This is a genomic window from Undibacterium umbellatum (assembly GCF_014284125.1).
Classification (GTDB): Bacteria; Pseudomonadota; Gammaproteobacteria; order Burkholderiales; family Burkholderiaceae_D; genus Undibacterium; species Undibacterium umbellatum.
The window spans coordinates 1-50,735 of record NZ_JACOFX010000025.1 but is presented as its reverse complement, the minus strand read 5'-3'; the positions used below and the strand labels follow the sequence as shown (position 1 = coordinate 50,735).

General features: G+C 46.7%; 43 protein-coding genes and 3 pseudogenes. 28 read left to right on the top strand and 18 right to left on the bottom strand.

Annotated elements, in window-relative coordinates:
- Nucleotides 1–407: 407 nt before the first annotated feature.
- Entirely contained in the window at nucleotides 408–1,712 is a 1,305-nt protein-coding gene (locus H8L47_RS26785; RefSeq protein ID WP_186956893.1) for a type II toxin-antitoxin system HipA family toxin, read from the top strand.
- On the top strand, nucleotides 1,705–2,001 hold the full coding sequence (locus H8L47_RS26780) for a helix-turn-helix transcriptional regulator (protein WP_186956892.1): 297 nt from the start codon (nucleotides 1,705–1,707) through the stop codon (nucleotides 1,999–2,001). The genes H8L47_RS26785 and H8L47_RS26780 overlap by 8 nt, the downstream gene beginning before the upstream one ends.
- Before the next feature lie 451 nt (nucleotides 2,002–2,452).
- Here H8L47_RS26780 and H8L47_RS26775 read toward each other — a convergent pair whose 3' ends face one another.
- From H8L47_RS26775 to nosZ, 7 genes are all read right to left on the bottom strand, one after another.
- A complete protein-coding gene (locus H8L47_RS26775) occupies nucleotides 2,453–3,076 on the bottom strand; it encodes a nitrous oxide reductase accessory protein NosL (protein WP_186956891.1) in 624 nt (207 codons plus the stop codon).
- A 3-nt stretch (nucleotides 3,077–3,079) separates the two neighbouring features.
- The gene (locus tag H8L47_RS26770) at nucleotides 3,080–3,613 is read right to left on the bottom strand and encodes a nitrous oxide reductase accessory protein NosL (RefSeq protein ID WP_186956890.1); all 534 of its coding nucleotides are present in this window, start codon (nucleotides 3,611–3,613) and stop codon (nucleotides 3,080–3,082) included.
- A complete protein-coding gene (locus H8L47_RS26765) occupies nucleotides 3,610–4,425 on the bottom strand; it encodes an ABC transporter permease (RefSeq protein ID WP_186956889.1) in 816 nt (271 codons plus the stop codon). Before H8L47_RS26765 ends, H8L47_RS26770 begins: the two co-directional genes overlap by 4 nt.
- A gap of 32 nt (nucleotides 4,426–4,457) precedes the next feature.
- Nucleotides 4,458–5,405, bottom strand: coding sequence for an ABC transporter ATP-binding protein (locus tag H8L47_RS26760; RefSeq protein ID WP_186956888.1), 948 nt, complete (start codon nucleotides 5,403–5,405; stop codon nucleotides 4,458–4,460).
- On the bottom strand, nucleotides 5,380–6,612 hold the full coding sequence (locus H8L47_RS26755; RefSeq protein WP_230413928.1) for a nitrous oxide reductase family maturation protein NosD: 1,233 nt from the start codon (nucleotides 6,610–6,612) through the stop codon (nucleotides 5,380–5,382). The genes H8L47_RS26760 and H8L47_RS26755 overlap by 26 nt, the downstream gene beginning before the upstream one ends.
- Nucleotides 6,613–6,647: 35 nt before the next feature.
- Nucleotides 6,648–9,290 carry a NosR/NirI family protein gene (locus H8L47_RS26750; RefSeq protein ID WP_186956886.1) on the bottom strand — a complete coding sequence of 881 codons (2,643 nt, stop codon included), beginning with the start codon at nucleotides 9,288–9,290 and terminating at the stop codon, nucleotides 6,648–6,650.
- 103 nt (nucleotides 9,291–9,393) lie between these two features.
- Nucleotides 9,394–11,313, bottom strand: a complete 1,920-nt coding sequence (gene nosZ / locus H8L47_RS26745; protein WP_186956885.1) for a TAT-dependent nitrous-oxide reductase — start codon at nucleotides 11,311–11,313, stop codon at nucleotides 9,394–9,396.
- 287 nt (nucleotides 11,314–11,600) lie between these two features.
- On the opposite strand from nosZ, the gene H8L47_RS26740 reads away from it, so the two are divergent.
- The 4 genes from H8L47_RS26740 to H8L47_RS26725 all read left to right on the top strand — a co-directional run bounded on the left by H8L47_RS26740 (nucleotide 11,601) and on the right by H8L47_RS26725 (nucleotide 16,096).
- Nucleotides 11,601–11,996: a c-type cytochrome gene (locus H8L47_RS26740; RefSeq protein ID WP_186956884.1), complete on the top strand. Its 396-nt coding sequence runs from the start codon at nucleotides 11,601–11,603 to the stop codon at nucleotides 11,994–11,996.
- Between the two features lie 148 nt (nucleotides 11,997–12,144).
- Nucleotides 12,145–13,176 (top strand): FAD:protein FMN transferase, encoded by a 1,032-nt coding sequence (locus H8L47_RS26735; RefSeq protein WP_186956883.1) that lies wholly within the window; start codon nucleotides 12,145–12,147, stop codon nucleotides 13,174–13,176.
- Between the two features lie 169 nt (nucleotides 13,177–13,345).
- A complete protein-coding gene (locus tag H8L47_RS26730) occupies nucleotides 13,346–14,614 on the top strand; it encodes a sensor domain-containing protein (protein ID WP_186956882.1) in 1,269 nt (422 codons plus the stop codon).
- 786 nt (nucleotides 14,615–15,400) lie between these two features.
- Entirely contained in the window at nucleotides 15,401–16,096 is a 696-nt protein-coding gene (locus tag H8L47_RS26725; RefSeq protein WP_186956881.1) for a hypothetical protein, read from the top strand.
- A gap of 135 nt (nucleotides 16,097–16,231) precedes the next feature.
- Here H8L47_RS26725 and H8L47_RS26720 read toward each other — a convergent pair.
- Nucleotides 16,232–16,570, bottom strand: a pseudogene (locus tag H8L47_RS26720) (helix-turn-helix domain-containing protein); the annotation flags it as partial.
- Between the two features lie 78 nt (nucleotides 16,571–16,648).
- Between H8L47_RS26720 and H8L47_RS26715 the strand changes: the two are divergent.
- Nucleotides 16,649–17,605 (top strand): HD-GYP domain-containing protein, encoded by a 957-nt coding sequence (locus H8L47_RS26715; RefSeq protein ID WP_222616700.1) that lies wholly within the window; start codon nucleotides 16,649–16,651, stop codon nucleotides 17,603–17,605.
- Nucleotides 17,605–18,135, top strand: coding sequence for a response regulator (locus tag H8L47_RS26710; RefSeq protein WP_186956879.1), 531 nt, complete (start codon nucleotides 17,605–17,607; stop codon nucleotides 18,133–18,135). Before H8L47_RS26715 ends, H8L47_RS26710 begins: the two co-directional genes overlap by 1 nt.
- A gap of 99 nt (nucleotides 18,136–18,234) precedes the next feature.
- Here the strand turns inward: H8L47_RS26710 and H8L47_RS26705 are convergent, their stop codons facing one another.
- A complete protein-coding gene (locus tag H8L47_RS26705) occupies nucleotides 18,235–19,389 on the bottom strand; it encodes a beta-ketoacyl synthase N-terminal-like domain-containing protein (RefSeq protein WP_186956878.1) in 1,155 nt (384 codons plus the stop codon).
- A gap of 351 nt (nucleotides 19,390–19,740) precedes the next feature.
- On the opposite strand from H8L47_RS26705, the gene H8L47_RS26700 reads away from it, so the two are divergent.
- The 14 genes and pseudogenes from H8L47_RS26700 to H8L47_RS26635 form a co-directional block, all read left to right on the top strand.
- Nucleotides 19,741–20,931, top strand: coding sequence for an HPP family protein (locus H8L47_RS26700; protein WP_222616699.1), 1,191 nt, complete (start codon nucleotides 19,741–19,743; stop codon nucleotides 20,929–20,931).
- Nucleotides 20,932–21,222: 291 nt separating this feature from the next.
- Complete coding sequence (ubiU, locus tag H8L47_RS26695) at nucleotides 21,223–22,227, top strand: ubiquinone anaerobic biosynthesis protein UbiU (RefSeq protein WP_186956876.1); 1,005 nt, start codon at nucleotides 21,223–21,225, stop codon at nucleotides 22,225–22,227.
- 186 nt (nucleotides 22,228–22,413) lie between these two features.
- Nucleotides 22,414–23,319: a ubiquinone anaerobic biosynthesis protein UbiV gene (gene ubiV / locus H8L47_RS26690; RefSeq protein ID WP_186956875.1), complete on the top strand. Its 906-nt coding sequence runs from the start codon at nucleotides 22,414–22,416 to the stop codon at nucleotides 23,317–23,319.
- Between the two features lie 12 nt (nucleotides 23,320–23,331).
- Nucleotides 23,332–23,787 (top strand): ubiquinone anaerobic biosynthesis accessory factor UbiT, encoded by a 456-nt coding sequence (ubiT, locus tag H8L47_RS26685; protein WP_186956896.1) that lies wholly within the window; start codon nucleotides 23,332–23,334, stop codon nucleotides 23,785–23,787.
- A 43-nt stretch (nucleotides 23,788–23,830) separates the two neighbouring features.
- The gene (locus H8L47_RS26680; protein ID WP_186956874.1) at nucleotides 23,831–24,223 is read left to right on the top strand and encodes a putative zinc-binding protein; all 393 of its coding nucleotides are present in this window, start codon (nucleotides 23,831–23,833) and stop codon (nucleotides 24,221–24,223) included.
- A gap of 381 nt (nucleotides 24,224–24,604) precedes the next feature.
- On the top strand, nucleotides 24,605–28,390 hold the full coding sequence (locus H8L47_RS26675) for a nitrate reductase subunit alpha (protein WP_186956873.1): 3,786 nt from the start codon (nucleotides 24,605–24,607) through the stop codon (nucleotides 28,388–28,390).
- Nucleotides 28,387–29,940 (top strand): nitrate reductase subunit beta, encoded by a 1,554-nt coding sequence (gene narH, locus H8L47_RS26670; protein ID WP_186956872.1) that lies wholly within the window; start codon nucleotides 28,387–28,389, stop codon nucleotides 29,938–29,940. The genes H8L47_RS26675 and narH overlap by 4 nt, the downstream gene beginning before the upstream one ends.
- An 81-nt stretch (nucleotides 29,941–30,021) precedes the next feature.
- Nucleotides 30,022–30,708, top strand: coding sequence for a nitrate reductase molybdenum cofactor assembly chaperone (gene narJ / locus H8L47_RS26665; protein WP_186956871.1), 687 nt, complete (start codon nucleotides 30,022–30,024; stop codon nucleotides 30,706–30,708).
- A gap of 18 nt (nucleotides 30,709–30,726) precedes the next feature.
- Nucleotides 30,727–31,410 carry a respiratory nitrate reductase subunit gamma gene (narI, locus tag H8L47_RS26660; RefSeq protein WP_186956870.1) on the top strand — a complete coding sequence of 228 codons (684 nt, stop codon included), beginning with the start codon at nucleotides 30,727–30,729 and terminating at the stop codon, nucleotides 31,408–31,410.
- 124 nt (nucleotides 31,411–31,534) lie between these two features.
- On the top strand, nucleotides 31,535–32,236 hold the full coding sequence (locus H8L47_RS26655; protein ID WP_329605499.1) for a peptidylprolyl isomerase: 702 nt from the start codon (nucleotides 31,535–31,537) through the stop codon (nucleotides 32,234–32,236).
- Nucleotides 32,237–32,249: 13 nt separating this feature from the next.
- Nucleotides 32,250–32,741 (top strand): hemerythrin domain-containing protein, encoded by a 492-nt coding sequence (locus H8L47_RS26650; RefSeq protein ID WP_212682649.1) that lies wholly within the window; start codon nucleotides 32,250–32,252, stop codon nucleotides 32,739–32,741.
- Between the two features lie 15 nt (nucleotides 32,742–32,756).
- Complete coding sequence (locus H8L47_RS26645; protein WP_186956868.1) at nucleotides 32,757–34,058, top strand: hypothetical protein; 1,302 nt, start codon at nucleotides 32,757–32,759, stop codon at nucleotides 34,056–34,058.
- Between the two features lie 102 nt (nucleotides 34,059–34,160).
- Nucleotides 34,161–35,177: a GTP 3',8-cyclase MoaA gene (moaA, locus tag H8L47_RS26640; RefSeq protein ID WP_186956867.1), complete on the top strand. Its 1,017-nt coding sequence runs from the start codon at nucleotides 34,161–34,163 to the stop codon at nucleotides 35,175–35,177.
- A gap of 377 nt (nucleotides 35,178–35,554) precedes the next feature.
- A pseudogene (locus tag H8L47_RS26635) lies at nucleotides 35,555–35,890 on the top strand (response regulator); the annotation flags it as partial.
- Nucleotides 35,891–36,025: 135 nt separating this feature from the next.
- Here the strand turns inward: H8L47_RS26635 and H8L47_RS26630 are convergent.
- Complete coding sequence (locus tag H8L47_RS26630) at nucleotides 36,026–37,000, bottom strand: IS5 family transposase (RefSeq protein WP_186956866.1); 975 nt, start codon at nucleotides 36,998–37,000, stop codon at nucleotides 36,026–36,028.
- A gap of 72 nt (nucleotides 37,001–37,072) precedes the next feature.
- Between H8L47_RS26630 and H8L47_RS26625 the strand changes: the two are divergent.
- The 3 genes and pseudogenes from H8L47_RS26625 to H8L47_RS26615 all read left to right on the top strand — a co-directional run.
- Nucleotides 37,073–37,387: pseudogene (locus H8L47_RS26625) on the top strand (LuxR C-terminal-related transcriptional regulator); the annotation flags it as partial.
- Nucleotides 37,388–37,679: 292 nt separating this feature from the next.
- On the top strand, nucleotides 37,680–38,396 hold the full coding sequence (locus H8L47_RS26620) for a Crp/Fnr family transcriptional regulator (protein ID WP_186956865.1): 717 nt from the start codon (nucleotides 37,680–37,682) through the stop codon (nucleotides 38,394–38,396).
- A 362-nt stretch (nucleotides 38,397–38,758) separates the two neighbouring features.
- Nucleotides 38,759–39,097: a cupin domain-containing protein gene (locus H8L47_RS26615; protein ID WP_186956864.1), complete on the top strand. Its 339-nt coding sequence runs from the start codon at nucleotides 38,759–38,761 to the stop codon at nucleotides 39,095–39,097.
- Nucleotides 39,098–39,123: 26 nt separating this feature from the next.
- On the opposite strand, the gene H8L47_RS26610 is transcribed toward H8L47_RS26615, so the two are convergent.
- The 3 genes from H8L47_RS26610 to H8L47_RS26600 form a co-directional block, all read right to left on the bottom strand.
- Nucleotides 39,124–39,684: a hypothetical protein gene (locus H8L47_RS26610; protein ID WP_186956863.1), complete on the bottom strand. Its 561-nt coding sequence runs from the start codon at nucleotides 39,682–39,684 to the stop codon at nucleotides 39,124–39,126.
- A gap of 57 nt (nucleotides 39,685–39,741) precedes the next feature.
- Nucleotides 39,742–40,005 carry a DUF2249 domain-containing protein gene (locus tag H8L47_RS26605; protein ID WP_186956862.1) on the bottom strand — a complete coding sequence of 88 codons (264 nt, stop codon included), beginning with the start codon at nucleotides 40,003–40,005 and terminating at the stop codon, nucleotides 39,742–39,744.
- Between the two features lie 153 nt (nucleotides 40,006–40,158).
- Nucleotides 40,159–42,438, bottom strand: a complete 2,280-nt coding sequence (locus H8L47_RS26600; RefSeq protein WP_186956861.1) for a nitric-oxide reductase large subunit — start codon at nucleotides 42,436–42,438, stop codon at nucleotides 40,159–40,161.
- Nucleotides 42,439–42,650: 212 nt separating this feature from the next.
- On the opposite strand from H8L47_RS26600, the gene H8L47_RS26595 reads away from it, so the two are divergent.
- Both H8L47_RS26595 and hemN read left to right on the top strand, forming a co-directional pair.
- Nucleotides 42,651–43,121, top strand: a complete 471-nt coding sequence (locus tag H8L47_RS26595) for an RrF2 family transcriptional regulator (RefSeq protein ID WP_186956860.1) — start codon at nucleotides 42,651–42,653, stop codon at nucleotides 43,119–43,121.
- Nucleotides 43,122–43,324: 203 nt separating this feature from the next.
- A complete protein-coding gene (gene hemN, locus H8L47_RS26590) occupies nucleotides 43,325–44,716 on the top strand; it encodes an oxygen-independent coproporphyrinogen III oxidase (protein ID WP_186956859.1) in 1,392 nt (463 codons plus the stop codon).
- Between the two features lie 100 nt (nucleotides 44,717–44,816).
- Here hemN and H8L47_RS26585 read toward each other — a convergent pair whose 3' ends face one another.
- Nucleotides 44,817–46,022 (bottom strand): NnrS family protein, encoded by a 1,206-nt coding sequence (locus tag H8L47_RS26585; protein WP_230413927.1) that lies wholly within the window; start codon nucleotides 46,020–46,022, stop codon nucleotides 44,817–44,819.
- A gap of 117 nt (nucleotides 46,023–46,139) precedes the next feature.
- Here H8L47_RS26585 and H8L47_RS26580 point away from each other — a divergent pair, with 117 nt between their 5' ends.
- A complete protein-coding gene (locus H8L47_RS26580) occupies nucleotides 46,140–46,436 on the top strand; it encodes a heavy-metal-associated domain-containing protein (protein WP_186956857.1) in 297 nt (98 codons plus the stop codon).
- A 343-nt stretch (nucleotides 46,437–46,779) separates the two neighbouring features.
- Here H8L47_RS26580 and H8L47_RS26575 read toward each other — a convergent pair whose 3' ends face one another.
- The 4 genes from H8L47_RS26575 to H8L47_RS26560 all read right to left on the bottom strand — a co-directional run bounded on the left by H8L47_RS26575 (nucleotide 46,780) and on the right by H8L47_RS26560 (nucleotide 50,400).
- Nucleotides 46,780–47,193: a bacteriohemerythrin gene (locus H8L47_RS26575; protein ID WP_186956856.1), complete on the bottom strand. Its 414-nt coding sequence runs from the start codon at nucleotides 47,191–47,193 to the stop codon at nucleotides 46,780–46,782.
- Nucleotides 47,194–47,448: 255 nt separating this feature from the next.
- Nucleotides 47,449–48,168: an anaerobic ribonucleoside-triphosphate reductase activating protein gene (locus H8L47_RS26570; RefSeq protein ID WP_186956855.1), complete on the bottom strand. Its 720-nt coding sequence runs from the start codon at nucleotides 48,166–48,168 to the stop codon at nucleotides 47,449–47,451.
- A 1-nt stretch (nucleotide 48,169) separates the two neighbouring features.
- Complete coding sequence (gene nrdD, locus H8L47_RS30130; protein ID WP_186956854.1) at nucleotides 48,170–48,367, bottom strand: anaerobic ribonucleoside-triphosphate reductase; 198 nt, start codon at nucleotides 48,365–48,367, stop codon at nucleotides 48,170–48,172.
- Nucleotides 48,368–48,384: 17 nt separating this feature from the next.
- Nucleotides 48,385–50,400, bottom strand: a complete 2,016-nt coding sequence (locus tag H8L47_RS26560) for a ribonucleoside triphosphate reductase (RefSeq protein ID WP_186956853.1) — start codon at nucleotides 50,398–50,400, stop codon at nucleotides 48,385–48,387.
- Between the last annotated feature and the right edge of the window lie 335 nt (nucleotides 50,401–50,735).

The window sequence follows — 50,735 nt, the reverse complement described above, 5'->3', positions numbered from 1 at the left end:
AACCTCTTAAAAGGCGCTACAATCAACGATCTGATGGTCGGGGGATAGAATATGTCGGTCGACCGTTAAAAAACGGCTGATTTACCATTTCTGTGGAACTTTAGCTCCGTTTGTTTAAACGCACCCTATATACAGTAAGCCTTTCAAGAGAAAATGGCGTTAGCAAATATTCGATCATTATTAGCGCGATATTCGAGCATGGACAACAGTGCTAAGTTCTCGCTGTTATACATACGACAAGACCCCAATATGTCTTATCGCAACAGGCTATTTAAAAGCCTCACTTTTAAACAATAATTCAATAATCATTTTTCCATAAATACCCATTATAATTACCAAAATATCGCACTAGATTTAGTTTAAATTACCGTTATAATGGATAAATTAAATTCTATTTTGGTTTGTCTATGGAAAAGCTCACGATCGAGATTTGGGTAGGTAATCAATGGCATGAATGCTGCGTTATTGAAATTGATAATGCCTATCAAGGTGGTTTCAGTTCGTCGACGCTCAGTTACGATACGGACTTTGTATTTGATGGCCAAAACTCACCGGTATCCCTTCGATTTCCAGTCAATTTGAATGAAGTCAAGTTAGCACATTGGCCTTCATTTCTATTTGATCTTATTCCGCAAGGTAAAGGTCGTCATTACCTACTTGGCGAGCTCAAATTAGCCGATGGACCTGCCGCAGATTGGCCTCTTATTTGTGCTGGCGCATTTAACCCTATCGGAAGATTAAGAGTGAAAGAAGCGCTTGCTTTCTATAAAAAGCATTCTAATAAGAGCAATGCTGTAACACCACTGAACGGATTTAACATGCAAGATATCCTAGAAAGAAAGGATGATTTTATCGAGCATCTTTACATTCATGGGATGCTGTCTGCAGGCACGTCTGGTGTCCAGGGTGTCGCGCCAAAATTTATGCTGACATTGGGAAAAGATAATTTATGGTACGCCGATGGTGCTATTGAAGACGACTATACCCAAAAGCACTACCTCATAAAATTACCGAGGGGGCGAGATTCAAGCGACATCAAGATTCTACGTAACGAAGCAGCATTTATTCGTACAGCAAATGCGCTTGGGCTTTTTGTCGAGGAAATACCCCAGCTCCATGAGGACATGCTGTTTATTCCACGATTTGATCGAAAAGTAACGCAATCTGGTGTGGAGAGATTACATCAAGAAAGTGCAGCTTCCTTAGTTGGTCAGATTGGTTTTGACCAACGCCCATCACAGAATGAATTGTTAGCTGCATTACGACTCTATGTCACCGATAAGACCGCAACAACAATAGAATTTATCAAGCGAGATATACTCAATCTCGCGATGGGCAACACCGATAATCATGCCAGAAATACAGCCGTACAAATAGTGGACGGCGTAATTCAACTCTCTCCCTTATTTGATTTTGCACCGATGAATTTGGACAAAGAAGGTATTGCACGGGCATTGCGATGGAAAAACAAAGACAAAAATAATGTTGAACTTAATAATTGGGTCGATGTACTTGCCTCATTAGATTTAGAGAAGCATGAACTTGCAGTGATTACTGATGCCTTGTATTTATTTGGACAATCGATAGAAGGTCTACCTGACATCATGGCTCAGCAAGGGGTCGATAGCGATATTATTGAAAACCGCTATTATGCAATTCAGACACAGATTAAACAGTTGCGGGAGCTGAAAGTAGGAGGTAGCTATGGATAAGCGACGTAATCCACTCCCCAAAGAAGTGGCACGTGAGCAGCGTAAACAATTCTATGAGGATCTTACTTCTGGAAAATTGACGCTTCAGGAGTCCATTAAAAAAATGCGTGCTATCTCCGGACTCACGCAACCAGAGTTTGCCAAACATCGCGGAGTTAACGTAAAACTGATCAGAGCTTTAGAGGCAGGTACGGCAAATCCCACGATTAAATCTCTGAATCAAATTGCCGACATTTTCGGATTAGAAGTGACTTTGCGTGAAAAAGTATCGACTAATGACAGTCACTAGTGTCAAACAGCGTGTAATATTTTCCAGTAATCAGCGCGGATATTTATCATGCACATTTCTTTATAGGCTTCACCAGTAACGTTCTGAAGCGATTTTCCAGTGTGCTGAAACTAACAAAAACTGGAAAAATAACAGCGCTGTTTAACAGGCGGGCATTCTATCCTGAATAACCGACTGCAATTCGAGAGGCGATATGCTGGAATGGTTGATAAAGCGCTGGAGACGTGCGTCGCGGCTATAAGTAGTCGCGGTTTAAGTGCTGGGGAGGGGCGAGAGATCGACCTGTCAGAACGCGCTACAATCAACGATTTGACGGTCGGGGTATAGAATATGTCAACGGACTTCAAAAAACGGCTGATTTATCATTTCTGTGGAACTTTAGCTCCGTTTGTTTAGACGCACCCCAAGCTGCGCTGATATTTAAGTTCGGTCATGGTTCGGCTTTAGAAAGTTACTTTGTCTGATGCAAATGCTGACGTGAGCGATGAAGAGTTTGTAGTGACTGAGCTCTGATTTGATCGGCTTTTATTACTGTGCCGCCGCGTTTTTTAGCAAAATCCTGTGCGTCTTCGATACGAGAAAATGCGGGGAAGTTGCCAGCGCGCATGGGTCCCATTACCTCCGATCCGGCCACAAAAAAAGCCTCACTGGTTTTAATCCATTGGCCTTGTGATGTGTCTGTGACGTAACTGATAGCGATCTCACTGGCATCGCGGCCGCGGCTATATTTTGACGGGTCTAGCAGATAGATAAATAAAGTTAATGGCGAATCAAAGAAATGGGTATCGCCATTCTTGAAGATCACTTGCGCGGCCCATTCGCTGGTGCGCGCTGGATACATACCACATACCGGGCAACGCGCATCGTTGGGTACCTTACGTGGTGCGAGTAGGCTGATACCCCAATTGGGATCAAACGGCGTTGCGGGAGCCACAATGCAGATGTCGCCGCTCGTGATGGTTTGAACGTCCGTTACGGTAGCTTGCCATGGAACAAACTTGGTCAGCGTCAGCGCGATCAACAAGGTGCCAGTTATCCCAGCGACTAGTTTAGCTGAAGGGATGTGTATCAACATCGCCTACATCCGCGTATCGTGTAAGGCACCACCACTTAAATCCACCATATCAGGCTTGATCTCGACATAGCGCAGGAATTTTCCTCCCCATTGTCCTATAAATTTTTTTGCATCTGCCTCTTGCGCAAAACTAGCAATAGTCGGGCCCATAGAACCATGTCGCTTACTGCCCAAAACATAGAATCCCTCTTTTGCAGGTATCCAGTTGCCACGCGGTTGATCCCAATCCGCTTTGCCCATGTCTTGTACATATGCGGCGCTAACTGCCTTGACCTGTTCAGGTGACAATAAGGTGTGAAACATTTCTACCGTATCGCAAAAAAATGTGGGCGACTCTTTGCCCTCATAAAAAATTTGTGCTTTTGGGCCTGGGTAGTCGGCCAGTAACATGCCGTCGAGATCGCAGGTGGTGTGTGGATCAATTTCTACCGGGGTGATGGATTTGCTGGTAGTTGATTGACCGCAAGCCATCAAGGTACTTCCAGCGACGGCCGTGATGAGCGTATTGATGATAAATTTTCGACGACTAATGATCATGAGTTAAATCTCCAACGTGCCAACGCCAGCGGCACAACGATCCAGGCAAACATAACGGAACCCATAAGCCAGGGTTTGGCGAGGGCAGCGGGAACGATGCTCGAAAGCCCATAAAGGGTGCGCACATCGTCCATAGAAAAGACATTCAGAATACGAAATACATCGGTCGGATTGAGTAACAGTAAGTAGGCAAAAATATCGCCACCGTAGCTGCCGCCAGTGCCGACCAGAGCACCAAGTAACAACAGATCAAAGACCAAGACGAAGAAGAACCATAACGCGATGGCTAGGCCTGAAGCGCGGGTTCGTTCACGAGCAATGACCGACATGAAGATCGCTAAGCTGAGAAAGGCCAGGCCGAGCAGTACGGAGCTGATGATGAAGCCGAGGTAATGAAATAATCCGGCCCATTTAAATTGTTGGTATAGCAGTGCTGCCACCAGTGAAAATCCTGCGACGGTGGATAGTGTTAAAGCGCCAGCGAGACCTAAATATTTACCGAGTAAAAATTCAGTACGGGTAATCGGAAAAGACAATAACAAATCCAGCGAACCGCGTTCACGTTCGCCGACAATCGCATCGAAGCCGAGCAGTAGGGCAATTAAGGGAATCAAATAAATCACTAGACTGACCAAACTTGTGATGGTCAGCTCGATAGATTTAAGACCGATCTGGCCTTGTTGCGCACCGCCGAGATAGGTGATCACTAAAGAGAATACGGTGAACACCAGCGCCACAGCCAGTACCCAACGATTGCGAATTCGGTCGCGAAATTCTTTCGCTGCCAGGGTAAAAATTTGATTTATTTCCATAATGTTTTCTTTATTCTGACTTAGTCCGAAAATTAATTCGAAAATCCAAAAAAGACATCTTCCAGCGACGGCTCTTGTATGCTCAGATCGATCAACTTGCTCCCTAGATGGCTAACCGCGGCCAGTACTTCCATCTTGCTGTTACGCGGGCAACGTACTACGAGACTGTTGCCGCTTATTGTGCAGGTCACATCTGGCAGGTGACTCAACGCATCTTGTGCCAGTGGCACATCGTTTGGCGCCAGACACAGTGTGACGAGGAGTGGCATGTGCATTTGCTCGCGCAATTGAGTCACACTACCTAAGGCCTGTATTTTTCCCGCTGACATGATCGCGAGACGATCAACCCGCTCTTGCAACTCCGCCAGAATGTGCGAGGTAATAATGACAGTAACGCCGGTATCGCGTAGATCATGTAGCGTGATGTAAAAGTCTCGTATCGCCTGAGGATCAAGGCCATTGGTCGGTTCGTCGAGAAATAGCACGCGCGGCTTGCCGAGCAAGGCTTGTGCAAATCCCAGACGCTGGCGCATTCCCTTGGAATATTCGCGCAAGGGGCGATTGAGTGCATGAGCCAAGCCAACTTGTTCTAACATAGGCGCACATTGTTCTATCGGTGCACCTTTGAGTTTGGCAAAGAATTTTAAAGTTTCGATGCCGCTGAGATTGTCATATAGCACCACATTTTCCGGGAGATAACCGAGCTGACGACGGGTATGACGAAAATCGCTACCTGTCACCGCTGTGCCATTAATTAAAATCTCGCCAGCGCTCGGTTCCGTCAGACCCAGCATCATTTTGAACAAGGTACTTTTACCAGCACCGTTGTGACCGATGAGGCCGAAAATCTCGCCATGTTTTACCGTCAAATCAACGCCATCAACCGCGTGTAAGGCGCCATAATGTTTGCTGACACCACGTACTTCGATGGCACTGTCTTCAGCGTGAGACCTGTTATTGGCCGGGATAGTGCTTGCCATGCCATTGCCTCCATTGCTTATTGGTTGGTTGCATACGCGGCTTGGGATCGACCACGCTCGGTACACGTAACACGGGAAATTGTTGTGATACCAGACGCAATGCTTGCACTGCGGGGCTGGCGAGTAATAATTGAGTGCTGGGGTAGCGCCAATTTAAGCGGTCAACCATATCATTGGCCTCGTAAGAAACATCACCAATACCGTCAGCATTTCTATCCCAACCTAAATAGTTGCTCCAGTGATTACCACTTTGCACGCCCCATTTTTCGTCTTTGGCGCCAACGTATCGAACTTGCTCACGATTACCAATGAAATCATTACCTTCGACTTGATTGCGGGTAGAACCTGCTGATAAATGTACACCGACGCGATTATCTACCACCAGATTATTTTTAATGCTGACGTACTCGACATCGTAAATAAACAAGCCTCGGTTATTGCCAGCAATGACGTTGTTTTCGACTAAGGAATCCTGCATGGTACGCAACATGATGCCGTGATCAGAGTTCCCCCAAGTACGGTTATTGCGTACCACTTGGTCACGTACTTCCATCAATGCCAGACCACCCCGATTGAAGTAACTATCGTTGTCTTCCCATAAGTTGTAATAAGAATTCATGTAGTGACTGCCGTAACGGCTGTGATGCAATTTGTTGCCGCGAAAAATGGCATGATGTGACACATCGACATACAGAGCATCGCGTACAAAACTGATGTTGTTGCCGATGATGCGTGCACCTTTGGTGTTGTAAAGTTGTACGCCATTTCCACGTTGAGAGGAATTGTATTCGCGCTTGCCTGTGATTAAATTGTTTTCTATTAACACATCGTTGGATTTTTCTATCCACAGACCAAATAAGTTGTAGGTGATGTCGCAGTTTTTAACGATGGTACGGTGCGCGCCTGGAAAAATATAGATACCTGCATTTTGATCTTTCAGACTGTCCCCAGAGTCACGTACTATTAATCCTTCAATAACCACGTCGGGTGAGATGATACGGATAGTATCGCCACGATTTTCGCCGCTAATCGTGGGACGATTGATTCCTCTTAAGGTCAGTTTTTTATCGATTAAAAAATTACCTTGATACCGGCCACGTGTGATTTCTATCGTGTCACCAGCTTGCGCTTTCGCAATCGCCTGTTGTAGTGACTCACCTGGTTTTACCAGGATGATCGCTGCGTCGCCAAAGGCGGGAACAGCCATCATGCATGCTAGTAGTAATCCCTTTATCGCTGTCATCATACGATTAATAAGCCCAGCGTTTTTAGTGATAAAAATAATGCGGCACCAATGAGTAAATTCTTGAAACTCACATAACTGATCATATCCATCACACTGGCATAGCGATAATTATCCCGCCACCATGGACCGTCTTTGACATAGCGTTTTCCTGACAGACGTATCAATACTTCATACACGCTCCAGCCGAACCACCAGGCGATAATCGCGGCGGATGAGAGCTGCCCAATCGCCGTTAATATCCAAGCCAGGCTAGCGGCAATCGCCAGCGCGACGCCAGCGATTTGCAAGCCGCGTTGCGATGACCAGGATTTCGCACTCCAAGGCCATATATGATCGACAATCTCTAAGATTATCCAGTGCAATCCAGTGGCGTTCGTCTTATACGCAGGCTTCACGGGATCAGTTGGCATGCGCGGATCGAGGCCAGCTTTGATCGCCTCGGATGCCGGAGTTGCCGGTATCGGATAAATGGGGATGAAGTAGCCATCTTTGCCGATGCCTTTGATCTCCAAACCTTCTCGGTCGCGTCGTTTGCGTTCTTTAGATAGCGGCGGGCAGCCTTTGACGTCGGTGTATAGCACCATACAGTCTAAGCAGTGCAAACATTCACGGTGATCAATTCGTCCTGCTTTATCAATCGCCAGCGAGCCGCAACCGACTGCGCATGCCTTACAGCTATTGCAGTCTTGTTTGCGCTTCAGACCAAACCAGCGGAAAGTGCTAGGCATAGCTAAGGCGGCTCCCAGAGGACAAATGTATTTGCAATAAGGCCGTTCGATGAATAATGAGATGCCGAGTATGAGTGCGACAAATAATCCATAAGGCCAAGCACGATTTGTGATGCCTACTAAAAAAGTTGTTTTGAATGGTTCGACCTCGGCTAGTTTTTCCGCTAGACCCATGGAGAACATCGACACCGCTAGTAGTCCAAAAAAGATCGCATACTTAAGCCACTTCAGTTTGTCATGTACGGCTTGTGGCAAATGAGTTTGAAAACGTTTAAGTCCAATTTTTTCGCCGATCTTGTAGATCGCTTCCGACATCGATCCAAATGGGCACATCCAGCCGCAGAACAAGCCGCGTCCGAATAAGAACACCGTGATAATGATGAAAATCCAAAAGACAAAAATAAACGGGTCAGTTAAAAACAGTGACCAAGTCCATTGAAATAATAGCGAGTGAAACCAGGTCAGTACTTGCGTAATCGAAGGTTGTGCCATCACACCAAAACCCACAAAAGTGATACTCAAGATCCAAGCGCTGTATTTGAAAATATTCACCGGCCATTTGTTTTTGTGAGTCGACATGCGTGTCAGTTTTTCTCGATAAGCATAGGCGATGGTGACGACGATCAATAAGAGACAAAACAAGCCTATTTCTATAGCACGTGATTTCCAGATGCGAACATAGGGTGCCGCTGCTTCTTCGACCACTGGTCTACCGCCCTGTAATAGCTCGTCAGCTAACCAATATTTAGCATCAAAACTGGCGAAACTCCGTGTGCCCGTGGCACGGTCAACCCGATTGCCAAGGAAGGATAATTTCCATGGGTAGGCAGTTGAAAATGCTTTGGAGCGAATGATGAATATCGCAGACTCATTGTAAGTTGGTGCGCCATCGGCGACGATGCCATAGAGATTGAGATAATCGAGATCGCGGAAGGTATAGGAGTCAGCATCTTGTTTGACCTGTATTCGGTCGTACATGCCACCACGCACAAATCCTGAGCCTTTGAAGGATTCTATGCCATCGGTGCGGATGATGAACAGTGCGTGCTCGTCGGGCTTTAGCTGAGAACGTAAATTATTGAAACTGTTTTCCCCCAACAGGCTGATGCCAACATCTGGGTGATTCAGATCACCAAACCAAAGTTCAATAAAAGGTACGTCATTTTTTTCTAAACCCACTTGTTCTGGTTTAACTAGCAGGCGTTGTACACTACCTTGCTTGACTAACTCAGTCCATGTTAGACGGCGGCCATTAAGTACATATTTTGCAGGTTCACGTACCGTCGGTGCGACGATACCAGTCTGTCTGGCGATCGCCATGCCGGAGGCCATCATGACTTGGTTCTGCACGATGACGGTGACGGTCGCACCAGAGATGGCGTCCACACCCAGTACACCTTCGTCCGGACGAGATTGACCCACTTCAATTTTATCGGTGACAGATTTGCCAAGATATTGTTTATTGAAATTAAGCAGAGCTGATTCGGGGATGCCCAACAAAAGAATCGGTTCAGAGTGTTTGAGCACTTTGATGCCAACGAAGCGGCCTTTGAGATCCATGCCCATCAGTGTCACGACAGGTTTGCCAGAATAGGCTGGGGTGTCGGTAATGTCGGTTGAGAGCATGACATAACCAAGCAAGGTCTTTTTGCCAGCGATGGGGTCGCCATAGGCTTCTACGTAAGGCGGCTGTCCCATGCGTTCTGAAAAGCTTTTCGCGCTAGGGAAGACATCGGTGCAAGCAACTAATGCACACATGTTTTTGGCTGTTTTGAGTTCTGCTGGCAAAGCCGCTTCATACGCGCTCGATCGCGCATTCGCCGGATTAATGATGCCGCTTAGTAGTAACAGAAAAAATGCGACCAGGTAGAAATCTACACTGGTCGCCAAGTTTTTACGCATTAAAGACATTTTTATTCCTACTTATTACTACTTGGCGAGACATTTAAAAATGCCTCACTGGGATGGTGGCGCCCAGAAAAATCCAGACGCCACCGGAGCTGCAACTACCGGGTTAGGCTTCCACGATCATGCGAGTGCGCATTTCCAAATGCAAGGCGTGGCAGAAATGTGTGCAATAACACCAGTACACGCCTGGATTGCCAGCGATGAACGTGACAGAGGCAGTTTCTTGTGGATTGACAATGAAATTGACGTTGTGGTTGGGAATAGCGAAACCGTGTGTCAAATCTTCGATTTTGTCTAAATTGGTCAAAATCAAAGTGACTTCATCACCTTTCTTAACGGTGAATTCACGTAGGCTAAATGCGGGCGCCTGTGATGTCATTTTGACGGTCACTTTTTTGCCGTTACGCACTACGCCAGATTCTTTTGGATCCTTAATTGCATTTGGGAAGTCGTTCAAATCATAGACTTGCTTTGGACGAACCAAGTCACGTTTGAAGATGATGAAATCATGCGGCTCGCCCCGTACTGGGTGATCTGCCATCAAAACCATTTTCTCGCCAGAGATATCGATCATTTGCTCATTTTCTGGATGCAAAGGACCCACTGGCAAGAAGCGATCTTTGGAGAATTTACAACCAACCGCAAGGTATTTACCGTCAGCCGCCTTGGTTTCGGATTGCGATGCATTCAAGTGACCTGGTTGATACTGCACATCGAGGCGATCCACAACATATTTTGCAGTCTTGTCGCCAGCGTGGAACTTGATCGCTGCTTCGACATTCCACTTCACCACTTGGCTGTCTAGGAACAAAGTTGTGAACGCATTACCGCGACCATCAAAGGCTGTGTGTAAAGGACCTAGACCGAGTTCAACTTCCGCCACAATTGCGGCATCCAATTTTTCCAATTTGCCGTCAAACCAGTCCAACACTTTGGATAGATCGATGACAGTTCCAGTAGGGGAAAGTTTGCCCGCACAAATGAAATATTTTCCATCGGGACTAGCGTTAACACCATGCGGATTTTTTGGCACAGATACGTAAGCGGTGAGGGCGGTTTTTGGATCTTTGTTGGCTTCGTGCGTGCCATCCACTACGGGTACCTTGGAGTCGCCAATGGTTTTGAATTTCCCTGCTTTGACCGCTGCTTCAATACGTGCCACGTTATAGAACAGACAGGCGTCACGTTCGGACGACATCATGTCTTCATAGTGCGCGCCCATTTCCGTGTTGTACTGATTAGTCGCCGCTAATTTACCGTCATACGACGTGGCGACCAGATCGCAGTTGCCATCGATCAGCACTTGCCAACGCACTTCCATTGTTTCTGCATCAACGCAGCTAAACATAGAGCGATATTTGCTACTGTCTGTACTGCCCGCATTTGGCAAAGGAGTCGCAAATTCACCGCCGCAGAAGACGCGCGTTGTGTAGTTAATTTTTTCGTCAACCGGATCACGTTTGTCTGGGAAAATACCATGGAAGCCCTGAACATTCGGCAACTGTGTGATCTTGTCGCACACGAAGTAGTCAAGACGAACGCGTGCAATACGGCTGTTGATTTTGTCATTGATCCAAGCGTAACGTCCATCATAGTTACCGTCTTTGTAGGACGCGTGTGTATGGTGCGTATCTGCTACGGTGTACTTTAGGCTACCGTCAGCTTTAGTACCCATGATCTTTTTGGATTCGTTGGTGACGCCCCAACCAACCAATGCATCCGGTACGAAGCAAGGAATGCGATGAATCTCACGTCCAGAAGGAAGTCCCAAGACACGCATGTCGCCAGTATGGCCACCACTCCACAGACCGTAGTAGGTATCCAGTTCACCAGGTTTTAAATGTGATGCATTACTACTTGCATGACTGCCACCAGCTGATGCGGAAGCAGAGGGGATCGTACCAGCTGTACCAGGTTTTTCGTTACATGCGACCAATGTTCCTATGCTTGCGATCGCGGCGGTATTGAGAAATCTACGGCGACCTAAAGCAGGTGCTTCGGTTTCTTTGATTTTGTCTTGACTCATGATGTGATCCTTATTGGCTGGTCTTTTCGGAGTTTAGAATTCAGAATTGGCTGGCCGTGGCTAATAGAAACTAATTGTGACAGCGGTTTCTATGATGCAAGATTTTCTAGAAAAACAAATTGATATGCATCAAGAAAGCGTGCCGAGGCGATTGATTGTAACGCATGTTTGCTTTAGCGCAAACCATGATGGGCGAGGCGCTTTTTATCGTGTATTATTGCATATAATCATGCCCATGCATGTCGCTTACCACTCGCCTTTTGTACTTTACTCATTCAAGGAAAAACATGAAATCATCTACTCAATTATTGAGTGCATTCACTCTGGCAAGTTTGGCTTTTCTCAGCGCCTGTAATAAAAAAGAAGCAGAAGCGCCAGTCGCTTCCGCTAGTGCTCCATTGGTTGCCGCAGCCCCCGTTGCTGCAGAAAATGTGATTGGTAAAACGACTTATGGAAAAACCTGCTCAATGTGCCATGCTGCCAATGTGGCTGGTGCGCCAAAGCCAGGCGATAAGGCAGACTGGGCTCCACGAATTGCTCAGGGAATGGATGTCTTATATAAGCATGCGTTAGAAGGATTTACCGGTGCTAAAGGGCAGATGCCTGCGCGCGGAGGCGCGGCAAATTTGAGTGATGATGATGTGAGAGCAACGGTCGACTATATGGTTGCTCAGTCTCGCTGATATCTGTTGAATTAGACGACATAATTTTGGATTTATGCATGTTGTGTGTGGTGGAAATTCGCTATGCACATAGCGCTTGAGCCAGTACACATAACTGAAATAGTTTTGTGAGAAGTTCGTCCTCTCTTTGTGAAGAAGATTTCAATTCATGGCTACTTTATCTGCCAAACTAGCATCTCCTAAGCGCCGTCAACTGGCGATCGGTCTTCCTCTGTTTGCTTGTGGTTTATTGATCGCTCCGGTGCAGGCTAAATCCGATATACATCAATCTTCCAAAATTCTGATGGGCACACGCCTTGATCTGACTTTGCAAGGTGCCGATGCAAATACCATGAATGCAGCAGCCAGTGCAGCTTTTAGTGAAATGGCGCGGCTCGCTGACATGATGAGTCGCTATCGGAGTGGTAGTGAGCTTAATGCGATTAACTTAGCTGCTGGTTTGCAGCCGGTTCAAGTTTCAGCCGAACTATTTGACGTGCTTGAGATGGCGCAGCGTGTCACAAAGGGCAGTAATGGTGCCTTTGATGCTACGGTTGGTACGCTACGTGATTGGAATTTTGATGCATCGTCTCCCTCGATTCCCACAGCTCAACAAATCGCAGAGCAATTACCTTTAGTTGGTGCCAACGGGCTTATTCTTAATGTCCGTCGGCGAACCGCTTTTTTAAATAAGCGCGGTATGCGACTTGATCTGGGTGGGATTGCGAAATTGCCGATTATGCAGGCGGGGATGCGCCAGCTTCTTGCACATGGCGTGGTTAATGTCATGATTAATGGCGGTGGTGATGTGCTGGTTAGTGGTCAACTGAACGGACGTGATTGGCGCATCGGTTTGCGCGATCCACGTCAACCTGATCGCTTGCTTGGTGTGGTGGCGTTGAATAAGGGCTTTGTTGCCTCGTCAGGTGATTACGAACGGTTCATCATGCATCAAGGTAAGCGCTTGCATCACATACTCGATCCTAAGACTGGTTATCCAACCCAAGGTCTGCGTGGTGTGACGCTGATTAGCGATAAGCTTGATCGCTTAAATGGCCTCGGTGCAGCGCTGATGGTCTCCGGCGCAGAAGCTGGTCGCACTAGGCTTAAGCATATGTTGGATGTCGATGCCTTGCTCGTTGACGCCAATAATCAATTATGGACATCCGCTGGAATGAGCAAACGTTGGGTACGTGGCTAAGCTGTATAGCCAGCTTCGGATGTATACACCCACATGCAATGACTAATAATTTCAATGGCGGGTGATGTTTTGGTTTTAATAAGCTCTTACGTTGTCATATTGCCTATGAACTTAACTTGATATTACCCTGTGAGTTCTTGAAGGCTTTTTTCTAATAGAATTGACTTTTATGAATTCAGAGTTCGATGCGTTTGCCATCTTGGACATGTTGCCCGTTGGCGTTGTGGTGCATGCCCCTGACACCCGAGTATTGCATGCCAACAAAAAGGCACTGGCGGTGTTGCGACTCACCGCGGAACAGGTCTTGGGCAAAGAGGCCATAGACTTTCAGTGGCAACTGATCGATACCTACCGCCAGCCCCTAGCGCTGGAGCAGTTTCCGGTCAATCGAGTGTTGGCTACTGGCGAGCCGATAGAAGAACTACTCATGGGCGTGAGCGACAGCAGCAGCGCCGAAGTTACTTGGCTTACAGTGAATGCTCTGGCTGAAAAAGATGTACAGGGTATGATCGAGCGGGTTGTTGTAACCTTTTCCCAGAATACCTACGAGCGGGCCGACATTCCGTTTAAAGAAATTGTTGACTCTGCCCAAGACGTTATCCTTATCACCGAGGCGTATCCGCTCGAAGAGCCCGGGCCACGAATTATTTACGCTAACCGCGCATTTACCCACCTGACCGGCTACGAGGCGCAAGAAGTGATCGGTAAGTCTCCGCGCATTTTGCAATGTCCCGATGTGGATCCAGCGGTGCGCGCGCGTATTTCGAGTGGACTCGAGTCGGGTCAGCCGGTTCGGGAAATCATCTATAACTATTCCAAGTCAGGCAAGGGATATTGGCTCGATATGCACATCGTTCCACTGAAAAACAACCATGGCGAGGTGGCCTATTTCGCGGCCATTGAGCGCGACGTGACAGAGCAGAAAAACCTAGAATACGAATTACGCCACCATGCTTTTCACGACGCGCTGACCCGCCTGCCCAACAGGCGGTTGTTGCTTGACCGTTTGAAGCATTCACTGCTGATGGCCAAGCGCAGTGTAAGCCACATCGCTGTGTTGTTTATTGACCTGAATAAATTCAAGCAACTCAATGACACCCATGGTCACGACGCTGGCGACCTGTTGTTAGTCGAAGTTGCTCGTCGACTCTGCGGCACAGTGCGTGAGTGTGATGTAGTGGCCCGGTTGGGGGGCGACGAATTTGTGGTTTTGCTAGACGGGCTGGGGACCGATCCTGTACAAGCACAGGTGAATGCACAGACCGTGGTAGCCAAACTTCAGGCCGCGCTGGAAGAACCTTACTTATTGGGGGACATCACCCACCATGGTTCGGCAAGTATTGGCATGACGCTGATTAAGGGTGGCGGTGACCATGACCCAGACCGCGTCTTGAAAGACGCTGACGCGGCCATGTACACCGTCAAGAAAAACCGTTGATAGGCGGGCGCGCATCCAAAATTTCACCATTCATTTTTGTATGCGCATCAACACTACCGAACTATTCAAATTACTTGAGATAGTATTGAATAAAGGCTTTGTTGCCTCGTCAGTTGACTGCGAACGGTTCATCATATATCAAGGTAAGCGCTAGCATCATATCTCGATCTCAAGAGTGGTTATCCAACACAAGGTCTGCGTGTTGTGACGCTGATTAGCGATAAGCTTGGTCGCTTAAATTGCCTCGGTGTAGCACTGATGGTCTCTGGCGCAGAAGCTGGTCGCACTAGGCTTAAGCATATGTTGGATGTCGATGCGCTGATCGTTGACGCCAATAATCAACTATGGACATCCGCTGGGTACGTGGCTAAGCTGTGTAGCCTGTTTTGGATATCGATTCTAGATTGAGATGGCAATTTTAGTTTTAGTCAACTTGAAACAGTGCTCCTTTGGGCGTAAATGACCTCCGGCGCAAATTCAGCTTGCGGAATAGAGTCTAAGTCAAAGTGGGTACCAAGGTCGGTGCAAAAAAAGTGTTAATGCAACTCAAATAACATCGCCTGATAATCGTCTTGTTCAATCTTCCTTCTCAGATTTGCAATCCAAAATCTTTTTGATATCGTGCATTCTGGAGTCTCGAATTTGTATCCCCAGAAAATAAACTTTAATCAATTACAATTGTTACTAAACCGCAAAACTAGGGCGATAAGGTGGCAATAAACTGCTAATATTAAGTAAGAACAAATTACTTTTCGATTCACAGGTAAGGTATCTTGGAGCTGAAAAATGACGATTACAGATACCCTAGAAAAGAAATTTGTCATTAAAGATCAGTTACTGGCTGGGCTGATCGTTGTGATACTCGGGGTGTTGATCATATCACTCCAAAGTGTGTCAGGTTATTCGGAACATGCCTTGCCTGTGCCTAATTTGTTCATGGGTTTTGTGACGGGCTTGATACTTTGTTTTGGATCCCGCTATGTCGTTGGTGTGATTGTCGGCAGTAGCGTCGTGATCGGGGTAACGAGTTTCGTTCTGCCTTTTACGTCGTCATTAATTTTTCTATCAGGCACTTTTGCGCCAGTGATCGTGCTTTATGTGCTTCGCGAACGTCTGGTACGATTTGCGACTATTTCTAGTGTTTTCGAACTGATTCGCTCTACAGGGTTTATTTTTATACCCATGAGTTTGCTTACCGCTTTGCTCTTTCTGCTCATTTCTGTTTTTGGCAATAACAGTTCTTCGCAAACTCTTAATCAATTTCTTGCAAATTGGTTTAGCCAATTAAATGGCTGTATTCTCATTATCCCTTTCATTATGGAGTGGCGCTCTGCGCAGGCGCAACTGCTTAAGTCGCGCAATCTGGCGATCACTCTTGGGCTCAGTTTCGTCGTTTTGCTATTAGGTCAAATTGTCTTCTTTGAGTGGTTTTCTGCTGTCATTGTCAGACCCTATTGGCTCATTTATGTCGGAGTCTGTTAGTTTGCGCTGGATTCTGACCCGGCGTTTGCATCAAATTCTGACCCACTCGTTTTAAGTTTTTTTAAGGGTTAGGTTGAGGCTAGTTTGGTCTTTTTTTCCTTTACGTGTTCGTTTGCTAGCTGAATTGACCCTGTCAGTTTGATCCACCTTCCACTTCCTGGCGAAGGCTGCCACCCGGTCATACGACCCTTCAAATCCCAGTTCTTTCAGATCGAGATGAAGTTGTTTTAAGCTTCGTCGCTGCTTACGATTTTTACCCGCTTCGGTTTTAAGCCAGCTTGAAAGCTGTAATGCATATTTATCGATGGCGCTTGTTGTTTGTCGATCCGCATAGGCTGGCTCTGTAACTTCAGAGCGCAGATAGCGCCGGACAGTGTTGCGAGAGATGCCCAGTCGTCTGGCGATCTCCCGTAATGGAATCTGGTCACGAATGTGCCAGCGTCGAATAATACCTAGTAATGCCACGTCAATCACTCCTGCTCCCTACTCATCAAGATAAGTAGGATTGTGTGCTAAACGTGGGTCAATTTTAGATGCAATTTATCCAGCAAAGTGGGTCAATTTTCAGTGCAAATCAACAGAAAGGAATTGGAGCTTGAGAAGAAGCGATTAGAAGCATTGACGTTTCGTCAAAACGAGGAACTGAAGGAACTTAACGCCACTCTTGAACAAAAAATTCTTGAGCGAACTAAAGAACTCCGAAATGCTCATGATCTCTTGTTAGGTGCAAATGAAAAACTAAAAAATAGTTTTTTAACTTCAATCAAAGTATTTTCAAATGTCATTGAAATGCGTGGTGGGAAATTAGCAGGGCATTCGCGCCAAGTGGCGGATCTTGCTAGAAAAATTGCACAAAAATTAGAACTTGGCGCTGGTTCAATACAAGATATTTTTGTCGCCGCATTATTAGCAGACATCGGTAAGATGGGTTTTTCAGATGAACTTATCAATACCCCATTAAGTCAATTAACCTCCGATCAATTGGGATTGTTTTATAAGCATGCGGTTCGTGCCGAGCAGCTTTTATTACCACTAGATGATTTGCACGATGCAGCAAAAATAATACGCTCGCAGCACGAACGTTTTGATGGAAAAGGATTCCCCGATGGATTGGTTGGAGAACAAATACCCTTAGGTGCCAGAATACTGGCGATCGCAAAAGACTACCATCAATTACAGATTGGTACGCTAACTCCGAAGCGCTTGTTCCCAGATGATGCCAAGGCGCTCGTTATAAAGGGTGCAGGGAGTCGATATGATAGTCGGGTGATTGACGGGTTCAGAAGAGTCTTCAATGACAAGGGCGTTGACATAGAGATACAGATAGTCAAAGTTAGAAATTTGTTGCCCGGCATGGTAATAGCTACAGATTTGGTTTCACAAGAAGGAATGTTGCTGTTGCCAGCAAACCATGTTTTGGAGCAAGCAACAATTGAAAAGTTAAGATTGTACGATGTTACGCGAGGCGGGGTATTAACCGCACACATTCATACCAAAAGGAAAGCATAATGCGCAGAATACTTCTTCTCGATGACGAAAAAAACGTGCTCGCCGCACTAACACGAAGCCTTAAGCAACTGTTTGCGAGTAGTGAATTGGTTATTGAGAGTTTTTCCGATGCAAAACCTGCTATCGAGCGAATTGCAATGCTTGATTTTGATTTTGTCGTATCGGATTATCATATGCCGGGAATGAACGGCATTGACTTTTTACGTATTGTTAAGGAACTTCGTCCAGACACCATCCGGCTAATGCTTAGTGCTTCTGCTGATTTTAGAACGGTAATGGAAGCAGTCAACGAAGCCGAAGTTTTTCGCTATATTCCAAAGCCTTGGATCGCGGAAGAGTTAAAAGAAATTATCGAAGTCGCGACCCATCACCGAACACAAATAATCGAAGATAAACGTTTGGCCGAACAACGCAGAGAACAGTTAAATCCTGTCAGTCCAGAGGAAAGAGAAATACGTCTATTAGAAGACATTGAGCCTGGTATCACCAAGGTTAACTGGGAGCCAGATGGTTCAATAAAAATCGACTAATATCTAGGAAATTATGCTAAGTAGTTACCTTGACCAAATTGTAGAAACGCGGTGGCTTTTGAAATTAGCTAACTTAATTGTCGTAGCACTTCTAACTAACTAGCGCGATAGCAAAATACTGACCGCATTCCCGCCAAAACCAACCGCATTCACGAGAATTTTTCTAATGTGCTTTCGAGGAGTTGTGGCTGGAATATATGGCACAGGTATAAAATGTTGATGCTGTAGCATGAGTACTGCCATCTGCAAACTTAGTATGCCTGAGGCACCAAGGGTATGCCCAATTTTCCACTTATTTGTCGTACACAATGGCATATCATGTGGAAAAACCTGTTGAATCGCCTGCCACTCGTAGAGATCGCCTTTAATTGTTCCTGGTGCATGCATCACGATGACATCGATCTCGCTAGGATCGGTATCTTTGATGGCCATTCGCATTGACTTCTGAAAGCAAATTGCGGCCTCAGACATGCCAGTGCTGGTGAACGCATCATCCGTTGCGTAGCCGACTTCATCAATGTACGCTATCGCAATCGCTTCTGGGTTAATGTCTAAGCAGGCGACGCCCGCAGCTTCACCTAATACCATGCTGTTATACGTTTTTGTCAGATCCAAGGCGCGGCAGGGGTATTCTGCATCGTCCTTCGCATAAATCTTCAAAGCTTGCATCTGATGCAAAGTAAACGACGTGAGTGCAGCTTCGCTACCGCCCGCAAGAAATCGGGTCTCCATACCAGAACGCAGCCACGCGACCGCATTCAAGATGGCATGCAGAGAAGTGGAGCATGTGACCGATAACGAAGTGCTAGGACCAGTTGCTTTGAGGTCTCTTGCAACTGAGCTTGCCAGATTGCCTAGCGTGGTCGTTGGTGAGGTATGAGGAGAAACAGTCCCACCGTCTAAAAATGTCCTGTGATATGTCTCCAATTGTTGTGTCGCTCCTCTTGATGAGCCGAGAAAAACGCCGAATTGGCGATCATTTTCCCACTTCGCTTGCTCTATTGCCTGACGTGCGACCCACATGGCATTGATAACACTAGCATCAAGATGTTGGTACTGTGTATTTTCTGTACGAATCGATTGTAGTTGCGTTTGTAAATCATCAGGAATACTAGCCACGAATTGTGTTTCACCGTTGATTAACTTCTTTTGAATATGTGTTTGTGAATTTTGATAATGACGCCAAATTTCCTCTGGATTTGATCCAAGTGCAGAAATGGTATTGAGTGCGGTGATGGCAATTCTTGATTTCATATATAAGTTTGGGAAAGATAAAAGCAAATGCAATCAAGTCGCTCATTGCACAAACTTGAATGTAAAAAAAACGAACTCTAGTGGCTTGCACGTATGACTGCAAGATATGAGAGGCAAAAGCTTTACTCTCATCAAGAAAGCTTGTCATAAGAACGGAGAGAGAATGATTTACTAGCCGTTGCGATCCCAATTGCGATCGCCACGCGAGCATAAAAAAACGAAATAAGACTTATTCGACGTTTGATTTTATTGATCTAAGGCAAGGAAGCGACTTGGAGATAAGGCGAAACCAGTGGAATATTAAGTTTCTTTCCAGTTGACGTACTGATGCCAAAATCTTGTGATTCTCTAGTGAATAAAAGCTTCTATCTCTCTGATGTTAAAGCAACATTTGGACGATTCTTGCCCCTAGCAAACAAGCTGGGATACAAGGATCGTTTTCTCATTGCAGCAGGTGCTTTGTCGAGCTTGTTATTCGCGAGTGTATCGAGCTTTCTCATTTGGGGCAGTTATGGATCGATTCCTCTATTGGTAGCGCCAATGGGAGCCACTTCTATACTAATATTTGCTCTACCATCTAGCCCTCTAGCGCAACCATGGTCGGTATGCTTTGGCAATTTTATATCCGCAAGTATCGGTGTTGGGTGTGCGACCTTGCTCGGTCATCATCCGTTTGTCGCTTCGCTGGCTGTTGGGCTTTCGATCTTGGTAATGTTTGCTACTAGTAGCCTACATCCACCAGGCGGAGCGGTTTCACTTTTGGCAGTGCTTGGTGGGACACAAATAGAGCACCTTGAATGGTATTTTGTGTTGGGAGTCGTTGTGCTGCAGTCGACATGTTTGGTCATCATTGCGGCAGGATTTCACCATTTGCGAAAGGTGAATTACCCGCAATCTGCAAGGTTAAGCGAGAATTTGCATCGAACAGGCGATCCGCAAATAAGCGCTAGGCTAGGTGTTACCAGTGCTGATCTCGATGTTATCTTGGCTAAGCACGGAAAACTACTCGATATTAGTCGAACTGATTTACAAACATTGATTACGAATACCGAGATACAAGTGCATCGCCGGAGACACGGAGTGATTCGGTGTAGTCAAATCATGTCACGCTATGTCGTCACAGTTAAATTTGAAACGAGGCTCGAAGAGTGTTGGCAATTATTACGAACCCATAAAGTCAAAACACTGCCTGTCATTGACGATCAAAGAAAGGTGATTGGAACAATAAGCCTTATTGATTTCTTAAAAAATGCGGGTCTTGATGTTTACCATGATTTTGATCTGCGTTTGCGGCAACTGCTGGAGAATGCGCATCGTTTGACTGGTAGTAGATATGAAGTTGCAGGTCATATCATGAATACTTCAGTCGAGACTAAAGTAGACGATTCCGATATCCTTGAACTGGTGGCGCTTTTTACCGATCTTGGTCTGCATTCTGTTCCGATTTTGAATTCGAGTGGCGAGTTGCAAGGTGTGATTACACAAACGGATTTGATCGCCACTTTGTATCGTATGCAGATTGATAAGCCGCTCGATACTTAGATCATTGTCTATGATTGTGATGGTTTTCAATGCTTGGTGTTGACGATATTCAGATCGGTGAGAGTAATGAATTTCATCTAGGTAGTCGTTGACGACACACTTGTGGTTAGCTAAGTTTGATGTTCAAGATTTTGAACTATGTTTTTGCGGCATTACTAGAAATCTCAAAACATAACTTCATCGTGCATGAAGTAAGCTGCAACTGGCAATCTTTGTTACTGTTTGGTGCATCCATGATTTCATTGACCTAAGACAAAGACAGGCTTACAGCATATCGCTACCATCTTGCGCATGAAAACAATCGATCTCGTAGCGCCTGCAGGCAGCTTAGTTGCACTCAAAGCAGCCATCGACAAAGGCGCTGATGCCGTTTATCTAGGCTTACGCAATGCCACCAATGCACGTAATTTTGGTGGTCTCAATTTTACCGATGCCGACATTCGACTTGGCGTGGAATATGCCCACCACCGCGGCAAACAAGTACTGTTCGCGATCAATACTTACCCGCAAGCGCAAATGGCGCACGAATGGCGCGCTGCCATCGATACCGCGGTACTGCTAGGTGCTGACGCGATCATTTTGGCGGATCCTGGTTTAATGGCTTACGCACGTCATCGTTATCCTGAAGTGCGTTTGCATTTGTCTGTGCAAAGTTCATCCACCACGGTTGATGCAATCGAATTGATGCGCGAACAATTTGGCATACGTCGCGCTGTTTTGCCACGCGTATTAACACTGACTGAAATTGAAAAAATCATTCGCCAGACCGAGGTTGAAATTGAAGTGTTTGGCTTCGGTAGCTTATGTGTGATGGCCGAAGGACGTTGCTTGTTATCGAGTTATGTCACGGGTGATTCACCGAATAATAGAGGCGTATGCTCGCCTGGTCATGCTGTTAGCTGGGAAGAAAAAGACAAGGTCTTATCCGCGCGTTTAAGCGGCACCTTAATCGACCGCTATGCACCGAATGAAGCGGCTGGTTATCCGACGCTGTGCAAAGGTCGTTTTGAAGTCGAAGGGCAAGTCGATTACGCCTTAGAAGAACCGACCAGTTTGAATGCCATCGGCTTGCTGCCGCAGTTACTCAAAATGGGCGTGAAAGCGATCAAGATTGAAGGTCGTCAACGTAGTCCAAATTATGTGTCACAAGTGGTTGGGACTTTGCGCGCAGCGCTGGATTCAGCTGAACGTGATCCTGAGCGATATACAGCGAGGCCGGATTGGAATGCGACCTTGGCGAAACATGCTGAGGGAGCGCAGGTGACGCAAGGAGCATTCGAACGTCCCTGGAAATGAGCGTAGTTTGCAAATTCAATCACAGGGCGGATTACGGCGTTGACTATGCTCGCAATACTGACGCATCGCAGTGCTTGGCGCCTAGCCCTGTATCCATAGAGTCGAATTCCTGAGCACGATTATGGCGTATTGGATTCACTAGTCGTCGTTCTACCGTTTGTTTGAAAATATAAACTTAAAGACCTTATGAAACTATCCCTCGCACCACTGTCTTATTACTGGTCTAAAGAAGCCACGATGCAGTTTTATGTAGAGGCGATGAACTGGCCTGTGGATATTATTTATCTGGGCGAAGTTGTTTGTTCGCGTCGGCATGTGATGCGTTTGCCGGATTGGATTGGTTTGGCGAAAGCTTGTCGCGATGCGGGTAAACAAGTGGTGCTTTCAAGCTTAACTTTGATTGATAACGAAGCTGATCGACGAGCCATGCATAAATTGATTGATGCGGCGGTCGCGGAAGATTTTCTAATCGAAGCGAATGATTTTAGCGCCGTACGTGCAATGCAAGGACGGCCTTTTGTCGCGGGACCACATTTAAATGTATATCACACTGGCACCTTGAATTGGTTGCGTGAATTGGGCGCGATGCGCTTTACCCCGCCAATAGAATTAGGTGGTGCGGATTTGGCGGTATTGCAGACGCAACGGCCAGTTGGTTTAGAAACAGAAGTGCAAGTATGGGGACGCATGGCGCTCGCCTTTTCTTCTCGCTGCTTCACTGCCCGCCATCATCGCCTGCGCAAAGACAATTGCGAGTTTCGCTGTGAACATTATCCCGATGGACTGGCATTACAAACCCGCGAGCACAGCGATTTTCTGACCATTAACGGCATACAAACCCAAAGCGCGAATTGCTTGGATTTGAGTGCGCAAATTCCTGCCCTCAAAAACTTGCAAGTCGATATCTTGCGTCTGCAAGTGCAGTCCAACCATATGGAAAAAATCGTCCACGCCTTTGATACCGCACGCCGCCGCGAACAAGCAGCGGTGATTGAACCTGCATTTTTGCCGCCGCAATCAGAGCGCTGCAATGGCTATTGGAACGGTAGTTCAGGCATGCAATGGCAAACGATTCCAATTCATGCAAACTAAATTTATTCTATGATGAACCTCACTGATTTTCGTTTTCCCCGTGTCTTTGGCCAGATCGGCCGACACTTGCCTTCACCTGTTGCCAGCGCACCTTTAATGTTGATGTTGTCGCTGGCGCGACAACGCAGCTGGCTCATCGCACCAGAAAATTTATACGACAAAACATTTCAAATCTACGTCGAAGATCTCGGCCTATGCCTTTGCTTTCGTTGTGATCATGGTCGTTTTAAAGCCATCCAACATCAAACCACCGACGTCAGTCTGAGCGCCTGTGCGATGGATTTTTTGAGACTGGCAACTGCCTTGGAAGACGCCGACACTTTATTCTTTCGCCGTCGCTTAAAAATCGAAGGCGATACAGAGCTAGGCATTGCGGTGAAATATTGGATCGATGCGAGTGAGCGTCCAGCTTGGTTGAATCTGCTCGCAGAAAAACTGAATTCGGGTTTGAATACGGGATCAGTATAGTCGTTTGCAGCTTTGTATAGCATTTGTTTGTGAGGATCATCATATGTTAGAACAACTACCACTGGTATATTCATGCTCAGGATGCTCCAGTGTCGCCCAACTGGCTAACGACTGTGCATTGGAATTGGATAGAACCGGGCGTGCGCAAATGTCTTGTATTAGCGGGGTGGGCGGTGGTGTGCCATCGTTGCAAAAACTTGCGCAATCTGGTCGCCCCATTTTAGCTTTAGATGGCTGCGCACTAGCTTGCGTGAAAGCTTGCCTAGCGCAGGCTGGGATAACGGCCACGGTACATTTGATTTTAAATCAAGAGGGTGCACGTAAACGTTTTCATGTTGATGCACAACCGGAGGAACGAGCGCTCATAGCACAAGTGGTCAATGAGGGGCTGCTTGAAGTGTATCGTTTGAGTGAAGTAGAAAATGAACAAATTTGATCACGTGAATGGCCTGCATAGAGGGAGGGGGTAGGGCTTCATTGCTTGCGCTTCCAATTCTATTTTTTTTTGCGATTAAATAGTGATTTTTGTTAACTGGAGGCTCATGAAAGTGAGCCTTTTTTATTATCGATGCGGGAATGAAGAACTCAACATCTTGTCGATATTTCTTCACCTATTTTCTACAAGCTTGAGTCTAGTCAATCTTCAAACGCTCGAGAAAATCGACCTAGTTCCAAAGAACTATCTCAGTCTAGTGCCAACGCCTGCTCTTAGGCACCGCTCCGAAGAATGGGCGTAATACATATAAATATCTAAAATTTGATCATGTCAAAGTGGCGTGAATATCAGGTTCACCGCTCGCATATAAAGGAGTTTGAGATGAGTCATTTTCTGGATAGATTGAAGTTCATGTCTAAGGTGAAGTCCACCTATTCTGATGGGCATGGTGCGGTGGTGGATGAGGATAGACAGTGGGAGAATGCGTATCGCAGCCGCTGGCAGCATGACAAGATCGTGCGTTCTACCCATGGTGTGAACTGTACCGGTTCTTGTTCTTGGAAGGTGTATGTCAAGAATGGTTTGATTACCTGGGAAACTCAGCAAACTGATTATCCACGTACCCGTCCTGATTTGCCGAATCATGAGCCGCGTGGTTGTCCGCGTGGTGCTTCGTATAGCTGGTATGTGTACTCTGCGCAGCGCGTCAAATATCCTATGATACGTGGTCGCTTGATGGAAATGTGGCAAGAGGCACGTAAGACTATGGGGCCGATCCAAGCATGGGAAGCCATTAGTCAAAATCCAGAAAAAGCGACACGTTATAAATCTGTGCGTGGTTTGGGTGGTTTTGTGCGTGCTGATTGGGATACGGCGCAAGAAATCATTGCTGCATCGAACGCCTTTACTATCAAGAAATTTGGTCCTGACCGCGTGGTCGGTTTTTCGCCGATTCCAGCGATGTCGATGGTGTCCTACGCGGCAGGTTCGCGTTACCTGTCATTGATTGGTGGCGTACCACTTTCTTTCTACGATTGGTATTGTGATTTGCCGCCGTCTAGCCCGCAGGTCTGGGGTGAACAAACTGACGTACCTGAATCAGCGGACTGGTATAACTCTACCTATTTAATGGTCTGGGGTTCTAACGTGCCGCAAACACGGACACCAGATGCCCATTTTTACACGGAAGTGCGTTACAAGGGAACCAAAACGGTGGCTGTCTCTAGCGATTTCGGCGAGATGGTCAAATTTGGTGACATCTGGATGGCACCTAAGCAGGGTACAGATGCCGCACTCGCGATGGCGATGGGTCACGTGATCCTGAAGGAATTTCATCTTGGGAATAAATCAGCTTATTTCCGTAGCTATGTTAAGCAATATACCGATATGCCAATGTTAGTGCGCTTGGTTGAGCGTAATGGTTGTTATGTGCCGGATCAAATGCTGCGCGCGTCACAGATGCCAGGCGGCTTGGATGAAGCGAATAATGGCGATTGGAAGACGTTGGCGATCGATGAGACAACAGGCAATATCGTCTCACCCAATGGCTCTATCGGCTATCGCTGGGGTGAAGGCAAGTTTGATGACGGTGCGAAAGTTGGTCGTTGGAATCTGGAAGCCAAAGATGGCGGTTCCGGTCGCGAAATTGACCCGCAATTAAGCTTGATCGGCAAACACGATGAGATCGTCAGCGTCGGCTTTAGCTACTTTGGTGGTGCTGATGCCAATGATATGTTGCAGCGTAATTTGCCTGCAAAACGTGTCACGCTGGCTGACGGTAGCGTCGCCTTAGTCGCCACGGTCTACGACTTGTCAATGGCGAACTACGGCGTTGATCAAGGCTTAGGTGGCGCCGTTGCTACGTCCTATGATGATGACGTGCCATACACACCAGCATGGCAAGAGAAGCATACGACGGTCAAACGTGATCTGGTGATCCAAGTGGCGCGTGAGTTCGCACAGAATGCGCATGACACCGAAGGTAAGAGTATGGTGATCGTTGGCGCAGCCTTGAATCACTGGTACCACAACGATATGATTTATCGCGGCATTATCAATATGTTGATGATGTGCGGTTGCGTTGGTAAATCTGGCGGTGGTTGGGCGCATTACGTTGGTCAAGAAAAACTCCGTCCACAATTTGGCTGGGCACCATTGGCATTTGCTAGTGATTGGGTACGTCCTGCACGCCAAATGAACGGTACCAGTTTCTTCTATGCTCACACTAGCCAATGGCGTCATGAGAAGTTGGCGATGGATGAAATCCTGGCGCCGACCGCAGATAAGTCCAAAATCAGCCACATGAGCATGATCGATATGAACGCCAAGTCTGAGCGTCTGGGGTGGTTGCCATCAGCACCGCAGCTGGAGACTAATCCTCTGGATATTTGCGATGCGGCGGCGAAAGCCGGTGTCGAACCTGTTGAGTATCTGACCAAAGGTCTCAAGGCAGGTACGTTGAACATGAGTTGCGATGATCCCGATAATCCAAAAAATTTCCCGCGTAATATGTTTGTGTGGCGTTCGAATATCTTAGGTAGTTCAGGCAAAGGTCACGAGTACTTCTTGAAGTACTTATTGGGTACACAAAATGCCTTGTTTGATGATCCTTATGATGCGGTCAAACCATCAGAAGTGAAGTTCCGTCCGGTGGCAGCTGAAGGCAAACTCGATTTGCTGGTGGTATTAGATTTCCGTATGAGCACGACTTGCCTGTACGGCGATATTGTTCTGCCGACCGCGACTTGGTACGAGAAAGATGATTTGAATACCTCCGACATGCATCCTTTCATTCACCCATTGAGTGAAGCGGTGCAGCCATTGTGGGAGAGTAAAACTGACTGGGAAATCTACAAAGGTATCGCTAAGAAATTTACTGAAATCGGTGGTGAGTATCTGGGCACACGCAAAGACATCGTCTTACAACCATTGATGCACGATACGCCGGGCGAACTAGGTCAAGCATTTGAGCCTAAAGATTGGAAAAAAGGCGAATGCGATTTGATCCCTGGTAAGACAGCGCCAAATATGATCGTGGTGGAACGTAATTACAAAGACATCTTCAAGAAGTTCACTTCGATCGGACCTTTGCTCGACAAATTGGGCAACGGTGGTAAAGGAATTAACTGGAATACCGAGCACGAAGTCAAGGAAATTGGTGGCATCACCAAGTTAGTAACGGAAGAGGGTGTCAGCAAAGGACGCCCACGTCTGGAAAGCGCGATTGATGGCTGTGAGATGATATTGACGTTTGCACCTGAAACCAATGGTCATGTGTCGGTCAAAGCGTGGGAAGCGTTAGGTAAAATCACGGGTCGCGATCACACACACCTAGCTGTCGGTCGTGAGCATGACAAGATCCGTTTCCGTGATGTGCAGGCACAACCGCGTAAGATTATTTCTGCACCAACCTGGTCTGGTTTGGAATCGGAAGAAGTCAGCTACAACGCCGGTTATACCAACGTGCATGAATATATTCCTTGGCGCACATTGACCGGTCGCCAGCAGTTTTACCAAGATCACCGCTGGATGCTTGATTTTGGCGAAGGTTTGTGTGTGTACAAGCCAGCGATTGATACCAAGACCGTCGCGCCGATGTTGAACAAATCACCTAACGGTGAAAAAGAGATCGTGTTGAACTGGATCACGCCGCATCAAAAGTGGGGTATTCATTCCACTTACTCTGATAACTTGCGTATGTTGACCTTGTCACGCGGTGGCCCTCACGTTTGGGTCTCTGAGATCGAAGCCAAAGAAGCAGGATTAGTCGATAACGATTGGGTAGAAGTGTTTAATAGTAACGGTACTTTGACAGCGCGGGTCGTAGTCAGTCAGCGCGTACCAAAAGGCATGTGTTTGATGTATCACGCTCAAGAAAAAATTGTGAATACACCAGGTGCAGAACTCTCCGGTATGCGCGGTGGTATCCATAACTCTGTGACCCGTGCGGTGTTGAAGCCGACCCACATGATTGGTGGCTACGCCCAGCTATCTTATGGCTTTAATTACTATGGAACGGTTGGTAGTAACCGAGATGAATTTGTGGTGTTGCGTAAGATGAGGAAGGTAGATTGGTTAGAAGGAAAATTGGACGAAGCTGCGCACGATAAAAAATACGCGACTAAAGCTGCAAATCAACTTGCGAACGAAAAAGGAGCAGCGTCATGAAAATTCGCGCACAAGTAGGCATGGTGTTGAACCTGGACAAATGTATCGGTTGCCACACCTGTTCCGTGACCTGTAAAAACGTCTGGACCAGTCGCGATGGCGTTGAGTATGCCTGGTTCAATAATGTCGAAACTAAGCCTGGTATTGGTTATCCGAAAGAATGGGAAAATCAGGCCAAGTGGAAGGGTGGCTGGAATCGCAATGAAGCAGGTAAATTAGAGCCAAAACAAGGCGGCAAATTGCGCATCTTGGCGAATATTTTTGCCAATCCGAATTTGCCATCGATCGACGATTACTATGAGCCATTCACCTTTGACTATGAGCGCTTGCAAAACGCGCCCTTGTCACAGACGCCACCGACGGCTCGTCCTATCTCTGTCATCACTGGCAAGAAGATGGACAAGATCGTTTGGGGTCCGAACTGGGAAGATGACTTAGGTGGTGAATTTAGTTCACGTAGTCGTGATGCTTTGTTCGAAGGCGTACAAAAAGAAATGTACAGCACCTTCGAATCAACCTTCATGATGTACTTGCCACGTCTGTGCGAACACTGCTTGAATCCGGCATGCGTAGCATCATGCCCATCCGGCTCGATCTACAAACGCGAAGATGACGGTATTGTCTTGGTCGATCAAGATAAGTGCCGCGGTTGGCGTATGTGTATCTCTGGTTGCCCTTACAAAAAGATTTATTACAACTGGAGTTCAGGTAAGGCCGAAAAATGCACCTTCTGCTATCCACGTATCGAAGCTGGCCAGCCAACTGTCTGTTCAGAAACCTGCGTCGGTCGTATCCGTTACCTCGGCGTGCTGTTATATGACGCAGACAAAATCGAAGCAGCGGCATCGACACCGAATGAACAAGATCTGTATCAAGCGCAGTTAGATTGCTTCTTAGATCCGCACGATCCAGCAGTGATTGCTGAAGCGCGTAAGCATGGTATTCCAGAGAGTTGGATCGAGTCTGCACAAAAATCGCCAGTGTACAAAATGGCGATGGAATGGAAGATTGCTTTCCCATTGCACCCAGAATACCGCACGCTGCCTATGGTTTGGTATGTACCACCTCTGTCACCAATTCAAAAGGCGGCAGAAGCGGGCCACATGGGCATGAACGGCATTATTCCTGATGTGAAGTCTTTGCGGATTCCTGTGCGTTACTTAGCGAATCTTTTGACTGCTGGTAAAGAAGAGCCGGTCTTGAAAGCCTTAGAGCGTATGTTAGCGATGCGTGCTTACAAACGTTCTGAAGTGGTGCATGGCGAGCTCGATCACGAAGTGTTGAAACAAGTGGATTTGACGGCTGCGCAAGTCGAAGACATGTATCAAACCATGGCGATTGCCAATTACGAAGATCGTTTCGTGATTCCTTCTTCGCACAAAGAGATGGTGGAAGACAGTTTCAACGAAAAAGGTAGTTGCGGATTTACGTTTGGTAATGGTTGCTCGGGTGGTACTTCTGATGGTGCGCTGTTTGGCAAGAAGCCGCAGGGTAGTGTGATTTTTGTGGATATGCCGAAGTCGCGGAAAAAGTTGTCGACGACGGAATAGCGCCCTTCTCCCGCAAGCGGGAGAGGGAATGTTCAAGCATTAAACGACGCCACAAGCGACACAAAAAATAAAGGAAATCGTATGCAAATTTATCGCATTTTATCCGCACTACTGAGTTACCCGCAGCCCGATTTGATCGCTGCGTTACCAGAGATTCGTACTGAGTTGTCTGCCGATCCCGAAGTTTTAGAAGCAGTGCAGCCATTGCTCAACTACTTGCAAGAAAACAGTTTGATCAGCGTGCAAGAAAACTATGTGGGTACCTTTGATCGTACGCCATCAGTTGCCTTGCATTTGTTTGAACACATCCATGGTGAAAGCCGTGATCGTGGTCAGGCGATGGTGGATTTGATTTCGGAATATCGCCGTTATGGTTTCGAGCCAGAAGCTAGCGAATTGCCTGATTATGTGCCGCTGTTCTTAGAATTTTTGAGTTTAGTCGATGCAGAAACTGCCGAGAAATTACTCGGTGAAGCCATCCACGTATTAGCGGCGATTGGCATCCGCTTGCAACGTAAAGACAGTCCGTATGCAAATGCGTTTTTATTGTTGACTTCATTTACCGATGTGGTACCGCAAGAACAAGGCGAGCCACCTGTGCGCGATATGGACGATGCGATGGAAACCTTTGGTCCGGGTGCGGATGGCGTTGAACCATTGTTGAAACCGGGCTTGTCGTGTTCATCAAGCGGGGCATCTGGTGGCGCACAGACGCTTAATTTTTATCCACGCCAACCCAATGCTGCAAATCAAGCAGCTGCAAATTAAACCTTTTGGGAGCCAGTGATGGACTACTTACATCAATTTTTATACGGGATTTATCCCTACATCGCTTTAGCGATTTTCTTGTTCGGTAGCTTGGCCCGTTTTGAGCGCGAACAATACACGTGGAAGAGTGATTCTTCCCAAATGCTGCATGCGGGTAATCTGCGTGTCGGCAATATTTTGTTCCACATCGGTGTGCTCGGTTTGTTCTTCGGTCACATGGTCGGTTTGCTGACGCCGGTTATTGTGTGGGATACCTTGGGAATTTCACACGGCTTTAAGCAAATGATCGCGATCGTCATGGGCGGTGTTTTTGGTACTTTGTGTATGGTTGGTTTGTTGATTCTGATGCATAGACGTTTTACCGACGCACGTATCTCCGCAGTAACGAAGACCGGCGATAAAGTCTTGCTGTTGTGGATATTCATTACCTTGTGCTTAGGTTTGTCCACCATCTTTGAGTCTTTGCATCACAGAGATGGACACATGATGGTGTTGTTGATGACCTGGGCACAGCATATTGTGACTTTTAAAGGTGATGCTGCCAGTTACATTGTGACTGCACCATTCATGTTCAAGGCGCACTTATTTATGGGCTTGAGCTTGTTCGTGATCTTCCCGTTCACCCGCTTGGTGCATGTGTGGAGTGGCTTCGCATCAGTCGGCTACTTGAGTCGTGCATGGCAATTAGTACGTCCTAGATAAATCTTTGAACCGCAGAGTCTAATGTGAATATCTCCGCGTATTCGTCACCTCTGCGGAGCACAAAACTAAACAGGAGGCAATCATGCCCGTCATAGTCAATGGTTACGAACTCAGTGATGCTGAGATGGAAAAAGAATTACCCGAACATCAGGGAGTTGCTGATCCGATGAAGAGCGCAATGACCGCTTTGGTCTTGCGCCGTGTCTTGCTAGATAAGGCGAATGAATTAGGCTTAACTGGCAATGATGGGGATAAAATCGAAGCCTTGTTGGTACGTGAAGTTGTCGTTCCGCAGCCGAGTTCCGAAGAATGTCTGCGTCATTATCAGACCCATCCACAGCGCTTTACGGTCGGTGAATTGGTCGAAGTAAATCACATTTTATTTCAAGTCACCGCAGCCTTAGATTTAGATAATCTGCGCAAACACGCAGAAATCGTGTTGCAAGACTTGCTCGATAATCCAGCCAATTTCACCGCGATGGCAAAAGCGAATTCAAATTGCCCATCGAGTGAAGTAGGTGGCAATCTAGGTCAACTGACACGCGGCGACACAGTTCCCGAATTTGAAAAAGTGATTTTCAATGCGGAAGAACACAAGATCGTGCCACGCTTAGTTGAAACACGTTTTGGCCTGCATATCGTGCAGTTAGGCCGCAAACTGGCGGGCAAATTACTGCCCTTCGAACAGGTAGAAAGCAAGATCGCCGATGCCATGCAAAGAGCTAGCCACGATCATGCGATGCGTCAGTATCTTCAATTGACGGTCGGACAAGCTAAGATCAGTGGCATTGAATTAGAAGGTGCAGAAACGCCTTTGGTGCAATAAATTAGAAAGTGTGATGAAGATGTCTCAAGCAATGATGAATTTGGTAAAGCAGCATGTGGAATGCGACGATCAATTGAACCGCGTAGAAGCCGCCTTGCATAAAGCTGATATGGCGTCTGCCGGTAGGAACTTTCGCCTGTTTGATGAGCAGTTAGAACATCACTTCCATCTTGAAGAGGAACGCCTATTTCCGGCCTTCGAAAAAGCCACAGGCATGACAAATGGACCGACGATGGTGATGCGCGGTGAACACGCAGAGATACGCCAACTGCGTGATCAGGCCATGGCGCAAATTGATAGCAAAGAGATCGCTGCGGCTTTAGCGACAATCGATACTCTCAATGTATTGATACAACAGCACAATGTGAAAGAGGAAAATATTCTCTACCCTATGTGCGGTGGAAGCATTCCAAATTTAGCGTCTCTGTTGGGAATGGGCGGCTGCGGTGGTGCATGCTCATGTGCAGGAACAGATGATAGTACAAACGCAAAAGCAGTGACGTAGCCTCTATGTATTGTTGTGGCTAATAAAATTCTCAGCTACGAGCTGGCGCCGTCGCCAGCGACTATTTTTGGTTGCTTACTTCCCGCACCATGGATAGGAGCTGTCGCGGGGCTTCTTCTTGCATTTGGTCCTGCTGAAGGTGTGCCGAGTCGCTTCGCTCCTTTGGTGTTAGCGGTTACCCATGTGCTGGCATTGGGGATGTTGGCGCCGATCATGATCGGCGCGTTGTTTCAACTATTCCCCGTGGTCGCTGGGCAAGCTGTGCCTGGCGCAAAAAAAATCAGCCCGTTTGTGGCGCTTGCTTCCTTTTGTGTATCGGTAGCGCTTTCATTTGGTTTTTTGTATGGAAATCGCATTGCGTTTATCCTAGCGATGTTGATGGCGAGTCTCATATACGGTGCCGTCGTTTGCGCGCTCGCCTTAGCAGCATGGCGCATGGTTCTCCCGACTCATCACGATGCAAGTTTGTTGACCTTGCGTTGGATTGCCTTGCCTCTTCTTATGGTGCTCGGATTGGGTGTGGCATTGTCCGGTGGATTTGCTGGCGCGTGGGAAATCAATCTGACTGCTGTACTAACACGACATGTGGCATGGGCAGGTCTGGGCTGGGTGGCAGCATTGGTTTCTGGTATTGCCTCGACCGTCGTTCCGATGTTTTGGCAGAGTCCCAAACCATCTGCCAGATGGCATCAATCAGTTCCTGTCGTGTTGTGGCTACTGTTGATGTTAATGACGCTTTTTGATTCGCAAGATGGGATACCGTATTGGACAATCTTGCTCGCTTTGGTGGTGATGTGTTTAGCAGCCTTTGCCTTTAAAAATGTGATGAAAGCAAAGCGGCGTTTCGATCCTGCGTGGACGCTCTGGGTCGCTTGCGTGTTTAGTTGGTTTTCAAGTGCCATGTTGTATTTGATGTTAGCGGTTCCTCACGACTACTTGCCAGCGTTCTTTATCGATGCTTCACCTTGGTGGATAGGTGTACTCGGGCTAGTGGGCGGGGCGGTTTTTCCGGTCAATGCGATGTTGGGAAAAATTATTCCCTTTCTTGTTTTTTTACATTTACGGCGCCAGATTCCTACGCCGCAACGTATTCCAACGATGCAAGAAGTGATTTTGCCACAGCATTTACGCCTACAAGCACGGCTAGTGGTCGTCGCTTTCCTTGGTTTACTCATGGTTCCTGTGGCCCCCTCAATCATTCTTCCGCTAGCCGGATGCATTTTTGCAGCGTCCCAAATGCTAATTGGTGCACTGATTCTACGCGCCTTGTTTCGTTATCGTCACGAATTGAAGCGTGTGATTTTTGCAAAAAATTAAAAGATCGCCACTGACACTTTTGTTTCCTTCCCCCAAAAGAACTAGGTAGTCTTGGCTTGCAGAGGAATTGCGGTTCAGCCTGTTGCGGCCCACAATTCAAGTATGAAAATCCAGCCACATCAAAGACAGGACACCGTTACTGCACCACTGATAGACCGTTTTGGTCGTCGTGTCGACTATTTACGCGTCTCGGTCACGGATAAATGTGATTTGCGTTGTAGTTATTGCATGCCGAAAGGTTTTCGTGGTTTCGAGGAACCGGAGAACTGGCTCCGCTTTGATGAAATTGAAAGAGTCGTGGCTGCATTTGCGCGTATGGGAACCCGCAGAATTCGCCTCACGGGTGGTGAGCCTCTATTGCGTCGGGATTTGCCACGTTTGGTAGAGGGAATTGCTCGCCATACGCAGGTGACTGATATCTCGTTGTCGATCAACGCAACGCAGCTTTTTAAATACGCCGATGATTTGTATTTAGCTGGGGTCAATCGTATCAACGTCAGTCTCGACAGCTTAGACAAAGCCTGTATGCTAAAAATAACGGGTAGCGATAGTTACGCTAGCATCATGGCGGGTCTGCAAGCGGGTAAGCAGGCGGGTTTTAAGCCAATTAAACTTAATATGGTGGTAATGCGTGGCGTTAACGATCACGAGATATTACGTATGGCGAAATTTTGCTTTGAGCAGGGTTTCATTTTGCGGTTAATTGAAGCAATGCCTATTGGTCACACGGGGCAAAATTCTGCGTACATGGATATTGGCCCTATCCGGCAGCAGTTAGTAGATCAATTCGATCTCGTTCCCGTTGCGAGCGAACTAGGTGGTGGCCCTGCACGTTATTGGATGAGTCGTGACGGCGCATCTACTTTAGGTTTCATTACGCCAATGAGTCAACATTTTTGTGCAAGTTGTAATAGGGTTCGTTTGGCAGTGGATGGGACTTTATATATGTGTTTGGGACAAGATGAAAAGTTTGAACTTCGCCCCTTACTACGGGCGGGTATTAGTGACAATGAGTTAGAGGCAGCGATTCGTACAGCGATAGAATTGAAGCCGGAACGACATGAATTTAACACGCAGTCAACCAAAATTATTCGCTTTATGTCACAAACGGGTGGCTAAGTCCTCAATTTTACACAACAGTTCACCGTGGAAAACGGCACGGGAAGCTGTGGTGATCGATACCTGACTGTTCATATAGCGGTGACGTGCATGTGCGAGTCAATAATGATCGCGATCTTTCAATGACGGTGCACGAAAAAGGCGATAGCCATGTCGGCTTGCGTACAATGTACGAATAGGTTTCCTGCTCATTGGCAAAATTTGATATTCTCAGTAAAATTAATAGGCGCACTGCTGTCTCCTTACAATTAAAACGTGAGGAAGGGCTGGTTGCCCATAATGACTATGGCAGCACGAATTGAAACGTATGGTTTACGTTAAATTCTTCCGTCAGTCACTCAATAAAGCTGGGTGAAAATTTAACAAAGAAGCGAACAATGTCAATTAAAATTTTGCTAGTAGATGACCACACATTGTTTCGAAGTGGCATATGTTTGATTTTGCAACGCAATCCCGAATTTGAGATTGTTGGTGAGGCTTCGGATGGATTGGAAGGTGTCAAGCGGGCAAAACAATTAAAGCCCGATGTGGTGCTGATGGATTTGAATATGCCGGGACTCTCAGGCTTGGAAGCGATGCAACTTATCGTGGAAGATTTGCGAGAAACTGCTGTTCTAATGTTAACCGTTTCTGAGGAAGCAGAAGACTTAACGGCGGCGCTAAAAAGTGGTGCACGCGGTTATTTGCTGAAAAACATCGATGCGGATTATTTAAGGCTACGCTGAATAAGCATCAATTTTCGATGGACGAAACTCCAAGTAGCACATTCAATTGATAAAAGCGTCGTTCAAGCTATTTTTCGCTCCCCCCATCAGGCCATTGATGGGGTTTTTGCTCATTTTTGTCCACTATGGGCGCACCTGTACCAGCAAGTGCCGACGCGATAAATAAATATTGGCCAATGCCAGCGCAGTAAATGCGCGTGCGGCATTCTTTGCGAAACCACGATACCGCACCTTGTTGAATCCCCAGAGGCGCTTGTCCACCGCAAAGACGTGCTCAACGCGCGCTCGGATCTTCGATTTATTGCGGTTCTTGCCTCGCTCAACCTCGTCAATCTCCCCTGATTTGCGGATGCGTTGATTGGTAAAGTCTTTGGCTCCTGGTGCTTTGGAGAGAATCAAATTCTTTTGACTGGCATAGGCACTATCACCGTACACCCGTTTTTCACGCCCATGTAGTAGCTTGGGCAGGGGATGCTTGTCATGAACGTTGGCTGATGTCGCAACAGCACTATGTGTCAGCCCACTTTGGCTGTCGACGCCGATATGCAGTTTCATCCCAAAGTACCATTGCTTCCCCTTACGCGTTTGCCGCATTTCGGGGTCACGTTGCTTCTCACTGTTCTTGGTCGAACTCGGTGCAGCAATAATGGTCGCATCGACGATCGTGCCTGTCTTTAAACTCATGCCGCTGCTGCTAAGAACGCTGCCAACTTCCGTGAATAACTGTTCAGCGAGCTTATGCTGCTCCAGCAAATGCCGGAACTTGAGCATCGTGGTGGCATCGGGCACCGACTCACAGCCAAGATCTATGCCAACAAAGCGACGCAGGCTGACGCTATCATATAGGGCTTCTTCGCAAGCAAAGTCGGCCAGGTTGAACCAATACTGGATGAAGTGAATGCGTAACATTCGTTCCAGGCCAATTGGTGGTCGACCGTTCCCGCGCTTCGGATAATGCGGTTCAATGATTGCGCAGAGTTCCTTCCACGGCACTATCTTGTGCATCGTGTCGAGAAAAACGTCACGTCGTGTCGGTTTGCGATGTTGTTCGAAGCTCGCATTCTGATCTTCTGCCATCGCCAGTGTCTGTTGTTTCATGGAAGTCAAACGTCTTGTTCGGTTGTCAGTCTTTAACGCTTGAGAATAGAATCCGTTTACTTAATCAGCGTAGCCTTAAACCAATCAATCAAGCGAGCAGCGGCAGGCGTGCCTGTGATCGCTGACGCCATGACTGCCAAGTTAGTGATGCAATTCCGGTCTGGAAATAATGTAACGGTGGAGCCTGAGCGTGAAAAATTGACACCGCGCGAACGTGAAACCATGGTGTGCTTGGCGCGTGGCGAAAGTAACAAAGAAATTGCTCGAAATCTTGATGTCGCGGAAAGTACTATAAAGATTCACGTGCAAAACATTCTGAAAAAATTGAACTTGAGCAGTCGCGTTCAGATTGCCGTTTATGCCGTCGAACATGGCATGGATAAATGAGGCTTTTTAAACTATTCAATAGCTTGAAGTTTATTCCACATCAATAGTCGTTTGATTTCTGGTTCTTTTGCGTTGCTCGACTACTCCCTTTGACGGATAGTCGCAGGGACTGTTAGCTTTTACACTACCATCATTCCGAGACCTCAGCACAACTTACTGCGCGACCGAATTTTGATTCTGCCGAAGCTACAACCTCGTCGCTGTGTTCCAGCATAGGAGCGCTTTTTGACTCTAACTTCGATCGCTCGCTTCAGTTGCGCAGAGGCCTCATTCCTATCGTGGTGGAGGTGGCATGGGTAAAATCAATATTGATGGTTTGCTAGCTAACCAAGCTTTGTTCAAACATATGTCGCCATTTGAGTTGGAAAGTTTGAAAACGAGTGTGGTGAAAGTCGAGCTGGAAAAAGGGCTAACGCTTTTTCAGAGGGGTAGCCTGGCCGACGGTTGCTATATCCTCGTTTTCGGCCTCATCAAGTTGGCGATTCCCTCGTCTGCTAGTAGCGACAAGATCGTTGAGTTAATACGGCCAGGTCAATCCTTTGGCGAAGCAATGATGTTCCTTGATGAGCCTTATCCTTTTTACGCTGAGGCGCTGGAACCATCGTTGTTATTACGCCTTCCAAAAAACGCGCTGCTCACCTTACTTGAGCATTCGCCTGTCATAGCTAGACAGATGATGACGGGCTTGTCTTATCGTTTGCTGGGGTTCATTCGCAATGTTGAACGACATGCTTTACACAACGCCATGCAACGTGTGGTTGATTATTTAGTCCAAGTATCCGTATCGCAAAATAGTACCCACATTCGACTTGAGTTAAAGAAAAACGTCGTCGCTTCTTTGTTAAATCTCACGCCAGAAACATTTTCCCGCACCTTGCATCATTTGAGTGGGCTTGGACTGATACAGGTCAGGGCATCACGTATTCATATTCATTGCCTAGAAACATTAAAAAATTATCCAGTGGATGAGCCAGCAACAGTTTCTTGCCCGAAGAAGCGCATTCGGTAGGATCACAATCACTACGGGAGAATGTCCGCCATTGCGAGTTCTTTTGGCTAGGGACTAAGCCCATTTGTATTCAGCGAAAAGCAAAGAGAAAAATTCTATTCGTCGTTTGGATAGCCTATGTTGATTGCACGATTGGTAGTACGACGGATCAAATGAATGCAGGTATCGGTAATCTTTGCGTACCAGCCGTCTAATTTATTGAGCCGCTGGCTAATTTAAAAAAATAAAAAATAGTCAAATTGTGTCAGTCAAGAAAGTGGCTTTGGGATAAACAGTTTTCAATTCATTGCTTGCAAGCGTTTGATCAGATACTATGAAACGGGCAATACGCTAATGGGATTTTATATTTTTGGAGAAGTAATATGGCCATTTCGCATCTCGCATCAGGTCAGGTGACCAAAGTATTGCCGATTGAGGCATCGCTTGCTGAAGTTAAAACTACTGCTTTGTTTAAAGGACCTCACTTGGAAGTCATACGTATGGTTTTGCTTGCCGGGAAAAAAATCCCGCCACATCAGGTCAGCGGGCCAATTACTATACATTGCCTTAAAGGTGAGGTCGATGTCGGTGTCGAAAGCGAGCGGAAGGTTCTTCGGCAAGGCGATTTATTGTATTTGGCCGGCAACGTGAAGCATGATTTGCTTGCATTAACAGATGCCGCGTTACTGGTTTCGGTAGTACTCTTGAGTAACACAGATTAAAGCTTTCTTACTCTAATTGGATTTGATTATTGAGAGTTAAATTCTATCGCTCGCCAACCGGGATGGTCGAAATATTTGCCGTAGGTGTTCAAAGTTTCCGCCATGTTGATCAATCCTAATTCCTTTTCCTGAGTTCCTCGCTTAGCTGTTACGACATCCATTCCGATGGCGAAGCGGCCAAGTATGATATGAAGGTTCTCGTCTGCTTTTGGATCAAGTTTGCAGTGTGCCACGATAAAGGCGATTTCCTTTTCTATGCTTTTAGTGAGCACATTGTATTGCGTGGATTGCAGATTGCCACTATGGATAGCTGTTAATGTATTTGTTATGCTGATACGGATGTTTGTCATGGCGTGACGCAAGGCGTCATCGGTGCGCCACTTTTTACCATCGTTTAGGTTTAGTTGTGTACGGATCTCAGCATCGTGTTTGTGTCCGCTATGCTGATCGGCAAGCACCAATAGCGGCGCCGCTGTGCTTATGTTAAGAGTTACTACAAAACTCATTACGAACAACAATAATTGAGAGATTTTCATGTTTTCCACCAGTTTTTCTTGAGTGGAATCAACACCAAACTGAGAGGTCAAAATGATGCATCTGATGTTGGTGTTGATTCATAGTGTCGTTGAGAAATGCCTCAGTAATCAGCCGACTATCATGAAGTCAATGACGATTTCGCCAGGTGTACGTGAAACATAGCTCATCTTGATACTGCTGCCAAAACGTTGATCAAGTTGCGCCAGTAAAGGGAGGGGATCATGGTCATTGCAAAAACGCATAGTCTCGCCCACTTGCAGCGATTGCAGAGCGCCGAAGATAGCCGCATGGCGAAAGCGTTTTGCGACGCCACGTGCATCAAATGGATAAGTGCCATCGGCAACAATAGGTGTAGAGCAGTTGTGTGTCATGGTGATACTCCTTGTAAGGTGAAATTATTAAAAAATGCTCCACGATAAACACGGAAAAATTAAAAAAGATGCAAAGGCTCTTCTTGATTTTTTCGTGTCCATCGTGCTACTCGTGGAAATACTGATTTTTAGAATTGTATGAAAATAGTGTTATTAAACACGTTTGGTCTGTGCCGTTGGTTTCAACGCCGACCGCTCACGTTTGCCACCCATCAACAAACGCCAGGCAAACAAGGCGAGAAATACGCAACCAATCGCGAACACGATGTCACCTGGTACACGCATCCAGACGAAGGTTTCCATCAGGTTCGAGTGTATGACTTCCGGTGAACGCGCGAACCACATGCCCTGAGTTATGCTGGCCCATGCCTGATAGATACCGGCTGGAACCAAAGAGATGAAGACCATCATCGCTAGACCGATATTTAGCGACCAGAACATTGGTGCAAGTAACTTGTCTGACCATGCTGCTCGATCAGACAGACCACGCAGGCAAAACAACAGCAAACCGATGCCCAACATGCCGTACACACCAAACAGTGCGGCGTGTCCATGAGCAGCAGTCATGTTCAGTCCTTGCATGTAGTACAGCGCGATCGGGGTATTGATAGAGAAACCTAAAAGACCAGCGCCGACCACGTTCCAGAAGCCTACAGCGATGAAGCAAAGTATCGACCACTTGTAGGCTTGCACCCAAGCTGCCGCTTTCGAGCGTTGATAATTTTTGTAGGCTTCGACACCGATCAGTGCCAGTGGTACTACTTCCAATGCAGAGAACATCGCACCGATGGCAATCACGAAAGTAGGAGTACCCGTGAAGTACAAATGATGCAAGGTACCCAAGATTCCGCCAAACAGAAACACGATGGTTTCTAAGACGATGGCACTATTCGCAGTGCTGGCGCGTATCAAGCCGAGGCGGGTGAACAACAGTGCTATCACCGCGGTAGCAAACACTTCAAAGAAACCTTCTACCCACAAATGTACCAACCACCAACGCCAGTATTCGATCATCGAATAATGTGTGTGCGGGCCCCAAGTCAATGAGGTCGCATAGAAACCGCCGATACAGAGTGCGGCCAGAAACACCATCGCGATCAGGCCGCGGCTTTCAGACGGCTTTTTCAGAGCTGGCATTAAGCCGCGGCCAAGTAGTGTCACCCAAAACAGTAAACCGATGAACAGCAAGACTTGCCAGATTCGACCCATGCTAGTGAATTCCAAGCCCTGGTTGCCAATCCAAAAACTAAAATCATTGCCTGAGTGTTGCAAGGTGCCGAGCCAGCCAAAAGCGGTAGAGCCGACCACGATAAATAACAAGGCATAGAACAAAACGTCGACGCCGAGTTTTTGATATTTTGGTTCATGTCCGGAAATCGCTGGTGCAATATACAAGCCGGTGGCCAGCCAAGCGGTGGCGATCCACAATACCGCGAACTGTGTGTGTATTGTGCGGCTAACCGTAAATGGTAGGATTTTTGCGAGTGGGAAGCCGAAAAAACTCTGGCCCTCAACTGCGTAGTGGGCAGTAATCACTCCCATCGCCACTTGCGCCAAAATTAGGCCGATCACGACATAGAAATATTTCTTAGTGGCCTTCATCGAAGGAGTTGGTTTTAGATCGAATAGTGGATCGGTTTTAGGAGGCGTCGGATCAGGCGCTTCCTTGCTGATCGAATGGAGAAAAATCATTCCTGCAATTGCTGCAATCATGAGGATGATACTAGCGATCGACCAAATACCGGCACCAGCAGTCGGAGTATTGCCGACCAGCGGTTCATGCGGCCAATTGCTGGTGTAGCTAATTCCAGTTTCACCCGGCCTGTCGGTTGCTGCCGACCATGCCGACCAAAACATAAATGCAGGCAGGGCTTGCAGATCACGCGGATCTCGAAGCACCCCACTAGTCATCGCATATTGTTCACGCAGTTTATCTAGTTTTGGGTCATCACCAAACAGGCCGACATAATGTTCGACGACTTGCGCCACTGCTTGGGCACGTGCCGGGGAAAGTGTGATGTTGCCACTCTTGCTGTCGTAGCTATTGACCCGCATTTCATTCTTCAACTTGGCATCGAGTTCAGCCTGCTGGCCAAGGTTCAGCTGCTCAAAATTTTTGCCAAATTCTTGCTGTGCCCAGACAGCACGTAAGGCCAATGCTTCACGATGCAGCCAATCAGCGGACCAATCCGGCGCGACGTAACTACCATGACCCCATACGGAGCCAAGCTGTTGACCACCAGCTGAGAGCCATGCTTCCTGGCCAAGTTGCACCTGACCTTCTGAAAACAAAATCTTGCCATCGGTACTGATGACTTGCTTGGGGATCGGTGGCGCTGTCAGATAAATTTCTGTGCCTACCCAGCCGAGAACTGAGAATGAGAGTACACAGATGACAGCGAGCCAGGTCCAGAGTTTGCGCGTTGCATGCATGGCGTGGTTTCCTTTTTTGTAATAATGAGAAAGCGGTAAAAACAATGATATTGATAAAGATGGATTCTATATGCATCATTTTTAAGATGCAAGTAAAATACATCTTAGTTTCTAAAGACTACTTTTTTAGCTCCATAAACATATATACTAAGTACTGCATAAATTTTTCTTTGGAACTTTGTGATAACTTCATTACCAAGAATATTCAAGCCATGAGACTCACTGCCTATACCGATTACACACTACGCACCCTGATGCATTTGGCGATCAATCAAGATCACCTAGTGACAATTCAAGACATCGCTGACCTACACTCTGTATCAAAAAATCACCTGATGAAAGTGGTGCACCAACTTGGTTTGTCGGGCATGGTCGACACGGTGCGCGGGCGCAATGGTGGCTTGAAATTAAGTAAGGATCCGAAGCAAATTAATATTGGCGAGGTGGTGCGCAATTCCGAGAGTGATTTCTTTATGGCGGAATGCTTCGACCATAGCGATACCTGCTGCGCCTATGCTTCAGCTTGCGCCTTGAAAGGGGTGTTGAGCTCGGCCACTGCAGCCTATTTGGCGGTACTCGATGGTGTGACCTTGGAAGATTTGATTAGTAAAAAAGTTGGAGGTGCAGGCTTAAAAGCGAAATCCAGCCCTATCCATTTGCATGCAAAAATAAAGCAAACATAGCGAAATGCGCATGAACCGGATAGCTGCCAATAAAGCTGTCGATATTGCCGGTCAGGTGACGTATCACAAGAAGCATTTTGAATCATTATCATCAGCGAAATACCTTAGTTAAAATAGCGTGATTGCAGACTTACCCGAACATCAGAATGTTTCTATTCGGGAAGAAGGCTTCACTATTGAGAAACCAATAAATAAGTAAGTCTATGAATACTTTGTCAGAAATAGAAATTTCCGAGGATTTGATACGCCGCTTTGACAAGCTTGGTCCGCGTTACACCTCGTATCCAACCGCAGACCGTTTTCATCCAGAGTTTGCCGAACAAAGCTACATCGCCTATCTGGAACAGCGTGCTTCAAATACGGATAAGAATCCGCCGCTATCAATCTACATCCACGTGCCATTTTGTGAATCGCTGTGCTATTTTTGTGCCTGTAACAAAATCATCACCAAAGACCATAGCCGCACCACGGAGTATTTACACTATCTGGCAAAAGAGATGGCGATGGTGGCAGCTAGAATCGGGCCAGACCGGCGTACCGCTCAGCTCCATTTTGGCGGCGGAACGCCTACTTTTTTGAGTTCAGACGAACTGCGCGAATTGATGTTGATGATACGCAGCCATTTCGAGCTTTTGCCTGATGCGGAACTCGGGATAGAGATTGACCCGCGTACCGTCAGCGATGACACTTTAGAGCTACTCGCCGAACTCGGTTTTAATCGGACTAGTTTTGGTGTTCAAGATTTTGACCCAGCGGTACAGCAAGCTGTGAACCGTATCCAACCATATGAAATGGTCGAGAAGGCGGTCATTGCAAGTCGCAAGGCGGGATTTGAATCGATCAATGCCGATCTGATTTATGGCTTGCCCAAGCAGTCCCTGACGAGCTTTAACCGTACCTTGGATAAGGTAATTGAACTTTCACCAGACCGCATTGCACTTTATAACTATGCTCACTTACCGAGCCGCTTCAAGGCGCAACGGCAAATCATTGAAAGCGAGCTTCCTAGCGCTGAAGAACGCCTGCAAATATTTCTAATGTCCGTGCGCAGGTTGCTCGCTGCTGGCTACATTTACATAGGGCTGGATCATTTCTCAAAGCCAGATGATGAACTGAATAAAGCGCGTCTCGATAAAAGTCTGCATAGAAATTTTCAGGGTTACACTACGCGTGCTGATTGCGATCTGATCGGTTTTGGCGTGTCTGCCATCGGTAAGGTAGGGCATTCATATAGTCAGTCAGTGCGCACGATCAAAGCCTATTACGAACACCTGGATGCTGGCCAGTTACCGATAGAAAAAGGGTTCTCTTTGACTGATGATGATGTCTTGCGTCGTCAAGTTATTATGGAATTGATGTGTAGCGGACCTGTGGATTTTGTCGCAATCAATCATCAGCATGGAATCGATTTTCGCAGCTATTTTGCGGATGAGCTGACGCAATTGCAGAAATACGAAGAGGCTGAATTGATCAAGGTCGATGCGCACAGTATTCAAGTTACCGCAAAGGGGCGGATGTTTGTGCGGGCGGTGGGTATGGTGTTTGATAAATACTTGGCTTTGCAAACCGGCGCGAAATATTCAAAATTAATCTGATTTAAATTGGTACTCAAAGGCCACCGCTAATGCGTATTGTCGATACGCATTAGCGGTGGCTTTTTTTCACTCTTATGAGGAAATTTGAATTTGCATTTAACTATCCCTCTCGGCCGTCAACCCGAGCACGTAACAAATAGGGACCGTATGCGATGACAAACAACAGAAACGCGCTGCTCCAACAGAGCATGGCGACAATCAAACTTACTTGATACAGCGCCGGCGCGCCAAGTGAAGCCGTTACACGTGCAACGGCGCCAGTTTGAATCAGCAGATACATGGCTAACTCGGCGTGGCCAGTCTTCAGTAGACGCCCCGTGTGTCCTAGCGTGGTACGGGTCATCATCCCTAGTATCAATCCAGCCATCGAACCGACCGTTAACGCATGCCACGCTGCGCTGCTTGGGATGAGTCCTATTGCACTAAGCGCCAGCATGAAAAAACCCAACGGTATCCAGGCGTAGGACAAGTGCAAAATCCAAACAAGTGGCGTGCCTAAAGTGCGATGTGGTTGCCACAGTGCGAACCGTGCCAGTACTACACAGCCAGCGCATGCGCACAACAAAGCTATCAGCGCTGAAGGCAAGGGTGAGATCGAGGCGAGACTAGCGATGACTATTGCAGTAATCGCGCTGCGGTTAAGCCATGGATAGACGATAGGCACCACGCCTGGCACACCATTTTGCGTAAACATTGGTATCACGCGCGCGCCGATCACTGACTCAATGACGACGATGATTAGGATCGCGGCATGTATAGGCAAGGCTGGGTTTAGCGTAATGAGATTTAACACTGCAGCATGAAAAATGGCATTAGCTACGGTTAACAGCGCTAGCAGCATAATCAGGAACATATTACGCTTGTTACCAGATTGTTTCAGAACACGGTAAATCGGCCAGGCGGCCAAAGGCAAAAACGATAAATCGACCAATGCGGCTAAACTCGGTGGCGCAGCCAACATCGCCACGCGGCCAATTAACCACCAACAGGCAAGCCCTGCTAGATGCAAGTTGGTCGGCGTTGGCAGGCCGGTCCAGTTACGTCCAGCGGTAAACAGAAAGCCAATGATGACTGCGATAACCACGCCAAAAATCATCTCGTGCATATGCCATGCAGCAGTGACCTGCGGCCAAGCGCTGAACCAGCCTAAGTATTGCGCGATCCATAAGGGCAGACTCAACGCGGCAAAGCATGCAGCCAGTAAATAAAAGGGCCGAAATCCCAAACCCCAGACTGGATGTTGTTTATGCCATATCGCGGAATCACTCTTTGTTTCTGGTTCTTCAATTGATAATAAAGTCATCATTTATCCCTCTTTTTTAATACATTGATATAATATACATCTTTAATCGAATTCATGCTACTCTTATGCCTTCAGTGTCATCAAGCCGGTAAGGCTAGAAAGCCTTGCTTCGGATGGCGAATGAACATTACCTATCAAATTAAAGGAAGAAGTGAGAATAATATGCAAACCGAGATCATAAAAGTAAACGGCATGAAAGGTCAGCCATGTGTCGAGATAATTACCCAGACATTGCGTGGGATGGAAGGCGTGATTGAAGTCAGCGTGACGCTCGCCAGCGCTCGCGCGACGGTACGCTACGAAGAACATGTTGCGAGTAGTATCCAGTTGCGCGCTGCCTTAATCAAACTTGGCTTCGATGTCGATCCCGCCGCTGGCAAGAGTCACAGTGGGTGCTGTGGTAGTTGCGGCGGTTAATGTGAAATGTGAAAGCGAATTCTAGGAATGCGTGCAATTCATGAGTCGTGCAGAAAATGTCGGCATGATGCGATAGCGTTTGCGCCTTTTTGACTCACAAAGTGCTCATGCCATTGGCGATCAGCTAGGATTTTATTTCACACTGGCGAATGCTGGACGTAAATATGACATCATTGCCTACCGTTGGCGTCGTCTCAATGAATCGTTTGGAGTCGAGTTTGCAGCCTTGTTCGAATAGTAATCGTACAATCCGTGAAATTTTCTATAAGCGACCGACTGCGGAAAACGCAACTAGAAGGCAACATGGGAAAATCAAGAAGCCCATGAAAATATTGAAAGAGTGTTATTGAGGGCTTCCATCAGACTTCTGAATTGCGATCGCCAATTCTTTATCGGCCATGTAAATATGAGAAGTAAGCCAAAACTTTAGCAGTTCAGCCGTTTCTTTGGCGACGTATTCTCTTTTTTCAGCTAAAGAAGCTTGCAGACGAACTACGCGCTCCAGTAATTTCTTGTGCTGCTTCTTATGGTTTTCAAAGCCTGGATAACCAGTTAGTTTCATCATTTCTTCTTCGCGCTCGAAATGCTCACTGGTGTAATCGAATAGGCGCTGTAGGATGTCTTCCAAGATGTCGCAATCCTGCTTTAGATCGGCAGCTGTATAAAGTTCATTGACTATGTTGATCAGGTTTTGATGATCACTATCGATGAGCGTGTTGTCCACACTTAATGTGGAATTCCATTGGAAGTACAACATAATAAATTCCTATCCTTAGTTACTTACTAGTGAATTTCTCCTGGGTGCCTTAGTGTAAATCGGTGGTTGCTTGTGGGCAAGTGTTTGATTGATAATAAGCGAAGTAGATCTATCTTTCAAATGGATGAAAGCTTTTCAGATGGTTTGAAGAGTTGCACTTTGAAATCTGTACTTTGAGGTAAATTGAAGCTTCAAACCAGCTACTTTTTGAGATGCGCTTTGTTGTGCATTTCTTAGTGCGCATTGCACGGCGATTTAATGATTCTGTCGCAATGTGAACTTGGGGAATAGATCTTGAAGAGTTTGCAGCGTTGTCGCATCCAGATAATCGCTTGGCAGATTTGTTTGTAAATTTGTGTCAATGCAGCCTTGTGATCGAAATAGTTGTATCGCATAGTTGGTAACACCCATTACTGATAAATCGTAAGCTAAATTCACTATATCCTCAGAAGACAACAATGCAGGATGAACCGTGGTACGACATTCGTAATCGACTCCACTAGCCAGTATCATCTGTGTGCATGCCTGAATATGCTGACCACTATCCGCTTTGCCCGTCACAACGGGGTAGTGATGAAAGGGGGCTTTGATATCAAAGCCTACCCAATCTAGTTTGGGCAAGATGGCTTGTAGTTGGCGGGGATAAATGCAAGCAGTATGCAAGCCAACTGCAAAACCTAATTGGCGCACTTCATCAATGGCAGAACTTAATGCCGGATCTATTGTTGCCTCACCACCGCTAAATACAACGGCATCGATAAAGCCGACGCGTTGCCTTAACAAATGTAGAACGGACGCCCAAGTAATCGGCGCATTGGCTGTTCTGGTTTGTAAATGCGGATTATGACAATACCCGCAGCGCCATGGACAGCCTTGCACAAACACGACTAACGATAATTTACCTGGATAATCGGTGCTGCTAAATTTCGTTATTCCACCAACTTTGAGTGTGCGCAATGCTGTCGCTGTTGGCATCTCAGTAAGCTTTCTCTACTGTCTTTTCTTCAAAATAAGTGCGTTCATAAAACTCCCCTTTTTTGCCCGTATTAAATGAACTCACTGGCCGATGATAGCCCATGACACGGGTCCAGACTTCACAGACTTGACGTTCCGCATCATCTAAGAAGATCGATGGATTTTGTGTTTGAGAGAGAGGGGCATTGCTAGTGTTCATAGAGACTCCTGTTTAAGTTAAACCAACTGATGCTGCTTACGAGCGATTAATTCTTCATCGCATTTTGGACAAAATTCATGCTGCCCACGAAGATAACCATGCTTAGGGCAAATCGAAAATGTCGGTGAAATAGTGATGTAAGGTAGGGTGAATCGGCTGAGTGCCTTTCGTACCAAATGTCGGCAAGCGTCGGCACTGCTGAGCGCCTCACTCATATACAAATGCAAGACGGTTCCCCCTGTGTATTTACGTTGAAGATCATCTTGCAAAGTGAGTGCAGTAAATGGGTCATCTGTAAAGCCGACCGGTAATTGCGACGAGTTGGTGTAGTAGGGCATATCCTGGGTGCCGGCTTGCAAAATGGCGGGAAACTGTTTACGGTCTTCTTTTGCAAAACGATAAGTTGTCCCTTCTGCTGGTGTTGCTTCTAGGTTGTACATGTGCCCGGTTTCATCTTGAAACGCCAACATACGTCCACGCACATGATCCAATAAGCGGACGGCTATCGCGTGCCCTGTGTCGCTGCTGATATCGTGTTGATCGTCGGTGAAGTTACGTATCATTTCATTGATACCATTCACGCCTAAGGTAGAGAAATGATTGCGCAATGTGCCGAGGTAGCGTTTGGTGTAGGGGAATAGACCATTATCCATATGGCGCTGTATGACTTTGCGTTTGATCTCTAAGCTAGTTTTTCCTAGCTCAAGCAACTTATCGAGTGCAGACAATAAGCTAGGTTCGTCGCCACGATGCAAATAACCTAACCTCGCACAATTGATGGTGACGACACCAAGAGAACCCGTTTGTTCGGCTGAACCAAATAAGCCGTTACCGCGCTTTAGTAGTTCACGCAGGTCTAACTGAAGTCGACAGCACATCGAACGTATCATGTTCGGTTTTAATTCAGAGTTAATGAAATTCTGAAAATAAGGTAAGCCATAACGTGCCGTCATTTCAAAAAGCAATTCTGCATTTGGACTATGCCAATCAAAATCCTCGGTGATGTTGTAGGTAGGAATAGGGAAGGTGAAGACACGCGCTTTTGCATCGCCTGCCATCATGACTTCGATATAAGCGCGATTGATGAGATCCATTTCTGCTTGTAAATCACCATAAGTGAAATCCATCTCAACACCAGCAATCACTGGTACTTGCTCACGTAAATCTTCTGGACATATCCAATCGAAAGTCAGATTGGTGAACGGTGTTTGGGTGCCCCAGCGCGATGGTACATTTAAGTTGTAAATGAGTTCTTGTATATATTGTTTGATGTCCTTGTAATCGAGCTTATCTTTGCGCACATAAGGCGCCATGTAGGTATCAAAAGAACTGAATGCCTGCGCACCAGCCCATTCATTTTGTAGCGTGCCGAGAAAATTGACGATCTGCCCGATGGCGCTAGAAAAATGCTTAGGCGGGTCAGATTCCACTTTTCCCGGAACCCCATTTAAACCTTCGTTTAGTAAAGTGCGCAAAGACCACCCTGCACAATAACCTGCCAGCATATCAAGATCATGAATGTGCAAATCGGCATTTCTGTGTGCTTGTCCTACTTCAGGTGGATAGACATGATTGAGCCAGTAATTGGCAATAACTTTTCCTGAAACATTGAGTATCAATCCACCTAGCGAATATCCCTGATTGGCGTTTGCATTGATACGCCAGTCTTGCCTGTCCAGATATTCATTCATCGACAATTCAACATCGACTAGGGATTTGTTATCGACCCTTAGTTTCTGATGCTGTTCGCGATAAACGATATAGGCGCGTAAGGTCTTTCGGTAGTTTGCTTCAAACAAGCATGATTCAACCAAATCTTGAATTTGTTCAACAGAAAGTGGCTGAGGTGCCGGAAATTTCTCAATGAGGCTGAGCACTTGCATCGTAATTTTGTGCGCTTGATCGGCTACAAATTCATTGCTTGCTGTACCAGCGCGTTTGATTGCAGAAGCTATTTTACTTGCGTCAAAGCTGACAATGCAGCCATCTCGTTTAATTACTTCACGATACAGCAAAGGAAGGGTTAAGCTCATTTATGCTCCTTAAAACACAATATATAGTGTGTTTTAAAGAATAGTAACTAAATGTAGTTGGGTCAACTGCTGTTAACCCCAATCTCATTTTCATTGATTTGAGTCAAACAAGGAAGCGTAATAGAAACAGGGGCTATGATGCATTAACGTGGGTGATTGGGAATGCCAGTGCAGTCGCGGCATTGGCGCGATTTGGTTCTGCTGTCCGGGGTCCGTCTAAACAAACGGAGCTAAAGTTCCACAGAAATGATAAATCAGCCGTTTTTTAAAGTCCGTTGACATATTCTATCCCTCGACCATCAAATCGTTGAATGTAGCGCGTTCTGACAGGCCGA

Bases quoted from the DNA above. Each gene is read 5' to 3' on its own strand.
- H8L47_RS26785 (WP_186956893.1), top strand. From the start codon at position 408: ATGGAAAAGCTCACGATCGAGATTTGGGTAGGTAATCAATGGCATGAA.
- H8L47_RS26780 (WP_186956892.1), top strand. From the start codon at position 1,705: ATGGATAAGCGACGTAATCCACTCCCCAAAGAAGTGGCACGTGAGCAG.
- H8L47_RS26775 (WP_186956891.1), bottom strand. From the start codon at position 3,076: ATGTTGATACACATCCCTTCAGCTAAACTAGTCGCTGGGATAACTGGC.
- H8L47_RS26770 (WP_186956890.1), bottom strand. From the start codon at position 3,613: ATGATCATTAGTCGTCGAAAATTTATCATCAATACGCTCATCACGGCC.
- H8L47_RS26765 (WP_186956889.1), bottom strand. From the start codon at position 4,425: ATGGAAATAAATCAAATTTTTACCCTGGCAGCGAAAGAATTTCGCGAC.
- H8L47_RS26760 (WP_186956888.1), bottom strand. From the start codon at position 5,405: ATGGCAAGCACTATCCCGGCCAATAACAGGTCTCACGCTGAAGACAGT.
- H8L47_RS26755 (WP_230413928.1), bottom strand. From the start codon at position 6,612: ATGGCTGTTCCCGCCTTTGGCGACGCAGCGATCATCCTGGTAAAACCA.
- H8L47_RS26750 (WP_186956886.1), bottom strand. From the start codon at position 9,290: ATGTCTTTAATGCGTAAAAACTTGGCGACCAGTGTAGATTTCTACCTG.
- nosZ (WP_186956885.1), bottom strand. From the start codon at position 11,313: ATGAGTCAAGACAAAATCAAAGAAACCGAAGCACCTGCTTTAGGTCGC.
- H8L47_RS26740 (WP_186956884.1), top strand. From the start codon at position 11,601: ATGAAATCATCTACTCAATTATTGAGTGCATTCACTCTGGCAAGTTTG.
- H8L47_RS26735 (WP_186956883.1), top strand. From the start codon at position 12,145: ATGGCTACTTTATCTGCCAAACTAGCATCTCCTAAGCGCCGTCAACTG.
- H8L47_RS26730 (WP_186956882.1), top strand. From the start codon at position 13,346: ATGAATTCAGAGTTCGATGCGTTTGCCATCTTGGACATGTTGCCCGTT.
- H8L47_RS26725 (WP_186956881.1), top strand. From the start codon at position 15,401: ATGACGATTACAGATACCCTAGAAAAGAAATTTGTCATTAAAGATCAG.
- H8L47_RS26710 (WP_186956879.1), top strand. From the start codon at position 17,605: ATGCGCAGAATACTTCTTCTCGATGACGAAAAAAACGTGCTCGCCGCA.
- H8L47_RS26705 (WP_186956878.1), bottom strand. From the start codon at position 19,389: ATGAAATCAAGAATTGCCATCACCGCACTCAATACCATTTCTGCACTT.
- ubiU (WP_186956876.1), top strand. From the start codon at position 21,223: ATGAAAACAATCGATCTCGTAGCGCCTGCAGGCAGCTTAGTTGCACTC.
- ubiV (WP_186956875.1), top strand. From the start codon at position 22,414: ATGAAACTATCCCTCGCACCACTGTCTTATTACTGGTCTAAAGAAGCC.
- ubiT (WP_186956896.1), top strand. From the start codon at position 23,332: ATGAACCTCACTGATTTTCGTTTTCCCCGTGTCTTTGGCCAGATCGGC.
- H8L47_RS26680 (WP_186956874.1), top strand. From the start codon at position 23,831: ATGTTAGAACAACTACCACTGGTATATTCATGCTCAGGATGCTCCAGT.
- H8L47_RS26675 (WP_186956873.1), top strand. From the start codon at position 24,605: ATGAGTCATTTTCTGGATAGATTGAAGTTCATGTCTAAGGTGAAGTCC.
- narH (WP_186956872.1), top strand. From the start codon at position 28,387: ATGAAAATTCGCGCACAAGTAGGCATGGTGTTGAACCTGGACAAATGT.
- narJ (WP_186956871.1), top strand. From the start codon at position 30,022: ATGCAAATTTATCGCATTTTATCCGCACTACTGAGTTACCCGCAGCCC.
- narI (WP_186956870.1), top strand. From the start codon at position 30,727: ATGGACTACTTACATCAATTTTTATACGGGATTTATCCCTACATCGCT.
- H8L47_RS26655 (WP_329605499.1), top strand. From the start codon at position 31,535: ATGGAAAAAGAATTACCCGAACATCAGGGAGTTGCTGATCCGATGAAG.
- H8L47_RS26650 (WP_212682649.1), top strand. From the start codon at position 32,250: ATGAAGATGTCTCAAGCAATGATGAATTTGGTAAAGCAGCATGTGGAA.
- moaA (WP_186956867.1), top strand. From the start codon at position 34,161: ATGAAAATCCAGCCACATCAAAGACAGGACACCGTTACTGCACCACTG.
- H8L47_RS26630 (WP_186956866.1), bottom strand. From the start codon at position 37,000: ATGAAACAACAGACACTGGCGATGGCAGAAGATCAGAATGCGAGCTTC.
- H8L47_RS26620 (WP_186956865.1), top strand. From the start codon at position 37,680: ATGGGTAAAATCAATATTGATGGTTTGCTAGCTAACCAAGCTTTGTTC.
- H8L47_RS26615 (WP_186956864.1), top strand. From the start codon at position 38,759: ATGGCCATTTCGCATCTCGCATCAGGTCAGGTGACCAAAGTATTGCCG.
- H8L47_RS26605 (WP_186956862.1), bottom strand. From the start codon at position 40,005: ATGACACACAACTGCTCTACACCTATTGTTGCCGATGGCACTTATCCA.
- H8L47_RS26600 (WP_186956861.1), bottom strand. From the start codon at position 42,438: ATGCATGCAACGCGCAAACTCTGGACCTGGCTCGCTGTCATCTGTGTA.
- H8L47_RS26595 (WP_186956860.1), top strand. From the start codon at position 42,651: ATGAGACTCACTGCCTATACCGATTACACACTACGCACCCTGATGCAT.
- hemN (WP_186956859.1), top strand. From the start codon at position 43,325: ATGAATACTTTGTCAGAAATAGAAATTTCCGAGGATTTGATACGCCGC.
- H8L47_RS26585 (WP_230413927.1), bottom strand. From the start codon at position 46,022: ATGATGACTTTATTATCAATTGAAGAACCAGAAACAAAGAGTGATTCC.
- H8L47_RS26580 (WP_186956857.1), top strand. From the start codon at position 46,140: ATGAACATTACCTATCAAATTAAAGGAAGAAGTGAGAATAATATGCAA.
- H8L47_RS26575 (WP_186956856.1), bottom strand. From the start codon at position 47,193: ATGTTGTACTTCCAATGGAATTCCACATTAAGTGTGGACAACACGCTC.
- H8L47_RS26570 (WP_186956855.1), bottom strand. From the start codon at position 48,168: ATGCCAACAGCGACAGCATTGCGCACACTCAAAGTTGGTGGAATAACG.
- nrdD (WP_186956854.1), bottom strand. From the start codon at position 48,367: ATGAACACTAGCAATGCCCCTCTCTCTCAAACACAAAATCCATCGATC.
- H8L47_RS26560 (WP_186956853.1), bottom strand. From the start codon at position 50,400: ATGAGCTTAACCCTTCCTTTGCTGTATCGTGAAGTAATTAAACGAGAT.